The 56,436-nt window shown below is 70.4% G+C and carries 48 protein-coding genes (1 of these 48 only partly in view); 22 read left to right on the top strand and 26 right to left on the bottom strand.

Features of this window, described 5'->3' with window-relative positions; genetic code table 11:
- From ACFWXQ_RS36245 to ACFWXQ_RS36215, 7 genes are all read right to left on the bottom strand, one after another.
- Positions 1–1,462: the 5' portion of an acetyl/propionyl/methylcrotonyl-CoA carboxylase subunit alpha gene (locus ACFWXQ_RS36245; protein ID WP_383937494.1), read on the bottom strand. 410 nt of this gene lie to the left of the window's left edge; the window shows 1,462 of its 1,872 coding nt (coding positions 1–1,462); its start codon is at positions 1,460–1,462; its stop codon lies beyond the left edge, outside the window.
- Between the two features lie 15 nt (positions 1,463–1,477).
- A complete protein-coding gene (locus tag ACFWXQ_RS36240) occupies positions 1,478–3,076 on the bottom strand; it encodes an acyl-CoA carboxylase subunit beta (RefSeq protein WP_383937492.1) in 1,599 nt (532 codons plus the stop codon).
- Positions 3,073–4,827, bottom strand: coding sequence for an acyclic terpene utilization AtuA family protein (locus ACFWXQ_RS36235; RefSeq protein ID WP_383937489.1), 1,755 nt, complete (start codon positions 4,825–4,827; stop codon positions 3,073–3,075). The genes ACFWXQ_RS36240 and ACFWXQ_RS36235 overlap by 4 nt, the downstream gene beginning before the upstream one ends.
- Positions 4,824–5,624 (bottom strand): TIGR03084 family metal-binding protein, encoded by an 801-nt coding sequence (locus ACFWXQ_RS36230; protein ID WP_383937487.1) that lies wholly within the window; start codon positions 5,622–5,624, stop codon positions 4,824–4,826. The genes ACFWXQ_RS36235 and ACFWXQ_RS36230 overlap by 4 nt, the downstream gene beginning before the upstream one ends.
- 650 nt (positions 5,625–6,274) lie before the next feature.
- Entirely contained in the window at positions 6,275–7,177 is a 903-nt protein-coding gene (locus ACFWXQ_RS36225; RefSeq protein WP_383937536.1) for a DMT family transporter, read from the bottom strand.
- Between the two features lie 261 nt (positions 7,178–7,438).
- On the bottom strand, positions 7,439–8,917 hold the full coding sequence (gene rox, locus ACFWXQ_RS36220) for a rifampin monooxygenase (protein WP_383937485.1): 1,479 nt from the start codon (positions 8,915–8,917) through the stop codon (positions 7,439–7,441).
- 183 nt (positions 8,918–9,100) lie between these two features.
- Entirely contained in the window at positions 9,101–9,580 is a 480-nt protein-coding gene (locus tag ACFWXQ_RS36215) for an Lrp/AsnC family transcriptional regulator (protein WP_383937483.1), read from the bottom strand.
- Positions 9,581–9,708: 128 nt separating this feature from the next.
- On the opposite strand from ACFWXQ_RS36215, the gene ACFWXQ_RS36210 reads away from it, so the two are divergent.
- The gene (locus ACFWXQ_RS36210) at positions 9,709–11,220 is read left to right on the top strand and encodes a CynX/NimT family MFS transporter (protein WP_383937481.1); all 1,512 of its coding nucleotides are present in this window, start codon (positions 9,709–9,711) and stop codon (positions 11,218–11,220) included.
- A gap of 22 nt (positions 11,221–11,242) precedes the next feature.
- Here ACFWXQ_RS36210 and ACFWXQ_RS36205 read toward each other — a convergent pair whose 3' ends face one another.
- Positions 11,243–14,497, bottom strand: coding sequence for an FAD-linked oxidase C-terminal domain-containing protein (locus tag ACFWXQ_RS36205; protein WP_383937479.1), 3,255 nt, complete (start codon positions 14,495–14,497; stop codon positions 11,243–11,245).
- Positions 14,498–14,687: 190 nt separating this feature from the next.
- Here ACFWXQ_RS36205 and ACFWXQ_RS36200 point away from each other — a divergent pair, with 190 nt between their 5' ends.
- The 5 genes from ACFWXQ_RS36200 (at position 14,688) to ACFWXQ_RS36180 (ending at position 19,893) form a co-directional block, all read left to right on the top strand.
- A complete protein-coding gene (locus tag ACFWXQ_RS36200) occupies positions 14,688–16,970 on the top strand; it encodes a sensor histidine kinase (RefSeq protein WP_383937477.1) in 2,283 nt (760 codons plus the stop codon).
- 107 nt (positions 16,971–17,077) lie between these two features.
- Complete coding sequence (locus tag ACFWXQ_RS36195; protein WP_234048755.1) at positions 17,078–17,467, top strand: roadblock/LC7 domain-containing protein; 390 nt, start codon at positions 17,078–17,080, stop codon at positions 17,465–17,467.
- Positions 17,464–17,820, top strand: coding sequence for a DUF742 domain-containing protein (locus tag ACFWXQ_RS36190; RefSeq protein ID WP_383937475.1), 357 nt, complete (start codon positions 17,464–17,466; stop codon positions 17,818–17,820). The genes ACFWXQ_RS36195 and ACFWXQ_RS36190 overlap by 4 nt, the downstream gene beginning before the upstream one ends.
- Positions 17,821–17,953: 133 nt before the next feature.
- On the top strand, positions 17,954–18,625 hold the full coding sequence (locus ACFWXQ_RS36185) for an ATP/GTP-binding protein (protein WP_383937534.1): 672 nt from the start codon (positions 17,954–17,956) through the stop codon (positions 18,623–18,625).
- Positions 18,622–19,893, top strand: coding sequence for a cytochrome P450 (locus ACFWXQ_RS36180; RefSeq protein WP_383937473.1), 1,272 nt, complete (start codon positions 18,622–18,624; stop codon positions 19,891–19,893). Before ACFWXQ_RS36185 ends, ACFWXQ_RS36180 begins: the two co-directional genes overlap by 4 nt.
- A gap of 48 nt (positions 19,894–19,941) precedes the next feature.
- On the opposite strand, the gene ACFWXQ_RS36175 is transcribed toward ACFWXQ_RS36180, so the two are convergent.
- A complete protein-coding gene (locus tag ACFWXQ_RS36175) occupies positions 19,942–21,528 on the bottom strand; it encodes a protein kinase (RefSeq protein ID WP_383937471.1) in 1,587 nt (528 codons plus the stop codon).
- Positions 21,529–21,730: 202 nt separating this feature from the next.
- Between ACFWXQ_RS36175 and serC the strand changes: the two genes are divergently transcribed.
- The 3 genes from serC to ACFWXQ_RS36160 all read left to right on the top strand — a co-directional run bounded on the left by serC (position 21,731) and on the right by ACFWXQ_RS36160 (position 24,698).
- Positions 21,731–22,849 carry a phosphoserine transaminase gene (gene serC / locus ACFWXQ_RS36170; protein ID WP_383937469.1) on the top strand — a complete coding sequence of 373 codons (1,119 nt, stop codon included), beginning with the start codon at positions 21,731–21,733 and terminating at the stop codon, positions 22,847–22,849.
- A 354-nt stretch (positions 22,850–23,203) separates the two neighbouring features.
- Complete coding sequence (locus ACFWXQ_RS36165; RefSeq protein WP_383937467.1) at positions 23,204–24,100, top strand: helix-turn-helix domain-containing protein; 897 nt, start codon at positions 23,204–23,206, stop codon at positions 24,098–24,100.
- A 256-nt stretch (positions 24,101–24,356) separates the two neighbouring features.
- The gene (locus tag ACFWXQ_RS36160; protein WP_383937465.1) at positions 24,357–24,698 is read left to right on the top strand and encodes a hypothetical protein; all 342 of its coding nucleotides are present in this window, start codon (positions 24,357–24,359) and stop codon (positions 24,696–24,698) included.
- A gap of 361 nt (positions 24,699–25,059) precedes the next feature.
- On the opposite strand, the gene ACFWXQ_RS36155 is transcribed toward ACFWXQ_RS36160, so the two are convergent.
- The 4 genes from ACFWXQ_RS36155 to ACFWXQ_RS36140 all read right to left on the bottom strand — a co-directional run bounded on the left by ACFWXQ_RS36155 (position 25,060) and on the right by ACFWXQ_RS36140 (position 29,347).
- Positions 25,060–25,248, bottom strand: coding sequence for a DUF397 domain-containing protein (locus tag ACFWXQ_RS36155; protein ID WP_383937532.1), 189 nt, complete (start codon positions 25,246–25,248; stop codon positions 25,060–25,062).
- Between the two features lie 415 nt (positions 25,249–25,663).
- On the bottom strand, positions 25,664–27,223 hold the full coding sequence (locus tag ACFWXQ_RS36150; protein WP_383937463.1) for a cellulase family glycosylhydrolase: 1,560 nt from the start codon (positions 27,221–27,223) through the stop codon (positions 25,664–25,666).
- A gap of 226 nt (positions 27,224–27,449) precedes the next feature.
- A complete protein-coding gene (locus tag ACFWXQ_RS36145; protein WP_383937461.1) occupies positions 27,450–28,331 on the bottom strand; it encodes an ABC transporter permease in 882 nt (293 codons plus the stop codon).
- A complete protein-coding gene (locus ACFWXQ_RS36140) occupies positions 28,328–29,347 on the bottom strand; it encodes an ATP-binding cassette domain-containing protein (RefSeq protein ID WP_383937459.1) in 1,020 nt (339 codons plus the stop codon). The genes ACFWXQ_RS36145 and ACFWXQ_RS36140 overlap by 4 nt, the downstream gene beginning before the upstream one ends.
- Before the next feature lie 169 nt (positions 29,348–29,516).
- Here ACFWXQ_RS36140 and ACFWXQ_RS36135 point away from each other — a divergent pair, with 169 nt between their 5' ends.
- Positions 29,517–30,281 carry a TetR/AcrR family transcriptional regulator gene (locus tag ACFWXQ_RS36135; protein ID WP_383937457.1) on the top strand — a complete coding sequence of 255 codons (765 nt, stop codon included), beginning with the start codon at positions 29,517–29,519 and terminating at the stop codon, positions 30,279–30,281.
- An 86-nt stretch (positions 30,282–30,367) separates the two neighbouring features.
- Here ACFWXQ_RS36135 and ACFWXQ_RS36130 read toward each other — a convergent pair whose 3' ends face one another.
- Positions 30,368–31,360 carry a WD40 repeat domain-containing protein gene (locus ACFWXQ_RS36130; protein WP_383937455.1) on the bottom strand — a complete coding sequence of 331 codons (993 nt, stop codon included), beginning with the start codon at positions 31,358–31,360 and terminating at the stop codon, positions 30,368–30,370.
- An 88-nt stretch (positions 31,361–31,448) separates the two neighbouring features.
- Between ACFWXQ_RS36130 and ACFWXQ_RS36125 the strand changes: the two genes are divergently transcribed.
- The 3 genes from ACFWXQ_RS36125 to ACFWXQ_RS36115 all read left to right on the top strand — a co-directional run bounded on the left by ACFWXQ_RS36125 (position 31,449) and on the right by ACFWXQ_RS36115 (position 33,355).
- Positions 31,449–32,132 carry an SGNH/GDSL hydrolase family protein gene (locus ACFWXQ_RS36125; RefSeq protein ID WP_383937454.1) on the top strand — a complete coding sequence of 228 codons (684 nt, stop codon included), beginning with the start codon at positions 31,449–31,451 and terminating at the stop codon, positions 32,130–32,132.
- An 88-nt stretch (positions 32,133–32,220) separates the two neighbouring features.
- On the top strand, positions 32,221–32,808 hold the full coding sequence (locus ACFWXQ_RS36120) for a Uma2 family endonuclease (protein ID WP_383937452.1): 588 nt from the start codon (positions 32,221–32,223) through the stop codon (positions 32,806–32,808).
- 61 nt (positions 32,809–32,869) lie between these two features.
- A complete protein-coding gene (locus ACFWXQ_RS36115) occupies positions 32,870–33,355 on the top strand; it encodes a MarR family transcriptional regulator (protein ID WP_383937450.1) in 486 nt (161 codons plus the stop codon).
- 26 nt (positions 33,356–33,381) lie between these two features.
- On the opposite strand, the gene ACFWXQ_RS36110 is transcribed toward ACFWXQ_RS36115, so the two are convergent.
- From ACFWXQ_RS36110 to ACFWXQ_RS36100, 3 genes are all read right to left on the bottom strand, one after another.
- A complete protein-coding gene (locus tag ACFWXQ_RS36110; protein ID WP_383937448.1) occupies positions 33,382–33,990 on the bottom strand; it encodes a hypothetical protein in 609 nt (202 codons plus the stop codon).
- 105 nt (positions 33,991–34,095) lie between these two features.
- Positions 34,096–35,133: a hypothetical protein gene (locus ACFWXQ_RS36105; RefSeq protein ID WP_383937447.1), complete on the bottom strand. Its 1,038-nt coding sequence runs from the start codon at positions 35,131–35,133 to the stop codon at positions 34,096–34,098.
- A 106-nt stretch (positions 35,134–35,239) separates the two neighbouring features.
- Entirely contained in the window at positions 35,240–35,659 is a 420-nt protein-coding gene (locus tag ACFWXQ_RS36100; RefSeq protein WP_383937445.1) for a hypothetical protein, read from the bottom strand.
- An 83-nt stretch (positions 35,660–35,742) separates the two neighbouring features.
- On the opposite strand from ACFWXQ_RS36100, the gene ACFWXQ_RS36095 reads away from it, so the two are divergent.
- Together ACFWXQ_RS36095 and ACFWXQ_RS36090 are read left to right on the top strand one after the other, a co-directional pair.
- A complete protein-coding gene (locus ACFWXQ_RS36095) occupies positions 35,743–36,552 on the top strand; it encodes a Scr1 family TA system antitoxin-like transcriptional regulator (RefSeq protein WP_383937444.1) in 810 nt (269 codons plus the stop codon).
- Complete coding sequence (locus tag ACFWXQ_RS36090; RefSeq protein WP_383937442.1) at positions 36,549–36,833, top strand: DUF397 domain-containing protein; 285 nt, start codon at positions 36,549–36,551, stop codon at positions 36,831–36,833. Before ACFWXQ_RS36095 ends, ACFWXQ_RS36090 begins: the two co-directional genes overlap by 4 nt.
- 271 nt (positions 36,834–37,104) lie before the next feature.
- Here ACFWXQ_RS36090 and ACFWXQ_RS36085 read toward each other — a convergent pair whose 3' ends face one another.
- On the bottom strand, positions 37,105–37,743 hold the full coding sequence (locus ACFWXQ_RS36085) for an SMI1/KNR4 family protein (RefSeq protein WP_383937440.1): 639 nt from the start codon (positions 37,741–37,743) through the stop codon (positions 37,105–37,107).
- A gap of 38 nt (positions 37,744–37,781) precedes the next feature.
- Entirely contained in the window at positions 37,782–37,928 is a 147-nt protein-coding gene (locus ACFWXQ_RS36080; RefSeq protein WP_383937438.1) for a hypothetical protein, read from the bottom strand.
- 238 nt (positions 37,929–38,166) lie between these two features.
- Here ACFWXQ_RS36080 and ACFWXQ_RS36075 point away from each other — a divergent pair, with 238 nt between their 5' ends.
- The 3 genes from ACFWXQ_RS36075 (at position 38,167) to ACFWXQ_RS36065 (ending at position 42,283) form a co-directional block, all read left to right on the top strand.
- Entirely contained in the window at positions 38,167–39,330 is a 1,164-nt protein-coding gene (locus ACFWXQ_RS36075) for a 4-hydroxybenzoate 3-monooxygenase (protein ID WP_383937530.1), read from the top strand.
- A gap of 128 nt (positions 39,331–39,458) precedes the next feature.
- Complete coding sequence (locus ACFWXQ_RS36070; RefSeq protein WP_383937436.1) at positions 39,459–41,159, top strand: methyltransferase; 1,701 nt, start codon at positions 39,459–39,461, stop codon at positions 41,157–41,159.
- 131 nt (positions 41,160–41,290) lie between these two features.
- Positions 41,291–42,283 carry an aldo/keto reductase gene (locus ACFWXQ_RS36065; protein ID WP_383937434.1) on the top strand — a complete coding sequence of 331 codons (993 nt, stop codon included), beginning with the start codon at positions 41,291–41,293 and terminating at the stop codon, positions 42,281–42,283.
- Positions 42,284–42,502: 219 nt separating this feature from the next.
- Here the strand turns inward: ACFWXQ_RS36065 and thpR are convergent, their stop codons facing one another.
- A complete protein-coding gene (thpR, locus tag ACFWXQ_RS36060) occupies positions 42,503–43,075 on the bottom strand; it encodes an RNA 2',3'-cyclic phosphodiesterase (RefSeq protein WP_383937432.1) in 573 nt (190 codons plus the stop codon).
- A 115-nt stretch (positions 43,076–43,190) separates the two neighbouring features.
- Between thpR and ACFWXQ_RS36055 the strand changes: the two genes are divergently transcribed.
- Positions 43,191–43,778 (top strand): Uma2 family endonuclease, encoded by a 588-nt coding sequence (locus ACFWXQ_RS36055; RefSeq protein ID WP_383937430.1) that lies wholly within the window; start codon positions 43,191–43,193, stop codon positions 43,776–43,778.
- 32 nt (positions 43,779–43,810) lie between these two features.
- On the opposite strand, the gene ACFWXQ_RS36050 is transcribed toward ACFWXQ_RS36055, so the two are convergent.
- The gene (locus ACFWXQ_RS36050) at positions 43,811–45,160 is read right to left on the bottom strand and encodes an MFS transporter (RefSeq protein WP_383937428.1); all 1,350 of its coding nucleotides are present in this window, start codon (positions 45,158–45,160) and stop codon (positions 43,811–43,813) included.
- Between the two features lie 60 nt (positions 45,161–45,220).
- Positions 45,221–45,658 carry a MarR family winged helix-turn-helix transcriptional regulator gene (locus tag ACFWXQ_RS36045; protein ID WP_143639706.1) on the bottom strand — a complete coding sequence of 146 codons (438 nt, stop codon included), beginning with the start codon at positions 45,656–45,658 and terminating at the stop codon, positions 45,221–45,223.
- A gap of 155 nt (positions 45,659–45,813) precedes the next feature.
- On the opposite strand from ACFWXQ_RS36045, the gene ACFWXQ_RS36040 reads away from it, so the two are divergent.
- Entirely contained in the window at positions 45,814–45,996 is a 183-nt protein-coding gene (locus tag ACFWXQ_RS36040; RefSeq protein WP_055616674.1) for a hypothetical protein, read from the top strand.
- A 54-nt stretch (positions 45,997–46,050) separates the two neighbouring features.
- On the opposite strand, the gene ACFWXQ_RS36035 is transcribed toward ACFWXQ_RS36040, so the two are convergent.
- Positions 46,051–47,502 carry an NCS2 family permease gene (locus ACFWXQ_RS36035; RefSeq protein ID WP_383937426.1) on the bottom strand — a complete coding sequence of 484 codons (1,452 nt, stop codon included), beginning with the start codon at positions 47,500–47,502 and terminating at the stop codon, positions 46,051–46,053.
- A gap of 187 nt (positions 47,503–47,689) precedes the next feature.
- Here ACFWXQ_RS36035 and ACFWXQ_RS36030 point away from each other — a divergent pair, with 187 nt between their 5' ends.
- Together ACFWXQ_RS36030 and ACFWXQ_RS36025 are read left to right on the top strand one after the other, a co-directional pair.
- Positions 47,690–47,971 carry a DUF2530 domain-containing protein gene (locus tag ACFWXQ_RS36030; RefSeq protein ID WP_383937424.1) on the top strand — a complete coding sequence of 94 codons (282 nt, stop codon included), beginning with the start codon at positions 47,690–47,692 and terminating at the stop codon, positions 47,969–47,971.
- A 172-nt stretch (positions 47,972–48,143) separates the two neighbouring features.
- Positions 48,144–50,552, top strand: coding sequence for an HAD-IC family P-type ATPase (locus ACFWXQ_RS36025; RefSeq protein ID WP_383937423.1), 2,409 nt, complete (start codon positions 48,144–48,146; stop codon positions 50,550–50,552).
- A gap of 341 nt (positions 50,553–50,893) precedes the next feature.
- Here the strand turns inward: ACFWXQ_RS36025 and ACFWXQ_RS36020 are convergent, their stop codons facing one another.
- The 3 genes from ACFWXQ_RS36020 to ACFWXQ_RS36010 all read right to left on the bottom strand — a co-directional run bounded on the left by ACFWXQ_RS36020 (position 50,894) and on the right by ACFWXQ_RS36010 (position 56,146).
- Complete coding sequence (locus ACFWXQ_RS36020; RefSeq protein ID WP_383956280.1) at positions 50,894–51,823, bottom strand: hypothetical protein; 930 nt, start codon at positions 51,821–51,823, stop codon at positions 50,894–50,896.
- A gap of 187 nt (positions 51,824–52,010) precedes the next feature.
- Positions 52,011–52,790, bottom strand: coding sequence for a calcium-binding protein (locus tag ACFWXQ_RS36015; protein WP_383956283.1), 780 nt, complete (start codon positions 52,788–52,790; stop codon positions 52,011–52,013).
- A gap of 179 nt (positions 52,791–52,969) precedes the next feature.
- Positions 52,970–56,146 carry a sacsin N-terminal ATP-binding-like domain-containing protein gene (locus ACFWXQ_RS36010; RefSeq protein WP_383956286.1) on the bottom strand — a complete coding sequence of 1,059 codons (3,177 nt, stop codon included), beginning with the start codon at positions 56,144–56,146 and terminating at the stop codon, positions 52,970–52,972.
- Between the last annotated feature and the right edge of the window lie 290 nt (positions 56,147–56,436).

Genomic DNA, 56,436 nt, shown 5'->3' with positions numbered 1-56,436 from the left:
CGCGGGTGTGGCGGTAGTGGACCTCGTGTTCGCCGTCCGCCGAGGCGTAGCGCTTGGTCTGGGGCTGGGAGGGCAGGTTGCGCCAGCCGCCGAAACGGGAGCGGCCGTGGGCGTCCGCGAGGGCGGCGGCCAGGGGGGCGTACGGGTCCGGGGCGGCCGTGGTGAGGTCGGCCAGGTGGCGGTCGTAGAAGGCCGTGTCCATGCGGGCCGTCGTGAACTCCTCGTGGCGCAGGGAGCGTACGAGGAGGTCGCGGTTGGTGACCGGGCCGTGGATCGTGGCCCGTTCCAGGGCGCCCGCGAGGCGGCGAATGGCCTCCGCGCGCGTGGGGGCGTACGCGACGGCCTTGGCGAGCATGGCGTCGTAGTGGACGCCGATCGTGTCGCCGTCCTCGTAGCCGGTGTCCAGGCGGATGCCGGGTACGGAGAGGCGGTGCAGGGTGCCGGTCTGCGGGGCCCAGTTCTGGGCGGGGTCCTCGGCGTAGAGGCGGGCCTCGACCGCGTGGCCGGACGGTGATGGCGGGTCGCCGTCCAGGGACGCTCCCTCGGCGACTCCCAGCTGCAGGGCGACCAGGTCGATGCCGAACACGGCCTCCGTGACGGGGTGTTCGACCTGGAGGCGGGTGTTCATCTCCAGGAAGTGGATGTCTTCCCCGGAGACCAGGAACTCGACGGTGCCGGCGCCCGCGTAGGTGATCGTGCGGGCGGCGGCCGTCGCAGCGGAGTGCAGGCGCTCCTCGACACCGGGGGCGAGGGCCGGCGCGGGGGCCTCCTCGATGACCTTCTGGTGGCGCCGCTGGAGGGAGCAGTCGCGGGTGCCGTACGCCCACACGGTGCCGTGGGTGTCGGCGACGATCTGCACCTCGACATGGCGTCCGTTCTCGACGTACGGCTCGACGAAGACCGTGCCGTCCCCGAAGGCGCTCCGGGCCTCGGCCGACGCGGCCTTCAACTCGCTTTGCAGGTCGGCGAGTTCGCGGACGATCCGCATGCCGCGGCCGCCGCCGCCCGACGCGGCCTTCACCAGGACCGGCAGATCGGCCTCGGTCACCGTGTCGGGGTCCAGGGGCGCGAGCAGCGGCACCCCGGCGGCCGCCATCAGCTCCTTGGCGCGGGTCTTGGAGGCCATCGCCTCGATCGCCTCGGGCGGCGGGCCGATCCAGACGAGGCCCGCGTCGAGGACGGCCCGCGCGAAGTCGGCGTTCTCGGACAGGAAGCCGTACCCGGGGTGCACGGCCTCCGCGCCGGCCGTCAGCGCGGCCTTCACGATCAGCTCGCCGCGCAGATACGTCTCGGAGGGTGTCGATCCCGGCAGGCGTACCGCGGCGTCGGCCACGCGCGCGTGGAGGGCGTTCTCGTCGGCGTCCGAGTAGACGGCGATAGTTCGGATGTCCAACTCACGGCAGGTCCGGAAGACCCGGCAGGCGATCTCGCCCCGGTTGGCGACCAGCACACTCGAAATCATGGGACCTCTCACATCTCACATCCGGAAGACGCCGAAGCCGCCGCGTGCGCCTTCGAAGGGAGCCGTGTGGATCGCGGACAGACACAGGCCGAGGACGGTGCGGGTGTCGCGGGGATCGATGACCCCGTCGTCGTACAGCCGCCCGGACAGGAACATCGGCAGGGACTCGGACTCGATCTGCTGCTCGACCATGGCGCGCAGGGCTGCGTCGGCGTCCTCGTCGTAGGGCTGCCCCTTCGCGGTGGCGGACTGCCGGGCGACGATCGACAGGACGCCCGCGAGCTGCTGGGGGCCCATGACGGCGGACTTGGCGCTGGGCCAGGCGAAGAGGAAACGGGGGTCGTAGGCGCGCCCGCACATGCCGTAGTGCCCGGCTCCGTACGAGGCGCCCATGAGCACGGAGAGATGGGGCACGCGGCTGTTGCTCACCGCGTTGATCATCATCGCGCCGTGCTTGATGATGCCGCCCTGCTCGTACTCCTTGCCGACCATGTAGCCGGTGGTGTTGTGCAGGAAGAGCAGGGGGATGTCGCGCTGGTTGGCCAGCTGGATGAACTGGGCCGCCTTCTGGGACTCCTCGCTGAAGAGGACTCCTTGGGCATTGGCGAGGATGCCGATCGGATAGCCGTGCAGGGTCGCCCAGCCGGTGGTCAGGCTGGTCCCGTAGAGAGGCTTGAACTCGTCGAAGTCGGAGGCGTCGACGAGGCGTGCGACGACCTCGCGGGGGTCGAAGGGGGTGCGCAGATCCCCGGGGACGATGCCGAGAAGTTCGTCCTCGTCGTACTTGGGCGGGGCGGCCGGGCCCGGATCGCCGTACGCCTTGCGGTGGTTGAGGCGGGCGACGACGCGCCGCGCCTGCCGCAGAGCGTCCTGTTCGTCGACGGCGAAGTAGTCGGCGAGGCCCGACACGCGCGCGTGCATCTCGGCGCCGCCCAGCGACTCGTCGTCGCTCTCCTCGCCGGTGGCCATCTTGACCAGCGGCGGACCGCCGAGGAAGACCTTCGCCCGCTCCTTGACCATGATCACGTGGTCGGACATGCCGGGGATGTACGCGCCTCCGGCCGTGGAGTTGCCGAAGACGACCGCGACGGTCGGGATGCCGGCCGCCGACAACCGCGTGATGTCGCGGAAGATGGCGCCCCCGGGGATGAAGATCTCCTTCTGGGAGGGCAGGTCGGCGCCGCCGGACTCGACGAGGCTGATGCAGGGCAGGCGGTTCGCGAGCGCGATGTCGTTCGCCCTGAGGGCCTTCTTCAGGCTCCAGGGGTTGCTGGCGCCGCCGCGCACGGTCGGGTCGTTCGCCGTGATCAGGCACTCCACGCCCTCGACGACCCCGATGCCGGTGACGAGCGAGGCGCCGACCGCGTAGTCGCTCCCCCAGGCGGCCAGCGGCGACAGCTCCAGGAACGGTGTGTCGGGGTCGAGGAGCAGCTCGATGCGCTCGCGGGCGAGCAGTTTGCCGCGCTTGCGATGCCGGGCGACGTACTTCTCGCCGCCGCCCGCGAGGGCCTTCGCGTGCTCCACGCCGAGCTCGGTGAGCTTGGCGAGCATGGCCTCGCGGTGGGCCGCGTAGTCCGGGGAGGCCGTGTCCAGCGCGGACGCCAGGACCGTCACAGCAGTACCTCCGGGATGTCGAGGTGGCGGGAACGCAGCCATTCGCCGAGCGCCTTGGCCTGCGGGTCGAAACGGTGCTGGGCGGCGACGCCCTCGCCGAGAACGCCCTCCACTACGAAGTTGAGGGCGCGCAGGTTCGGCAGGACATGCCGTACGACGGTCAAGTCGGCGGTTTCCGGGAGGAGTTCGCGGAACCGGTCGGTGGTGAGGGTGTGTGCCAGCCAGCGCCAGGCGTCGTCCGTGCGGACCCAGACGCCGACGTTCGCGTTGCCGCCCTTGTCGCCGCTGCGCGCTCCGGCGACAAGGCCGAGGGGGGCGCGGCGGGTCGGTCCCGGGGACGGGGGTTCGGGCAGCGGCTCCGGCAGCGGGGGTTCTTCCAGCGGCTCCAGTACGCGGGTGTCCTGGGGCGGCATCACATGGATCCGGTGCCCGTCGTGGAGGACGGCCATATGGTCCACGTCGCCATGGGGGACGTACACATCCTCGAAGACCCCATAAGGCGCGCCCTTTCCCGGTGGCGCCAACACATGGAATCCGGGGTAGCTGCCGAGCGCCAGCTCGACTGCGGCTCCGCTGAGGGTCCGGCCCACCGTGTCCTGGTCGGGGTCGCGCACGACGAGCCGCAGGAGGGCGCTGGCCGTCTCCTCGGTGGGGGCGTCGGGGTGGTCGGTGCGGGCGAGGTCCCAACGGACGTCGGCCGGGCGGGACTTGGCCGCCATGAGCGCGGTCTCCAGCTGGGCCCGTACGAGCGCGGCCTTCTTCTCGATGTCGAGCCCGGTCAGGACGAAGACGACCTCGTTGCGGAAGCCGCCGAGCCGGTTGAGCCCGACCTTGAGGGTGGGCGGCGGGGCCTCACCGCGCACACCGTCGATCCGTACCCGGTCGGGGCCCTCCTGGGTGAGCCGGACCGAGTCGAGGCGTGCGGTGACGTCGGGGCCCGCGTACCGGGCGCCGGACGTCTCGTACAGGAGCTGGGCGGTGACCGTGCCGAGGTCGACGACGCCGCCGGTGCCGTCGTGCTTGGTGATGACGCTCGTGCCGTCCTCGTGGAGTTCGGCGACGGGGAAGCCCGGGTGGTGCAGGCGGTCCGGGTCGTGCTCGGCGAAGAAGGCGTAGTTGCCGCCGGTGGCCTGCGTGCCGCACTCCAGGACGTGCCCGGCGACGACGGCACCCGCGAGCCGGTCGTACGCGTCCGGTGCCCAGCCGAAGTGGGCGGCGGCCGGTCCCGTGACCAGGGCGGCGTCGGTGACACGGCCGGTGACGACGATGTCCGCGCCCTCGCGGAGGCAGGTGGCGATGCCTTCGCCGCCCAGGTAGGCGTGCGCGGCGAGGCTCTTGGGGTGGCGTGCGGTGAGGTCGTCGCCCTCGACGTGCGCGACCCGCGCCGGGATGCCGAGCCGCTGGGCCAACTCCCGTACGGCGTCGGCGAGTCCGGCCGGGTTGAGGCCCCCGGCGTTGGCAACGATCCGTACGCCCTTCTCGTGCGCGAGCCCGAGGCACTCCTCCAACTGCCGCAGGAAGGTGCGCGCGTAGCCGCCGGCCGGGTTCTTGAGGCGGTCGCGGCCGAGGATGAGCATGGTCAGTTCGGCGAGATAGTCGCCGGTCAGGACGTCCAGGGGGCCGCCGGTGAGCATCTCGCGCATCGCGTCGAACCGGTCGCCGTAGAAGCCGGAGGCGTTGCCGATGCGGAGGGGGTGCGCTGTGGGGGCGGGCGTCGGTCCTGTCGTGGAGCGGACCCCTGAGTCGGTCATCCGGTGGCTCCCTTCGGTGCGCGGCCGGTGCCGGGCGGGCCCGCGAAGGCCTGCGCGATGTCGAGCCAGCGGTCGGCGTCGGGCCCTTGCGCGCGTACGGCGAGATCGGCGCGGTGGGCCCGCCGGGTGACGAGCAGGCAGAAGTCGAGGGCGGGGCCGGTGACGCGCTGGGTCGCGTCCTCGGGGCCGTACGTCCACAGCGTGCCGTCGCCGGAGGGTGCCGTCAGCTCGACCCGGAACTCCTCCTCCGGCGCGCTCAGCCCCCGTACCCCGAAGGCGAAGTCCCGGGCCCGCACGCCGATGCGGGCCACATGCCGCAGCCGGTCGGTGGGTGGCCTCATCACATGCAACGCGTCGGCGATGTCCTGGCCGTGGGCCCAGGTCTCCATAAGGCGGGCCGTCGCCATGGAGGCGGCCGACATGGGCGGCCCGTACCAGGGGAAGCGCACTCCTCTGGGCGCCGAACACAGCACCTTGTGCAGGGCCTCGCGCCCCGCCCGCCACTCGGCGAGCAGCCGTGCCGGCGGCAGCCCGGCGCCTTCCTCGGCCCCCTCGTCGACGAACCGGTCCGGCGCGGCGAGCGCCTTCTCCACCTCCGCCCCGAAGGCCGCCAGGTCGGTCGCCGCGAGCAGCGCCGACCGGTCGGTCCAGGTGAGATGCGCGATCTGATGGGCGACGGTCCAGCCGGCCGCCGGGGTCGCGAGCGCCCAGGCGTCCTCGCTCAACTCCCCCACCAGCCGGTCGAGTTCCTCGCTCTCGTCGCGCAGATCGTCGAACACGGGCGTCGGATCGGTCACGATGCGCTCCCCTCTGGCACGGCGGTGTGCGGCGCGGTGTGCCCAGGAGCATGGCAGCGACCAGAGAAACAATCAAGCGTGCTTGGATTATTGAAACTGGGATGGCGGAGGGCGGGTTTGGGGTCGGGGTCGGGGCGGAAGCCGGGGGTCGGGGCAGAGGCCGGGGCCAGGGCCGGAGCCAGGGCCAGGGCCGGAGCCGGAGCCAGGGCCAGGGCCGGAGCCGGAGCCAGGGCCAGGGCCGGAGCCGGAGCCGGAGCCGGGGAGAAGCGCATCGGCTGGAGGGAACCCCCGTTGGCTGGGGAGAAGCCTGCCGACTGGCGCCCGCCAGTCGGGGAGAAGCCCATCGGCCGGAGAGAACCCGTCGGCTGGGGATCAGCCCGCCGGCAGGGGGAGAAGCCCGTCAGCCGGGGCCTGCCCATCGGGGACAAGCCCATCGGCCGGAGAGAACCCCCGTCGGCCGGGGAGAAGCCCGCCGGCCAGGGGGAAGCCCGCCGGCCGGGGAGAAGCCCGTCAGCCGGGGCCCGCCCATCGGCCGGAGAGAACCCGGGGCCCGCCGGTCGGGGAAAAGCCCATCGGCCGGGGCCTGCCCGTCGGGGGCAAGCCCGTCGGGCGGCGGCCCGGGCAGGTCTCTCGTCGGCGGGGCGGCGCGGCTAGGAGTCCAGCCCCTTGGCCCTGCCCCGGCCCACCTGGGTCCGTACCGCGCCCATGCTCGCCGCGATGACGAGGGTGATCGCCAGGGCCTCTGTCATGGAGAGGGTCTGGCTCAGGACGAGGAAGCCGGCGATGGAGGCGACGGCCGGTTCGAGGCTCATGAGGACGGCGAAGGTGGAGGCGGGCATGCGGCGCAGGGCGAGGAGTTCGAGGGTGTAGGGGAGCACGGAGGAGAGGACGGCGACGGCGGAGCCCAGCGCGATCGTGGTCGGGTTCAGCAGCTTCGAGCCCGACTCGACGAGGCCGAGCGGCAGGAACAGCACGGCCGCGACCACCATGGCGAGCGCCAGCCCGTCGGCCTGCGGGAAGCGTCGGCCCGTACGGGCGCTGAAGACGATGTACGCGGCCCACATCGCGCCGGCCGACAGGGCGAACGCGACGCCGACCGGGTCGAGACTGTCGAAGCCTCCGCCGCCGAGGAGGAAGACGCCGCCGAGGGCGAGGCCGGCCCAGACGAAGTTGAGGGCGCGGCGGGAGGCCACCACCGAGAGCACGAGGGGGCCGAGCACTTCCAGCGTGACGGCGGGGCCGAGCGGGATGCGGGCGACCGACTGGTAGAAGAGGCCGTTCATCGCGGCCATCGTGATGCCGAAGACGACGACGGTCCCCCAGTCGGTGCGCGAGTGCCCGCGCAGTTTGGGGCGGCAGACCACGAGCATCACGATCGCGGCGACCACGAGGCGGAGCGTGACGACGCCGAGCGCTCCGGTGCGCGGCATGAGCGTCACGGCGAGGGCGCCGCCGAACTGGACGGAGATGCCTCCGGCGAGCACGAGTCCCACGGGGCCGAGGGCCCGGATCCCTCGCGGGCCGCCTGTCGGACCGCCGCTCGGGCTTTCCACAGAGCCGCCCGTCGAGCCGGCCCCCGGGTCCGATACGGGGGCCGGCCCGGCGACGGCGGCCGTGGGGTCGGTGACCGACGGGGACCGGTCAGCGCTGGGGATGTTCACGGGGCCGTCCAGGAAGTTCGGGTCGAGAGCTGTTGTACGTTGCAGTGCATCGTAGTGGACTTTCCGGTCCAGGGTAATGGACTCGGTCAGGCCTGTACAACAGTTTCGCAGCTTACGTCGCGGTGAAATGTCCTGGGTGGCCCGGCACCGGAATCAGTTGGCGGGCTTGCCGAACCAGCGAGCGAGATGGGCGTCCAGGTCCTGCTGGTCGTCGCCGATCCAGGCGACGTGGCCGTCGGGGCGCAGCAGGAGGCACGGAACGTCCAGTGCCGCGGTGGGATCCGCGAGGTGATCGACCCGGTCCGACCAGCCGCCGACCGTCAGGCGTTCGGTGCGGTCCAGCAGCAGGCCGCGGCCGCGGTGCAGCAGACCGTAGAGGCGGCCCTGTTTGACCTCGATGTCGCGCAGGCGGCGGCCGAGCAGGTCGGGGCCTTCGCCGAAGTCGTAGCGGATGCCGATCGCGGTGATCTTCTCGATCAGATGGCGGTTCACCTCGTCGAAGTCCATCAGTTCGGTGAGCAGCCTGCGCACGGCCTGCGGGCCCGGTTCGGTGGAGTGCAGTTCCATCTGGGCGCGGGTGTTGTCCAGCACGTCCTCGGCGACCGGATGACGTTCGGACTGGTAGGTGTCCAGCAGTGTTTCCGGCGCCCAGCCGCGGACCTGCGCGGCCAGTTTCCAGCCGAGGTTGAACGCGTCCTGAACGCCCAGGTTGAGACCCTGTCCGCCGACGGGTGGATGGATGTGTGCCGCGTCGCCGGCCAGCAGCACCCGCCCGACCCGATAACGCTCGGCCAGCCGGGTGGCATCCCCGAAGCGGGACAGCCAGCGCGGGGAGTGCACGCCGAAATCGGTTCCGGCGATGGCCCGCAGCTGTTCTCTGAAATCCTTGAGGGTGGGCGGTTCCGCGCGATCGCCCACTCCCGCAGCGGGAACCACGACGCTGTACGCCCCTTCGCCGAAGGGCCTCAGCCAGAATCGCTTGTTGGTCTCGCCGATTTCGGTCACCTTCGCGGCGATCTCCTCCGGCGGCACCCCCACTTCCATCTCGCCCATCAGCGTCTCGGTCCGCGAGGGCTCGCCGGGGAAACCGACGCCGAGCAGTTTGCGTACCGTACTGCGCCCGCCGTCGCAGCCGACGAGATAGCGCGCACGCACCTGCTCGCCGTCAGCAAGCTCGACGGTCACGCCCTCGTCGTCCTGATCGAGACCGGCCACCGCACAACCGCGCCGGACCTGCGCACCCAGCTCGATCGCGTGCTCTTCGAGCAGGCGAACGATGACCGGCTGCGGGATGCCCAGCAGATAGGCGTGCGCGGAATCCAGGCCCTCGGGCGCGGGTTTGTTGATGGCGGCGAAGAATCCGGCGGCCGGACGCTTTCTTCCGTGTTCGAGAATGCGATCCAGCAGTCCGCGCATTGCCATCAGCTCAAGACTGCGAATGTGCAGACCGACGATGCGGGCGAACGGCACGGGTTCGGTTTCCTTCTCCAGAACGAGTACCCGCACATCGTGCAGCCGCAGTTCGGCGGCCAGCATCGCGCCGGTCGGCCCGCATCCGGCAATGATCACGTCGAACGTGACCGGTTCCGCGTCCGTCGCCGACGGCTCGGCGGTGAACTGTGGAGGGTTCATTGGTGTTGCCTTTCGGGAGTGCCTTGTTGGTAAGGCGCTCCCGGCGACACCTACGTCAATCGCCGGCCGTGACGGGAAGGGGGAGCACCCACGTCGATACAGCGTTCATGGGTCTCACCTCCTCGGGCGGTGTCACGGTCGCCTGGAAGCTACTGGCCCGAGCGGCATCCGGTCCAACCCTTTTCATCCGTCGGCCAGGCGGCGCAGGAGGGACCGGGGGCGGTAGGGGATGACCTCGGCCAGCGAGATGGCGGTACTGGTCCGGTCGACTCCGTCGATGGCGAGGATCGCTTTGGTGATGCGGTGCAGGTCGGTGGTGTCCTTGGCGACGACGTGCGCGAGGAGGTCGGCGTCGCCGGTCGTGTAGTGGACCTCGACGACTTCGGGTAGAGCAAGCAGTCCCTCATGGACGCCCTCGGGCTCGGCCTGGCTCATCGTCAGCGACATGAACGCCACCAGGCCGTATCCGAGGGCCGCCGGATCGACGCGCCGGCTGAAGGGCTTGAGCGCGTCCTCGGCGGCCATCCTCCGCAGCCGGGCGTGAACGGTGTTCCGGGCCACGCCCAGGGTCTGGGCCAGGGCGAGGATCGTGGCGTCCGGGTCCTCGTCCAGGGCCAGAACGATACGGGCGTCCAAGGGGTCCATCAGAGTCATGGTGCGCATTTTGCCACCAGAGTTCGATGCTCTTGAGCATCTGTCGCAGCAGGGCCTGCCTGTATTGCGCGGATGACATGGGTTGTGGTCAAGGTGGTGAGGCGTTCCGCCCCCCGCTCTGACGAAGGACCGCTGCCATGGCCTTGAAGAAGCACCCCACCGGCACGGGCAGTGGCGGCAGCAGCACCAGCAGCACCAGCAGCAGCAGCAGCTGGATCGTCATAGTGACCGCCGGGGTCGCCGCCGGGCTGCAGGTGTGGAAGCTGCCGCCCGCGCTCCCGTTCCTACGGCACGACCTGTCGCTGACCCTGGTCCAGGCCGGGACCCTGCTGGGGATCATCCAGTTGGCCGGGATGCTCGGCGGACTGGCCATCTCGCTCCTGGCCGAACTGATCGGCGAGCGCCGCTGTCTGAGCGGGGGACTGGTCCTGCTGTTCCTCGGATCGGCAGGCGGCGGCTTCGCCTGGTCGGCCGCCTCCCTGCTGGCCTCCCGGGCGGTCGAGGGTGCCGGTTTCATCCTGGTGGCGGTGACCGGCCCGGGGCTGATCCGCCGCGGCACCCCACCTGGCCGCTTCACCACGGCCATGGGCTTCTGGGGCGCCTACCAGGGCATCTCCACATTCGCCGGGCTCATCACCGGCGCGCTCGTGCTGCAGGTGGTGCCGTGGCGGGTGTGGTGGTGGGCGCTGGCCGTACTCGCACTGGCACCGCTGCCGTGGGTTCTGACCCGCGTTCCGCGCGACGAGCCGACTTACGTTCCCCGTGGCGTGTCGACTTACGTTCCCCGTGGCGTGCCGGGCCGCGTTCCCCGCGACGTCTCGGTCGGCGTTCCGCGTGACGCCCAGGGCCGCGTTCCTCCCGACGCCCTGGCCGACGTTCCCCGCGACGTCCGGGCCGGCGTTCCCGGCGACGACGCAGGCGGTGCCCGCAGCGTGGCGGCCGCCCTCGCCCGCATCGGCCGTACCGTCCGGGCCCCCGCTCCCTGGACGGCCGGCCTCGTCTTCGCCTGCTACACCCTGCCGTGGATGGCCGTGGTCGGGTTCCTGCCCACCATCTACCGCGACGGCGGGATGGCGGGCAGCTGGCCGGGCGTCCTGAGCGCGGTCGTCGGCGCGGCGAACGCCGTCGGGTCGATCACCACCGCGGCACTGATGAAACGCGGCCTGCCCGCCCGCGCCCTCCTCGTCCCCGCCTTCACCCTCATGGCCACCACATCCCTGCTGGCCTTCGCAGTCGACTGGCATGCCCTCCCCGCGGGCACCGCCTGGCAGTTCCTGTGCGTCGTGGCCTTCTCGCTGACCGGCGGCGCGATACCGGCCACCTTGCTGCGCATGATCGGTGAACTGACTCCGGCAGGCGGCTCCGCTCCCGCCACCATGGGCCTGATCCAGCAGCTCTTCAACGCCGGCAGTTTCATCGGTCCTGCCCTCGCCGCATGGCTGGCCACCCGCACGGGCGGCTGGCACTCCACCTGGTGGATGACCTGCGCCTGCGCGGCAGTTGGCATCATCCTCAGCCGCTGCCTCAGGCTCCGGGTCACGGCCCCGGTGGCGCCCCCAGCCACAGAGGCGGCCCGGGCCCCTTTGGAAGACACGACGACCGCCCTCATCGCGGAGGGCACCACTGACGGCGGCGCGCCGCACGCTTGATCGTCACCCCGCCTCGGTATCGCTAGATCTCGGGGCCGTCCAAACCCTCCGCCAGCACCTCGGCCAGGTGTCTGCCCTTCCGGCCTCCGAGCTGTTCCAACTGTTCGAGTTGGGTGCGGCACGAGAAGCCGTCCGCCAGGACCACCGGTTCCTCCCCCGCCGCCCGGACCGCCGGCAGCAGTTGTTCCTCCGCGCAGGCCACCGACACTTCGTAATGGCCCTTCTCGAAGCCGAAGTTGCCCGCCAGGCCGCAGCAACCGCCGGAGAGTTCGCCGGTCAGGCCCGCTGCCGTGCGCAGGCGGCGGTCCGGGGCGTCGCCGAGGATCGCGTGCTGGTGGCAGTGGGTCTGGCCGACGACAGGGCGGTCGAGGCGGGGTGGCGTCCAGTGCGGGGCATGGCGTTCGAGCGCCTCCGCGAAGGTCACGACCGCCGACGCCACGCGCTGGGCGCGCGGATCGTCGGGCAGCAGCTCGGGCAGGTCCGTACGCAGGGCGGCGGCACAGCTGGGTTCGAGGACGACGATGGGCGGGTCTTCCCCGGGGAAGGCCGGGTCCCCGAGCGGATACAGCAGGTCGAGAGTCCGGCGCATCACCTTGCGGGCGCGGTCCAGCTGCCCCGTCGAGACATAGGTCAGCCCGCAGCAGACCCGGCCGCGGGGAGCCACCCGCGGTACGGCGGGCGGGTTCGGGGCGGCCGACGGACCCGAGACGGCTGCCCGATCCAGGGCGGCCGACGGGTCCGAGACAGCCGACGGATCCAGGGCGGCCGACGGGTTCGAGACAGCCGACGGATCCGAGGCAGTCGGCAGATTCAGCACTGCCGACGGATCCGAGGCGACCGACGAGTTCGGGACGACCGACGGACCCAAGACAGTCGGTGGATCCGGGACAGTCGACGGATCCGAGCCGACCGCCACCCCACCTCCGGACCCCCGGCCCGCTAGCGGCCGCAACCCCATCGCCGGCCCCCGCCGAAGCCACCCGCCCACGGCCGGCACCCGCAGCAGTCGCCGTTCCCTCGGTGGCCACGGCAGCACTCTCAGTCCCGCCGCCTCCAGGACCCGTGCCGCCGCCTTTCCGACGGACGGGGACAGGTGCTCCGTGAAGGTGTCCGGCCACAGGACGACCGTCTTGGGCAGGCCCTCGGGATGTTCTTCGTACTCGACGACGCCGCCCTCGCGCGTCCCCTGCCGTGACCGCGCCCTGGCCCTGCGGCCCCACCACCGGGTGAACGTCTCCCGCGCCACCCGTGGAATCTCCCGCTCGGGCGCGATCCCGCCCAGCCGCTTGGCGACGGCCGCCAACGGGCGTACCGAAGCGAGGAAGTTGACCGGGCCGGCCAGGCGCAGGCGGGACACCGTCCCGAGCCAGAGGGGCAGCCAGCCCATCGCGTAGTGCGCGGCCGGTCGGCGGCGGCCCGCGTAGTGGTGGTGCAGGAACTCCGCCTTGTACGTGGCCATGTCGACGCCGACCGGGCAGTCCGAGCGGCAGCCCTTGCAGGACAGGCACAGGTCCAGCGCGTCCCGGACCTCCGTGGACGCCCAGCCGTCGGTGACGACCTCGCCCGCGAGCATCTCGTGCAGCAGCCGGGCACGCCCGCGCGTGGAGTGCTCCTCCTCGCCGGTCGCGCGGAAGGAGGGGCACATGACACCGGAGCCCGGACCGGCCGTCTCCGTGCGGCACTTGGCGACGCCCACGCATCTGCGGACCGCCGCCGAGAAGTCCCCGCCGTCGTGCGGGTAGCCGAAGGCCACGTCCACCGGCTCGCGCGGGAGCACGGCGAATCTCAGGTTCTCGTCCAGGGCGGCGGGCCGGACCAGCATTCCCGGGTTGAGGAGGTCGTCCGGGTCCCACACCGACTTCGCGCGCCCGAAGAGGGCGACCATCTCCTCCCCGTACATCTTCGGGAGCAGTTCGGCCCGGGCCTGTCCGTCGCCGTGCTCTCCGGAGAGCGAGCCGCCGTGGGCGACCACCAGCTCCGCCAGCTCCTCCGAGAAGCGGCGGAAGCGGCCGATGCCCTCGCGGGAGAGCAGGTCGAAGTCGATACGTACGTGGATGCAGCCGTCCCCGAAGTGCCCGTACGGCGTGCCGCGCAGTCCGTGGGAGGTCAGCAGCCCTCTGAAGTCCCGCAGGTACGGGCCGAGTCGGGCCGGGGGCACCGCGCAGTCCTCCCAGCCGGGCCAGGCCTCGGTGCCGTCCGGCATCCGGGTCGCCGTGCCGCTCGCGTCCTCGCGGACCCGCCACAGGGCCCGCTGACCGGCCAGGTCGGTGACCACGAGGGAGTCGACGACGTCCGCGGCGCGCACGATCGTGTCCGCACGCGCGCGTGCCTCCGCCGCCATCCCGCCGCCTGTTTCGACGAACAGCCAGGCGCCGCCCTTGGGAAGGCCCGCGTCCGCCCGTACGAGATCGGCCGCCATGCCCTCCACCGTCAGCGGCCGGTACGGCAGCAGGCCCGCCGCCGCCTCGGCCGCCGCGCTCTCGTCCGCGTACGCCAGCACCGCCAGCGCACGCGCGCGTGGGGCCTCGACCAGCGCGACGACCGCCTCCGTCAGCACGCCCAGGGTGCCCTCGGAGCCGCAGAAGGAGCGAGCGACGTCAGCGCCCTTCTCGGGGAGCAGCGCGTCAAGCGCATACCCCGAGATACGGCGGGGCAGGTCCGGGAAGCCGGTGCGCAGCCGCCCCAACTCGCCCTCCACCAGGGCCCGCAGCCCTTCCGGAGCGCCTGCCCAGGAGCGGCCCGGTGACAGGAACTCGCCCCTCGCCGTCACCACGGACAGCTCGCGCACGCTGTCGGCCGTCGTGCCCCAGGCCACCGAGTGCGACCCGCACGAGTTGTTGCCGATCATCCCGCCGAGCGTGCACCGGCTGTGGGTCGACGGGTCGGGCCCGAAGCGCAGGCCGTGCGGCGCGGCCGCCTCCTGGAGGCGGTCCAGAACGACCCCCGGCTGGACCACGGCCGTGCGCTCCTGCGCGTCCAGGGACACGATCCGGTTCATGTGGCGGGTGAAGTCCAGCACCACACCCGTGCCGGTCGCCTGTCCCGCGATCGACGTACCACCACCGCGCGCGACGACCGGGACGCGGAGACGGGAGCAGACGGACAGCGCCGCCGCCACGTCGTCGGCGTCTCTCGGGGCGACCACGCCGAGCGGCACCCGCCGGTAGTTGGACGCGTCCATGGTGGTCAGCGCCCTCGCCGTCACACCGAAGGCGACCTCTCCGCGCACGGCTTTGCGCAGCTCCGACCGCAGCTCCCCGAGATCCATTTCCGTCATGCCTCCAAGAATGCACCCCGTCACTGACAGTGACCCCCGGCCGGCGAAGGAGGGTCGGCCCCCGGATTGGGGACGACTTGTGAAAGCGGGCACGAATCCTGCCCGGTCCGATCACGAACTCCCATATAGTGACCGCCAGTTGAGCACCAGGTGTCGCATCCCGCCCAGGACACGACCGAGGACACGATTGATGACCGCGCCCACCCCGCAAGCGCGCCCCACCCCAGATCGGCCGTCTCCGGCGCACCTCGGCGGGGAACGGCCTCGCCTGCGTGCCGTCGTGCTCGCCCCGCTCCTGGCCGCCGTACCCGCGGCGCTCGCCGTCGGCGCCGCCGTCGCCCTGGCCCCCGCGTCGGTGCGCGTGCCCCTCGCCTGGGGCGGCAGCGCGGCCGTCGTCCTGCTCTGCGGGGCCGTCGCCCTGGCGAGCCGCGCCATGGCGACGTCGCGATTACTCGTCCGCCGCCTCGAAGCGGTGTCCCAGGAGGCCGGCCGGCTGCTCCAGGAGCACGCCCGCCTCACCGAGGAGTCGGCCCGTGAACACGCGCGTCTGACGGACGACCACACCCGGGAACGCGCCCGCCTCGCCGAGCAGAACACCCACCAGAAGGTCCGCCTGGCCGCCGAACTCGACCGGGAGCGCGTCCGCCTCGGCAACGAGCACGCGCGCGTGGCCGACGAACTGCGGCAGGCGAGGACCGAACGCGCCGCCGCCATCTCCGCGGCCGCCAACACCGCGGGCCGACTGCAGGCCCTGGCCACGAGCATGCTGGCCGACCTGCGCGCCATGGAGGAACGGCACGCCGACGAGGACGTCCTCACCGACCTCCTCCACCTCGACCACCGCACCGCCCAGGCGGGCCGTCTCGCCGACTCCGTCGCCGTCCTCGCGGGCGCGCGCTCCGGCCGCCGCTGGGCACGGCCCATCGTCATGGAGTCGATCCTGCGCGGCGCGATGGGCCGTATCAGCGGCTACCAGCGCGTACGTGTGCACTCGTCGAGCGAGGCCGCCGTGGCCGGGCACGCCGCCGAGGGCGTGATGCACGCACTCGCCGAGATCCTCGACAACGCCGCGAACTTCTCTCCTCCGACGGCCGAAGTGCACGTCTACGTAGAGGAGGTTCCGGCCGGAGTCATCGTCTCCGTGGAGGACAGCGGGCTGGTGATGGGCGAGGTGCAACTGCGCCGCGCCGAACGCGCGGTCTCCGGCGAGGAGGCGGAACTCGGCGGCCTCAGCGGCACCCGGCTCGGCCTCGCGGTCGTCGGCCGCCTCTCCCGTAAGTACGGCCTGAGGGTCTCCTTCCGCCCCTCCGCGCGCGGCGGCACGGGCGTCCTGGTGCTCATCCCCCAGGACATCCTCGCGAGCCCGGCCTCGACCGCGACACAGACGCCTACGCCGACACCCACGCAGACGCCGACACCGACACCGACGTCCACGCAGGCTCCGACCTCGACGCCTGCATCGGCTTGGGTTTCGACGCCGACGTCCGCTTCGGCTTCGGCCACTACGTCCGCTTCGGCGACGACGTCGGCTTCTATGCCGACTTCGACGACCGGCTCGGCTCCGGAGGCCGCTCCGACGCCGACTTGGGCATCCACCGCGACTCCGACGCCGACACCGACACCGGCCTCGGCAACTGGCGCTGCCCCGGTGTCGGCTTGGGCCTCGTTCTCTGCCTCGTCCTCGTCCTCGACGCCTGCCCCGACGTCGACTTCGGACCCGGCTTCGGCGTCGACTGCGACTGCGGCCGCTGCATCGGCTCCGGGCCACGTACCGGCCGCACCCCAGGTACCGACCGCGAACCCGGCCCCGGCATCGGCCTCGGCACCCGGCCCCGCCGTGGCCTGGGTCCCGATTCCGGCCGCCCACGAGGTCTCTGAGACCCATGGAACCCACGGAACCCATGGCGCACATGGAACCCATGGGCGCCATGCCGCGCACGCCCCCCACGCCGCCCACGCCGCCCCTCACGGCCACGAGCCCGAGGCGTCCGACCCGGCGTCGCAGTCCTGGCCGCAGCCCCAGCCCTGGCCCCGCCCCCAGCAGTCGTACGCGGCCGCGCACGCCCTGTCCGACCTGGACCCGGAGCCCGTGCCGGCCCACGGCTCCCCGCTCCAGCCCGTGGTCGCCGACCCCCTCGTCAGCCTCCCCAAGCGCCACCGGGGCCGCACCCTCGCCGAGGCGGAGGCCGAAGTGGAGGCCCAGCGCTCCCGCAACAGACCCCCCGCCGCGCTCAACAGCCATGACGACTCCGACGACTTCAACGACCTCAACGGCTCAGACGGTGCCGACCGCTCCGGCACCCCCTACCCCTACTCCCCGGAGGCCCCCGGCTCCGCACCCGACGACGTGATCACCCGCGCCGCCCGCTTCAGCAGTTTCCGCCAGGCCGTCCGAGGGACGTCGGCGGAGGAGCCCGTACAAGCCCGTACGAGCCCTGCCACCTCCCACCCTGAAAGCGACCCCACTTCATGACCGGCCCCACCGGCCCCATCGGCAGCACGGCCACGGCCGCCGTCGCCGCATTCGCCTCCCCCACCGCCTACTCCTCCGCCTCCACCGAGGAGAAGCTGACCTGGCTCATGCAGGGCATGCTGGCGCGCACCCCCGGCGCCCGGCACGCGCTCGTGCTCTCCCGGGACGGCCTGAAGCTGTGCCGTACGCCGGAACTCTCCGTCGACCAGGCGGACCAGCTCGCCGCGATCGCCGCCGGTATCCAGTCGCTGTCCCACGGGGCGTCCATGGAGTTCGGGGACGGCACCGGAGGCGTACGGTCGGCGATGGCCGAGTTCTACGGCGGGGTCCTGTTCATCGTGGAGGCGGGCGAGGGCGCGCACCTGGCCCTGGTCACGGCCGAGGAGGCGGACCCCGGGCTCGTCGGGCACAACATGGCCGAGCTCGTGGAGCAGCTCGGCGAACACCTGAGTTCACAGCCCCGTACGTCACTGAGCGCGCAGCCACGTACGTCATGAGCCGCCCGGGCAGGGACGACGCGCCCGACCGGCTCTACACCGTCACGCAAGGGCGCAGCCGGTCCATGCCCGGAACCCCGTTCGACCTGGTGACCCTGGTCGTGGCCGAGTGCGACGCGGTCCCCGGCATGCAGTCGGAGCACGCGGCGATCCTGCGCCTCGCCGAACGGCCCACCGCCGTCGCGGAGGTCGCCGCGGAGCTTCGGCTGCCGGTCAGCATCACGAAGATCCTGCTCTCCGACCTCCTCGCCGAGGGCCGCGTCAGCGCCCGCCACCCGCGCAGGGCCGAAATCGCCGGCCGCCCCGATCCCGACATCCTGGAGCAGGTGCTCGTTGGACTCCGCAACCTCTGAACCGGCCGCCGCCGCCCGGACACCCGACACGGGTACGTCCGGGGACGGCACGACGTCCGACGCCCGTACGCCCAAGGACCGTACGCCCGACCCGCGTACGCCCGAGGACCGTGCGCCCGAGGTTCGTACGCCCCTGCAGGCGTCCGCCGACAACGGGCTGAAGATCGTGGTCGTCGGCGGTTTCGGCGTCGGCAAGACGACGATGATCCACTCGGTGAGCGAGATCCGCCCCCTCAGCACCGAGGAGACGATCACGCGGGCCGGCGAGGCGGTCGACGACGTCAGCGCGGTGCCCGGCAAGTCCCGGACGACCGTCGCGTTCGACTTCGGCCGCATCACGCTCAGCGCCCGCACCGTGCTCTACCTCTTCGGCGCGCCCGGCCAGGAACGCTTCTGGTACCTCTGGGACCGGCTCTTCACCGGCGCGCTCGGCGCGGTCGTCCTCGTCGACACCCGGCGCATCGACGACTCCTGGTACGCCATCGACCGGCTCGAACGCCTCGGTACGCCGTTCATCGTGGCCCGCAACGACTTCGGCGGCCCCGCCCACCCGCTCGAACAGGTCCGCGACGCCCTCGACCTCGCCCCGCACATCCCGCTCGTCGACTGCGACGCGCGCTCCCGCGAGTCCGGCAAACGCGTCCTGATCACGCTGGTCGAACACATCAAGAGCCTGTACCTCGCCGAGGACCCGCAGGTCATCGAGAGGGTACGGGCCGCAAGGAGTCCGTACGCGGCCGAGGGCGCCGCCCCCAGTGCGCCGCAGGACCAAGTCTCCGCACCCCCGCAGGAGTTGGCCAGGTGAACCCCGCCGACCCCGCCCCCGTACGTCTCAACGGGCCCCGGTTCCTCGCCGAACCCGCCGAGCTGTACCGGGAGTTGAGGCGCGAGCACGGTGCCGTGGCGTCGGTGCTGCTCGACGGGGACATCCCGGCCTGGCTCGTGCTCGGATACCGTGAGCTGCACCAAGTCACCGGGGATCCCGTGCTGTTCAGCCGCGACTCCGGCCTCTGGAACCAGTGGGACCGGGTCCCCGACGACTGGCCGCTGCTGCCGCTGATCGGCCGCGGACAGCCGTCCATCCTCTACACCGTCGGCGAACGCCATCGCGAGCGGGCCGCGATGGTCAGCGACGCCCTCGAAGCCGTCGACGCCTTCGAACTGCGTACCCTCGCCGAGCGGTTCGCCGACGAACTCATCGACGCGGTGTGCGCCAAGGGCGCGACGGACCTGGTCGCGGACTACGCGGCCCTGCTCCCCGTACGCGTCCTGGCCACGCTCTACGGCTTCGCCGACGAACAGGGCCCCGGGCTCGTCGCCGCCCTGAACGACATGGTCGACGGTCACGAGGACGCCATCGCCGGGCAGTTGCACGTGGCCGCCGCGATGGCCCACCTGGTGGCGGACCGGGCGGCGCGGCCCGCGGACGACGTGGTCAGCCGGATGCTCGCGCGGGCACACGGAGGACACGGGGGACATGCGGGAGGGGGCTCGGGCGGCGGCTTCACGCACGAGGAGATCACCCAGGACCTGATGGTCATGATGGCCGCGGGGCACCAGCCGACCGCCGACTGGATCGGCAACTCGCTGCGGCTGATGCTCACGGACGAGCGGTTCGCGGCCTCGCTCTTTGGCGGGCGGCGCAGTGTCGCCGAGGCCATGAACGAGGTGCTGTGGGAGGACACGCCCACGCAGAACGTGGCCGGGCGCTGGGCCGCCCGCGACACACGGCTCGCGGGGCGGTCCGTGCGCGCCGGTGACCTCCTGCTGCTCGGCCTCCAGGCCGCCAACCACGACCCGCAGGTCCGCACCCACAGTTCCGCCCTGACCGGCGGCAACAGCGCACACTTCTCCTTCGGCCACGGCGAACACCGCTGCCCGTTCCCGGCCCAGGAAATAGCGGAGGTCATCGCCCGCACAGCCATAGAGGTAGTCCTGGACCGCCTCCCGGACATCGACCTGACCGTCCCCGCCAACTCGTTGACGCGCCGGCCCTCGCCGTGGCTGCGAGGCCTGACGAACCTCCCTGTGCGCTTCACCCCTGCGCCGCCTCTCGGAGGCCTGCCCGTGTGACGCCCACCCGTATGACGTCCGCTTCCGCCACGAACGGGCTCGGCTCGCTCACGCTGCGGCCACGTACACGCCCAGGATCAGCAGAAGCCCGGCCGTCGCCACCCCCAGACCCGACATCAGGGTCGACCACCAGGCGAAGTGCAGCTGCGACGCGAAGAGGACGGAGCTGAGAAAGCCGAGCAGCGTCGCGCCCAGCATCGCCAGTACGCCCGCGCCCTGGCTCAGACCCGTCTCGTCACCTGCCGTGAAAGCGACCACCGTGAGGAAGGTGGCTCCCATGCTGAGACCGAGACCAATGAGCAGGTCGTAGTACCAGGGGAAGTCGGCTCTCACGGCCATGAGCCAGACGCATCCGGCAAGGAGCACCGCGTATGCGAGAAGTACGACGCAGCCCAACGCGCCGTCGATGTCGACACCGTCAGCGATCCGGTACTCGGCCATGACGCCGACAAGGAGGAGAACGACCGCGGCCCCGCTGCCCCAGAGGAGGGAGGCCCCTGTGCCGACGCCGCCGGCGCCGAGGAGCAGGGCGAAGGTGCCGAGACCCGTGATCAGCCCGGCGCCTGTCATCTCGAACCACTCCGTGAGTCCCGAGGCGTAGCCCCGCGCGGGAAGGGGGCGGGGAACGGGCCGTCGCGGTGAGGCGGCCCTCGGGCCGGGCTCAGGCGCCGGCTCCTCATGGTCCTCCTCACGGTCGTCGCGGCCCGCATGGCCCGCACGGCCCGCATGGTCGGCCGAGGGAGGCGACGGGGTCGCCTCCGAGCGGAACTCGTGGCTGGACCACTCCTGTTGCTGCGCACGCCGTGTGTCCACCCGGCCAAGCCGCCCCCGTACCTCGGCGGCGGTGGCGGGACGGTCCTCGGGCCGCTTCTCCAGCAGATCCATGACGAGGGCGTTCAGATCGTCCGGGATGTCCCGACGGTGGGCTCGCGGATCCAACGGCAGCGCGTACCGGTGCTGTTGCAGCACATCACCGTCCGTGAACGGTGGGCGGCCCGTCAGCATCGCGTACAGCAGGCACCCGAGCGAGTACAGGTCCGAACGACCGCTCACCGGTTCGCCCCGACTCTGCTCCGGGGACATGTAGGGCCCGGTCCCCACGACCCAGCCGGCAGGAGTGATCCGGGTGTGCCCTTCCTCGTCCTCCTGAAAGCAGGCGATCCCGAAGTCGAGAAGTACCGCCTTGTCGTCGCTGGTGATCTGGACGTTGGCGGGCTTGAGGTCGCGGTGCACCAGCCCGTGCGCGTGGGCGGCCTCAAGTGCCCGGCAGATCTGGCCGCCCCACCGGATCGCCGTCTTCACGGGCAGTTGACGGTTGCCCGGCAGGGCCATGCGGCCGCGCAGGGACGTACCGTCGAGTGCCTCCATGACGAGGAACATGACGTGCTGTCCGCCGCTCTCCCCCCAGCCGCAGTCGTACGCCCGCACCACGTTCTCGTGCTCCAGACGAGCGGTCACCTGCCACTCCCGCAGGAACCTCCGCTGCATCTCCGCGTTGCCCATGTGCTCGACCCGCAGCAGCTTGACCGCGACGGCCCTCCCCATCAGCCGGTCCTCGGCCCGCCAGACGTCACCCATGCCACCGTCGCCGAGATGCTCCAGTAATGCGTACCGTCCGTCACCCAGAACGTCCATGGCCTCCCCTTTGCCCGGCTCTCCGAGTGTGGCGCGGAGGACGGAATTCCACGAGAGGGCTCCCAGCGGGGAAAGTCATGCGGACGCAGTGCGGACGCCGTGCGAACACCGTGCCGCCGCGGTCGCCCCCCGCTGTCTCTTCGCCGTCTCATCGGCCGGACGACGTTTCACCCACGTTTCCGGAAACGGATACGCTCCCGTCGTGGCTGATATCCAGATCCCCGCTGACCTCAAGCCCGCCGACGGCCGTTTCGGCGCGGGCCCCTCCAAGGTGCGTACGGAGTCGCTCACCGCGCTCGCCGCGACCGGCACGTCCCTGATGGGCACGTCCCACCGCCAGGCCCCGGTGAAGAACCTCGTGGGGAAGGTCCGCGAGGGTGTGCGCGACCTCTTCCAGCTCCCCGAGGGCTACGAGGTCGTCCTCGGCAACGGCGGCTCCACCGCGTTCTGGGACGTCGCGACGCACGGCCTGATCGAGAACAAGTCGCAGCACCTCACCTTCGGTGAGTTCAGCTCGAAGTTCGCGAAGGCCGCCAAGCTCGCCCCCTGGCTCGCCGACCCGGACGTCATCACCTCCGAGCCGGGCACGCACCCGGAGCCGGTCGCCCAGTCGGGCGTGGACGTGTACGCGCTCACGCACAACGAGACCTCCACCGGCGTCGCGGCCCCGGTCAAGCGCGTCTCGGGCGCCGACGAGGGCTCCCTCGTCCTCGTGGACGCGACGAGCGGCGCGGGCGGCCTGCCGGTCGACATCGCCGAGACGGACGTCTACTACTTCGCCCCGCAGAAGTCCTTCGCCGCGGACGGCGGCCTGTGGATCGGGATCTTCTCCCCGGCCGCCATCGAGCGCGCCGAGCGCGTCCACGCGAGCGGACGCCACGTCCCGGAGTTCTTCAGCCTGCCCACGGCGATCGACAACTCCCGCAAGAACCAGACGTACAACACCCCGGCCCTCGCGACCCTCTTCCTGCTGAACGACCAGCTGGAGTGGATCAACGGCCAGGGCGGCCTCGACTGGTCGGTCCGCCGCACGGCGACCTCCTCGCGCACGCTCTACGGCTGGGCCGAGGACGTCAAGTACGCGAACCCGTTCGTCACCGACCCGGCCAAGCGCTCCCAGGTCATCGGCACGATCGACTTCACCGACGACGTGGACGCGGCCGCCGTCGCCAAGGTCCTGCGCGCCAACGGCATCGTCGACACCGAGCCCTACCGCAAGCTTGGCCGCAACCAGCTCCGTGTCGCCATGTTCCCCGCGATCGACCCGGCGGACATCGAGTCCCTCACGAAGTGCATCGACTACGTGATCGAGAAGCTGTAGCCGGTCAGGGTCCGCCGACTCTTTCGGCAAGGCCTGGTCCACCAGCCGCGAACGGCTGGTGGACCAGGCCTTTTTCGTATCCCCGGCAGGTTCCGACGCATCCGCCGAACACTGGGAGACACCTTTTCGCACTATGTGACACACCGTCACCATCGAGCCCCGGAAGAGCGGTTACGCGTTTCCTGTCACCCGGAGGTAGGCTGAGCCAGGCAGCCATCGGCGAGGTTACGAGTGCTGCCAACAAACAGCCGTCAACAGTCTGCTACGGTCAATCTGCCACCTGGCAGATTGACAGCGGCAATCGTTGGTATCACATCGCGGAGCAGGACCCCGGAGAGGCAGGAGCGCAGGGCCATGGCCACCCCGAAGGACCCGGCACTTGAACGGCGCAAGGTTCGCCTCGCGCTGCGCACGTTCCGAAAGAAGGCCGGCCTCAACCAACCGGACGTCGCCGACGCCTTGTCCTGGTCCCCATCGAAGGTCATCCGCATCGAGGGCGGGTCGGTCGGCGTCTCGGTGACCGACCTGCGTGCTCTGCTCGACCTCTACGGCATAAACGATGCGGCGATCCGCCAGGAGCTGGAGGACTCCACCCGAGGCAGCCGCAGGCCCCCCTGGTGGAGTCCGTACCGGGACGTCGTGGATCCACAGTTCGCGACCTATCTGGGGTTCGAGGGCACCGCGGACTCGTTGTTCGCCTACCACCCGACCTTCATTCCGGGACTGCTTCAGACAGAGGACTACACCCGCGCCCTCCAGGAGAAGCGGAACTCACCCGAGCGCCTCGAAGCCATCGTCGGCCTGCGCGGCGAACGCCAGGAACGACTGCTGCGCGGAGACGAGAAGCCGGAACTGAACTTCCTGGTGGACGAGGCCGCGCTGCGCCGCTGGGTCGGTGGACCGGCCGTGATGCGCACCCAACTCCAGTACCTGAAGTCCGCGGCGGAACTTCCCCATGTCGCCTTGGGCGTTGTGCCTTTCACCGTCGGCGACCATCCGGTGCTGCGCAGTGGATCGATCGCGCTGACCTTCACGGATGACGACGACGTGCTGTTCACGGAGACGGCGAGCGGCGCTTTCACCACACGGAACGACCAGTCGGTCGTCGACAACTACCTGACCGATTTCCAGAACTCCCGCGCCGGAGCCCTCTTCGGGGACCGGATGACCGCCTTCATCGACGAGATCATCACGCAATACCCGAACGGCCTCGTCGATACTTCGGCAGGCCTGCCGGACAGCCCGTCCTAGTAGGAAGCGACATCCCCACTGGCAACAGTCGGGCAGAGACCGGGAGAGACCCGTGACGGGGTTCTTCACATGGATACGGGACCAACGGGTACGGCTCAGCGAGCGATTCGCCGTGCCCGAGCAAGGACCGGCTCGACAGCCCGGCGACGCCCCGGACACGGATGACGCCGAAGTTCCCCCCTCCGTTCTCCCAGGACCGCCGCCGCTGACGGGCCGCCCTCCGACCTGGCGCGACCTGATACGTGACGTCCTGTACGTGGACACGGCACAGATCAACTTCCGCAGAACAAGCCTCTGGTTGGTGTTTCTACTACCGGTGGCAACCATCGTCGTGTGGGTGGTGGCGATGCTGCTTTCCGCCCTCACTCGAGCCGTCGACCCGAACGCGGCCCCCTCCATCCTTCAACTGGCATGGAGCATCGCCGGTTTGAGTGGTCTGACCGGCGGTTTCTGGGCATGGCTTCGAATACGAGCGCGGCGTCCGGAGCCACTCCCCAATCCGCCGCCCACCGATCCGGTCCCTATCGATCCGGCGGCCGGTACCGGTCAGCGGGAGCCCGGGCCACAAGGTTCGGGAACCGGCGAGCCGCAGCCGTAGTACCGCGGTCAAGAAGCAACCCCGCACCCCCCGCGGTGAGGGCGCCGACGGCTGCCCAGACCCAGGGACGAGCCTCGGCGGCGACGGTGAAGGACAGAAGTACCCCTGCCGTGGTCGCTGTGCCGCCGGCCAGTACACAGATGACGACCATGACGACAGCGAGCGGCAATAAGGGCCTCGGCCCGTCTGTTTCCGCATTCCGCATCGCATGCGGTGGTCCGGTGGAATCCCCCATCACGTCCCCAGCCAGTCTTCCTTGGCGCCTCTGGTGGTGCTCTGGATGCCGTGTCGCCGAGAGCCCCAATCGAACCACATGCACCTCCCGCCCCGTCGATCCCCTACACCGAAGGCCGAAAATCGCTCATCTCACCGTCCGGTCCGGAGATCGCCCGCATAAGTTGCGCAGGAAGTGACTCCAAGTCTCGGAGGAGAAAGCCACGTTGGGCTCAGTTGGGCGCTTGGAATCGCGCACTCGGACCCCTCCTCCCCCGAAGGCGACTTCGACACAACCATCCGGGTCGCAGGCGCTGCTTTTGCGCCAGATGAGCACGGGAAGGTCCCCATCGGCCACCCTCGACTCCCTCGCGCCACCAGACAGGTGACCGCACTCCCCGAGCCATGCATGTCCGAGATACCCCCGTATCTCCTGCCGTTGCCTCCTGGCGCACGCTATTGCATTGGCAGGAAGCCGCGCAGGGTGACGGCGGGAGCGGCCAGAGCACGTCACAACCGAGCCGTCGATCACTCAATCCTGATCCCATTTTGTCACTATTCAGGTTAGGGTCTCCAAACTCATCGGGCCTAGGCTGATTCCGGCCCAGGCGGATCAGGCCGCCGCCCCACGGGGACCTCGGTGAGCATCAGGACCATCGACTCCGCACGGGCGACGACGAACGCACGCTGAAAAGGATGCCCGGCGAACCACCGGGCACCCTTTTCTCATGCGGTACGTACGGCCGTGCGGTTCACGTCGCCGTGCAGCTCACCGCCGGTGCCCCGCCCCCGCCCGGTGCGCCCCCGAACCCGAAGCTCGCCGAACCGCCCACCGCGACCGTTCCGTTGTGGTCGGCGTTCGACGCGATCACCGTCGAACCGCTCTGCGTGTACGAGGCGTTCCACATGCTGGTGACCTTCTGGGCGCCGGGCCAAGTCCACGTGGTTTTCCAGGACTTGAGCGCGGTCGTGCCCGAATTGGTCACCTTCACCTCGGCGTTGAAGCCTCCGCCCCAGTCGCTGCTGACGGTGTAGACGGCGGTGCAGGCCGCCGTGCCCCCTCCCGGGTCACCCGGGTCGCCGGGACCGCCCGGGTCACCCCCGCCGCCCGGAAAGCCCGGCGCCTTCACGCTCGCCAGGTATCCGTCCTTCACCGTGTCCACGGTCGTCCAGTCGTCCTTGAGGATCCCGCCCGTGTCACCGGAGTTGGGGTTCCAGGACCAGAAGGTCCAGGAGATGCTGTCGGCGCCGTACGTGCTCGTGGGCCGGAGGTAACTCACCAGCGCGGCAAGCCACTTCTGGTCGATCGTCGACTGGAGCGTCGTACCGAACTCGCCCACCCACACCGGCGCGATGTTCTGCTTGAAGATGTAGCCCCAGTACTTGTCCCAGATGCCCGGCATGTTGGCAGGGAAAGTCGGGTCGCTGAACCAGCTCTGCTGGGCCACGCTCGTGGCGTAGTCGTGGGCCGAGTAGACGACCCGGTTCGGGACATCCAGCTGGACCGGGTACTGGGCCACACCCATCAGGTTGCCGCCCCACCAGCCCGACACGCCGTTGAACGTCTGCACTCCCTCCACGAATATCAGCAGCTCGGGGTTGACCGACAGGACCGCGTTTCCGGCGCGCTGGGCGGCCAGGCGCCAGTCCCTCGCCGTGTCGCCGCATCCCCAACAGGCCGGATCGTGCGGCTCGTTGTGGAGGTCTATGCCGATCACAGTGGGGTTGCCCCGGTAACGGGTCGCCAGCGCCCTGAGGTTGGCGATCCACGTCGACTCCGGGACCGCGGAGGTGTACCAGAGCGCCGACTGGCCCGCCGCGTCCGGACGATGCCGGTCCAGTACGACCTTGAGGCCGCCCTGACCCGCGTACGCCACGATCCTGTCCATGATCTGGAGGGAGCCGAGGCCCTGGAGATCGGCGTTCTTGCCGCCGGAGAAGTCGATGCTGTTGGGTACGGTGCCGCTCTTGAAGAGGTCGTCGCTGTACGGCAGCCGGATGGTGTTGTAGCCGAGCGACTTCATCTGGTCGATCATGCTCTTGTAGTCGCGCGCCCAGAGGCCGTGGGGCGTGTAGTTGGCGGTCTCGAAGCCGAACCAGTTGATGCCGGCGATCCGTACGGGCTGACCGGCCGCGTCCAGGATCTGCCGGCCGCTGGTGTGCCAATAACCGGCTCCGGGAGCGGCCGCCGCCCCGGCCGCCCGGTCCACTGCGGCCGCCGGGTCGGCGTGGGCGACCGTCTGCACACCGGCCAGCGGTAACAGGAGCGCCGCGGCGGCAGCACACAGCGCTCTTCGCAAGCTGCGGAACATGTCGCTGCTTCCTCTCGGGAGGCGCGGGCCCGGAACGGGTGGGAGCGCTCCCACCACACCACGCATCCCCATGGAAGGGATCCCGCGTGGACACGTCAAGAAGTCGTGCGGCATTCGGGACACTTGAGGTCCCGAACACCGCACGCCGCCCGCAGCCGCACAAGCGCGACCGACTACTACTGGCTACTACTGGCTACTACTGGCTGCTACTGACGACAACTGACTACTACTTGCTGAGCTTCTGGAACCTCCGTACCGCCAGCGGCACGAAGATCAGCGTGAGGATCAGCGGCCATACGCCCGCCATCAGCAGCGCGTGCTGCTCGACCCACGAGTCGCCGCTGCCCACCGGTGTGCCGAACAGTTCGCGGGTGGCCGCGGCCGTCGACGAGATCGGGTTCCAGGCCGCCACATGGCCGAGCCAGTCCGGCATCAGCTGCGGGGCGACGAAGATGCTGGAGATCATCGTCAGCGGGAACGCGACCGCGAACAGACCGCCCGCGGCCTCCGGGTTGGGCACGAGCAGCCCGAGCCACACCCCGAGCCAGATCAGCGCGAACCGCAGCCACAGCAGCAGCGCGAAGGCCCCCAGGAATCCGAAGCCGCCGTCGGGGCGCCAGCCCATGGCGACCGCGGTGAGCATCAGGATCGTCAACTCGGCGCAGGCGACGATGAGATCGGTGACCCCGCGCCCCGCGACGACGGCGGACGGCGCCATCGGCATGGAGCGGAACCGGTCGATGACGCCATTGGTGGAGTCGTACACGACGAGCGTCGCGGTGTTGATGAACCCGAAGGCCATCGTCATCACGAACATGCCCGGCATCAGGAAGTCCCGGTAGTCACCGCCGCCCGGCACCTGCATCGCGCTGCCGAAGACGTACCCGTACAGCAGCACGGACAGGATCGGGAAGCCCAACTGCCAGGCGATGTTGATCGGTTGGCGCTGGTAGTGGGTGAGCCCGCGCCGGACGACGTTCCAGCAGTCGGCCAACGCCCAGTACGCACGGCCGTGTTCGTCGACGGCCGACGTCCCGGCCGATGCCCCTGCCGGCCCCCCTGTCGGCCCCCCGGTCGGCGTCCCTGTCGCTTCGAGCGTGCCGCTCATGCCACGGCCTCCTTCGTGTCCTCGGCACCCCGAGTGCCCTTCACGCTCTTCACGTTCGGCTCGTCCTCGGTGACATCCGTACGGTGACCGGTCAGGCGCAGGAACACATCGTCGAGGCTCGGCCTGCGCAGGCCGATGTCCTCCACGCGGACGCCCTCGTCCTGGAGGGTGCGGGCCACCTCGGTGAGCGCCGCGACCCGGTCGGTCACGGGCGCGTGCACCCTCAACTCGGTCTCGTCCGACTCCGGTTCGCCGTCCGAGACACGGGCGACGACCTTCACCGCCCGCGCGATGTCGGCCCGCTCGGCGACGACGACCTCGATCCGGTCGCCGCCCACCGTGCTCTTCAGCCCGTCCGGGGTGTCGTCGGCGATGGAGCGCCCCTGGTCGATCACAGTGATGTGCGAGGCGAGCTTGTCCGCCTCCTCCAGATACTGCGTGGTCAGCAGCACGGTGGTGCCGCCGCTGACCAACGCCCGTACGGAGTCCCAGACTTCACCCCGGCCGCGCGGGTCGAGGCCGGTCGTCGGCTCGTCCAGGAACAGCACGCGCGGGGTGAGGATCATCGACGCGGCGAGGTCCAGGCGCCGCCGCATGCCGCCGCTGTACTTCCCGACCCCCTTGTCCGCCGCCTCGGTCAGGTCGAACTGCTCCAGCAGCTCGCCCGCCCGCAGCCGCGCCCGGCGCCCGCCCAGGTGGAACAGCCGCCCGAACATCTCCAGGTTCTGCCGGCCGGTGAGCACCTCGTCCACCGCCGCGTACTGGCCGGTGAGCCCGATCCGCGCCCGTACCTCCCGCGGCTGCCGTGCGACATCCAGGCCCGCCACCCGGGCGCTTCCCCCGTCCAACTTCACCAGCGTGGAGAGGATGCGGACGGCGGTCGTCTTGCCCGCGCCGTTCGGCCCGAGCAGGCCGTGCACCGTGCCCTCCCGCACGGCCAGGTCGAAGCTGTCGAGCGCCCGCTTCTCCCCGTACCTCTTCTCGAGCCCCTCGGCCCTCACCGCGTAACCGCTCACAGCACTCCCCCATCCATTGAAGCCCGTTCCTGAAGCCCGTTCCTGAAGCCCGTTCCTGAAGCCCGTTCCTGGAATCCGATCCTGGAACCCGTTCCCTAAACTGAGTACGCCGTACCCCATTGAGAGTACACCGTACCCAGTTTTGGTCCAAGGGATTATTCTGAGGTCCATGACAAGCGGCTCGGGCGGCACGGAGACCAGCGGGAGCGGAGACATCGTCCGCACCCTCCACCTGCTGTGGGACACCGGCCCCCGCCGCAGCCGCGGGCCCAAGCCGGGCCTCACGCTCGACCGGATCGTGGAAGCGGCGGTCCGGATCGCGGACACGGAAGGGCTGGAGGCCGTCTCGATGCGCAAGCTCTCCACGGAGCTCGGCACCGGCACGATGTCCCTCTACCGGTACGTCCCCGGCAAGGGCGAGCTGCTCGACCTGATGCTGGACCGCGTCCAGAGCACGGGCGACGACACGGCCGTCTTCGGCGACAACTGGCGCTCCGCCCTGGAGGTGCTCGGCCGCGAAAGCCTCGCCCTCTACCAGCGCCACCCCTGGCTGCTGCAGGTCAACCAGTCCCGCCCGGTCCTCGGCCCCAGCGCCATCGACGGCATGGAGAAGGTGATCTCCCGCATCAAGCCCATGGGCCTGAGCGACCCGGAGCTGGTCTCGGTGGTCATCATGATCGACGCGTACGTCATCGGGGCCGCCCGCTCCCAGCTGTACACGCAGGAGGCGGAGCGCAGGACGGGTCTGACGGACGCGGAGTTCTGGGCCGCCCAGGCCCCGATCCTGGAGGAGGTCATGACCGGCGGCCGCTACCCCGTGATGGCCTCACTCGCCGAGGACGCCTTCGGCTCCGACTTCGACCACTTCGACTTCGGCCTCCAGCGGATCCTGGACGGCTTGGAGACACTGGTGGAGCGCAGAGGCGCCCGCTAGGGGGCGCCCTTCAGGGGCGCGGGGAACTGCGCGACCAGCCACGGCGAACCCGCAGGCATCAACGGCGCTTCGCACCAGGCAGGCACTCAGTCGCGCCGCAGCAACCGCTTGAGGCCATAGATGACGGCCAGGGCAACCACCAACGCAACCGCCCCCATCTTGATGTCGGCGTTCATCCCGTCACCACCCCCACCCTCATCGGCCGAACTGCCTTCCCCGGAAGGCGACTTCCCGTCTCCGCCACCCCCGCCCGGCACGTTCCCCGGCTCCACCGAGCTGCCCGAGCCCTCACTCCCGTACAACAGCGTGGATCCGTCGGGGGTGTACGCCATCGACTCGCCCTGCCCCTGGAGCGGCACGCTCAGCCGCCCCTCCTTCTTCACTTTCCCGCCGTTCCAGTCGTACGCGATACCGCCGAAGTAGCCGCGTACGGCGAGCTGCTTGCCGTCGGGGGAGAAGGCGCCGTCGGTGACCCAGAGGTCGATGGCGCCGATGCGCTCGAAGGTGTTGGTGCCGGAGGGGGTGAGCTTGGCGGGTCCCTCGTACAGCCCGCCCCCGTCCTCGTTCTTCGAGACGATGTAGACGCGCCCGGTCTTCGGGTGGACCATCAGCGCCTCGGCGTCGCGCGCCCCGTCGGCGTACTTCACGTCGTACTGGGTGGCGCGGACGGTCTGGTTCTTGAGCTGCTTCGGCTCGGGCAGTTCGTAGATCCAGACGTGGTCCCAGGTGCCGCCGAGGTTGTCGCCGATGTCGCCGACGTAGAGGTGGCCGTTCGGGCCCATGGAGATGGCCTCGACGTCCCGGGGCCGGCCGACGCCCGTCATGGTGACGGTGGCGACGGTCTCGCCGGTCTTGCTGTCGACGGCGTAGAGGAAGGCCCCGTCGTCGCTGTCGTTGTGGGTCCAGTAGACACCGGGGTGGGCGCGGGAGGCGACGAGCCCGCTGGACTCGGTGATCCGGGGGTCCTCGATCGTGAACCCGTCCGCCCCCTCCGAACCGGCGCTGTCGGCGGCAACGGCGGGCGCGACGAGCACCCCGGCGAGGAGGGCCCCGAAAAGGAACGCAAGCGAGCGACGCATGCCCCAAGCCTGCCATCCCGGCCGCCGGTTCAGCGGGCGTGTCCAGCCTCACACCCTGCCCGTTCCGCGGATCGTCCATGATGAGCGGATGCTCAGGTTCATGCCCGTCGGCGATTCCATGACCATCGGAAGCGCCGGCGAACACACTTGGCGTTACCGGATGTGGCAGCACCTGCGCGCGACGTACGGCGGCCCCTTCAAGATCGTCGGCCCTCGCGAGACGCTCTACGACAAGGCCACGGAGACCGCCGACTCGTACGAGTACGCCGACCAGGACTTCCCCCGCGCCCATCTGGCGGGGTGGGGCGAGGGCTGGCACCACCTGACCCCGCTGATCGCGGACGCGGTCCGCAGGTCACGCGCGGACGTCCTGCTCGTCTCCCTCGGCCTGATCGACCTGGGCTTCTACACGAACGCGGCCCAGACGGCGGAGAACGCCCGCACCTTCATCGCCGAGGCCCGCTCGGCGAACCCCCGCGTGGCGATGGTCATCCTCCCGGTGATCCCGAACACGAGGGCGGAGACGGACGCGCCCTTCGCCCGCGAGGTCGCCCTCTTCAACGAGCTCCTCGCGAAGACGGTCGCGGACCTGGACGAGCCCGGGTCCCCCCTCCTCCTGGCCTCGGTCCCGCCCTCGTACGACATCACCCACGACACGTACGACGGCACCCACCCCAACGCCTCCGGCGAACACAAACTGGCGGCCGCCTTCGCCGAGGCGATGCATCAGGCGTGGGACGTGGGCGGTCCGTACGAGGCCGAAACCGCCTGACCGAATCACGGCGTGCCCTGGTCACCGTGCGTATCGTTGTACCGCGCGGCTGCACTCGTCCGAGGAGCGGCCGGGGAGGAGCGCCACGATGACCGTCCTTGAAGACAGGATCGAGATGGCCAACGAGAGCAAGGGCCTCACGCTCGACATGCTGTTCGAGCACCTGGAGCGGATGCCCGTCCCCGAGGGATACAAGGTTGAGATCGTCGAGGGGGCCATCTTCATGTCGCCGCAGCGGGACACTCACTGGGAGATCATCGCGGACCTCTACGAGCAGCTCCGGACCAAGTATCCCCGGAAGCGCGTGAAGTCCGACGTCCGTGTCGACTACCCGGGCTATCTCAATGGCTTCGCAAGCGATGTGACGGTGATGGCCGAGGACGCTTCCAAGGCCGAGAACGGGTACTGGCTCTGCAAGGACGTCCAGTTCGTCGCCGAGGTCATCTCAAGGGGGACGGCCCAGAACGACTACGGCCCCAAAAAGGACGCCTACGCCGCCGCCGAGGTCCCCGTCTACCTGATCGCCGACCCGTACCAGGGCAAGTGCCACCTCTACACACAGCCCAAGGACGGGGAGTACGTCATCGAAACCTCCGTCGGCTTCGGCGCGGACGTCGACATGACGGGCACGGTTCTCGGCCTCACCCTCAAGACGGACGAGTTCCCCCGGGACTGACGCCCCGCCTCGCCCTCGACCCTCTTGACCTCAACCAAACTTGAGCTCCTACGGTCGGTTCATGACCACACCCCAGCAGCTCACCCCGTACCCCCGCCGGCAGCTCGCCGCCCAGCCCATCGGCTACTGGACGGGCGCCGCCCACCGTGAGGTGGTGGGCCGGATCCGCAGGGAGCTGGCGACGGAGTCGCTCACCCAGCCCCACTGGTGGATCCTCAACCACATCGCCGCGTCCCCGGCCCACTGGACCCGCGCCGAACTCGCCGCCAAACTCACCCGCTACGACGACCAGGGCATCGACTTCACCGAGGTCTTCGACGACCTGGCGAGCCGCGGCTGGCTGACGGAGGACGCCGCAGGCACCGCCACCCTCACCCTCACCCTCACCGAGGCGGGAGAAGCAGGCCGCCTCCGAGCCAAGGAACGCAACCTCCGAGCCCACGAGCAGACACACGCCGGGATCACGGAGGAGGAGTACGTGGCCACGCTCGATGTCCTTCGCCGGGTGATAGCGAACCTGGGCGGGGACAGCGACCTGCCGGAATGATCGGCCGGAACAGCTTCGCCGGTGCGTCAGGAGCTGTTGCCGTCGTCGGTGAACCCGAACCGGCGGCTGAGACTGTCCATGTCCCAGTCGGCAGGTTCGCGGGGTTCGTCCGTCCAGGAGAGGGTGCCGGGGAAATCGGCGTCCTCGTGTGTCGCCTCCCACTCTTCCTCGCCCGGCAGCATCGCGATCCACGGCGGGGCGGAGTCCAGAGCGTCCGCCACGAATGCCAGCAGGGCCGAGAACGACACCCCGAGCGGACCGCCGTCCCGGACGTACCCCTGCACGGGGTCGTAGCTCCCGATGTGTCCCGTCCTCGTGTCGACCGTCATCTCCAACGGGCCGAGGCTGCCGATGGGCGCGTACACGGGCTCGTCGCTCTTGAGGACGTGCCACTCGGTGTAGGAGCGCGCGATCTCGTCGACGCCGTACAGAACGAAGCCGGGCGGGACGACCGTGACGAGCCCCGAGCCGTTGTGCCGGAGCAGCGACTGTTCGATGTCCGGCGGAAGGCGGATGCCGGCCTGATCCGACAGTCTCGCGATGTCGTCCCGCCCGGCCGGCTCCGGCAGTTCGTCCTCGGGCGCATACCGCGCCAGCCACCGCTCGACCTTCTCCCACGACTCGTCGACCGTCACGAGACCGCCCCCCTTCAGTCGCGCGTCGCCGCCTCGCTCTCAGCATGCCCTCGACCTCGGCCCCCGGTGCGCGAACTCACGGGCCCGGTGCGGCCGCCGGACGCGCTACGCACCGGCGGCACACTCCTGTACGCGCGTCCGCCACTGCTCCGAGAGCGGCTGGAGTTGGAGTGTCGCCTCGAAGGCGGCGGCCGTGCGGCAGCGGAGGCAGTGGGTTTCGTCGTTGCGGGGGCGGAAGACGTGTTCGGTGCCGGGGCCTGGGCAGGTCACCAGGCCCCGCCGGGCCGGGACCTCGATCCGCTCGGGCGGTGGGGTGGGAGTCACCTGACGCCTCGCCGCCGGAAGCTTCTGGATCAGCCGGTGACGCAGAAACCCGACCGCCGAGCGGATGCCGTCCACCGGAAGACCGGTCGTCAGGGCACGGCGGAGATCCGGCGCCGAGACGCCCCGCCGCAGCCACTCCGCCGCCGCGTCGGCGAGGCTACGGGCCTCGCGTACGCCGAGGAGCAGGTGAGGGTGCGCGTGCCGGAGGGACAGCAACACGCCTTCTGCCTCGACGAGTTCGGCGGGGGCGGACCCGAGTGCTTCCTCGGTTCCGGGTTCGGGTTCGGGTTCGGGGCCGGCTCCGGGTCCGGGCTCGGGTCCGTCGCTGACAGCCGCTGCATCGGTTCCGGGGGCCCGGCCTTGGGGTGGTGGGTGGGGAAGGTTCTTCTCTCCCGAGTCTTCTGTCTGGGGAGAGTCACCGACCGTCCGCTCCCCCGGCCCGCCGACCGTCGGAGGACGCTCACTCGGTTCGGCCGCATCCGCCTCCCCCTCTCGGGCCCGGGACGCCTCGTCACGCGTGAGGGTGACATTCGTGAGGAGCTGTTCCGTGATCCAGCGGCCCCGCGCGCCCTGCTCGCGCCACTCGTGCAAGTAACCGCAGTCGGCGAGGAGTTGCTTGGCCTTCTGGTAGGCCCGGCCCTTGAGGCCCAGCCTGGCCGCGTGTTCGCTGAGCGGCTTGGGGGCGGTGGCCTCGGACTCGGGGAGACCCTGTACGTACAGCAGCAGTACCTTCGCGTCACTGTTGAGCCGCGAGTGCCGTACGACGTCGTGCGAGGCCTTCGTGTAGCGCCGAACCGGCGCGATAGCATGCCGAAGCATTTCTGGTGGAGTTCCCGTCCACTGGTGGTGAAGGTCCTCGGGCGGTGTTGGTAGCACCTCCGGGGACCGCTCCGTGCACGAGTGAGCACAGAGTGTGATGTCGCGGTCACGCTACAGCACCGATCAAGCGGCCCACCACTTCATGCAGCAACCCCGCCTCCACGAACGGCACTTCGTCCGTCGGCTCCGACCGCCACTCCAACGGCCAGGTCAGCCCACCCAACGCGGGCACCCCCACGTACGCCCATCCCTGCGCGTCCCGGCCCAGGGCGCGCACCCCGGCAGGCCAGCGGTAGCCCGTGGCAGTTTGCGGGGGCAACAGGAAGTACATGTACCGGTGCCCCGTCGCCTCCCGGACGATCGGGCCCGCCTGGAAGTCCGTGAACTGCATGAGTTCGTACGCCACTTGCTCTGCGAGTACGCCCGCGATGCGTACGGCGTCGAAGTGGATTCCGGCGTGACGGAGGCCGTGTCCGGAGGCGGGGATCCAGGCGTGGACGGTGCCGGGGTAAGTTTTCGGGTTCATGGAGCAAATGCTTACGGGCCGTCACATACTGTGACCAGGGTTACGCAAGGTCCGTGCACCTCTGTGCACTTGGGGAGGTCGTTGTGCACTCCAGTGAACGCGGGTCGGAGTCCTTCGGTGTGCTGTTGCGGTTCCACCGCGAACGGGCCGGGATGACGCAGGAAGGGCTCGGCGGTCACGTCGGGTATTCCAAGTCGCAGGTAGCCATGGTGGAGCGTGGCGAGCGACCGCCCAAGGGCAAGCTGGTCGAGACCGCGGACCAGGTCCTGGGTGCACAAGGTGCACTACTGGTGTTGGCGGAGAAGGAGTTCAGGGACAGCGGACTCCGGCCATGGACCGAGGACTACTTGGCGGAGGAGAGGAAGGCCTCCGCGCTGCACGTGTACCAGACCCATCTGATCCCGGGATCGCTCCAGACCGAGGCGTACGCCCGAGCTGTCTACACCTGCAACCGCTACCCGACTCTGGACGACGACGAGATCGAGAAGCGGGTGACAGCACGACTGGAGCGCCAGCAACTCTTCGAGCGCAAGCCTTCGCCGAGTGTCAGCTACGTACTCGAACAGAGCACGCTCACACGGCCGTTGGGAGGCCCGACGACGCTCAAGGAGCAACTGCACCACGTGCTCGCCATCGGCCGACTCCGCCATGTCGAGGTCCAGGTCATGCCGCACGGTCGGCATACACATGCCGGACTGAACGGCCCCATGATCCTGTTGGAGACAACGGAGCGTCACCAGCTCGCCTACCTCGAAGGACACCGGGGCGGCTACTTCGTGAGCGAACAACCCGACCTGGGAGACCTGTTAGGCAAATATGGCATTCTGCGGGCACAGGCCCTCACTCCCGAGGAGTCCGCGAAGCTGATCGAAGAGGTGGCGCGGGAGCTATGAGCACAGACCTCCACTGGTTCAAGAGCAGCTACAGCGGCAGCGAGGGCGAATGTGTCGAGCTAGCCCTGCAGTGGACCAAGAGCAGCTACAGCAGCGGCCAGGGCGGCGAATGCGTAGAGATAGCCATAGCCCAGACCTCCCCCGCCCTCGCCGTCCCCACCACCATCCACATCCGCGACTCCAAAACCCCCACCGCTCCCACCCTCAAGGTCACCCCCACCGCCTGGTCCGCCTTCCTCCCGCACGCCACCGAGCACGGCGGACTCAACCTTGACTCGTGATGACCCGGTCGCCCAGACCTTCGCCCCGCCCGACGCCGCGAGCAGGCAGCGCAAGCGGGCATCGTTCTTGAACTGGCTGGCGGAGGGCGGTCTACCCGATCTCACTGGCCCCGTGGAGAACCCCCCGCCCAAGCGAACTCACCCCTCCGACGCCACGCTGGGTGCCTCCCGATGCGGAGGCGAGGCCGATGCCCCCGGCCCCGGCCCCGTGTCGCCGTGATTCTCCGGAGACGCCCGCACCGTAGCGGAGCGATCCGACAATCGCTCCGGGTCACCGTTCGCCGCGGAAGCTCCGGTACTCGCCGTTCATCAGGTCCCAGAAGGACCGGTAGCGGACCGCGCCGGGCAGCCAATGTGCGAGGTACCAGGCCTCCCACTCACCGTCGGGTGTGACCACGCGGGGATTGAGGAGGTAGACGTCGGTGGCGTCCGGCGTGTGACTGATCTTCAGGAGGTGCGGCAGGTACTCGGGACGGATCCAGGCCGGGTCCTGGGCATCGCCGTAGACGAAGTACTCCTCGTCGCCGATCCGATGGCCGCCAGCGTCGTATCCGTATCCGTCGGTCCAGCCGGCGACGAACTCGGGATCCAGGTCCTGCGCCCATCCCACCTCATGGACCTGCAGGATCTGGTCGATGCCAGTGGTTGTGCTGAGCCAGCCGTTGCTCGTCAGCAGGAACTGCCGGTAGCTCGTCGGTAGCGTGGCGCCCAGGCGGTCCTCAAGCGCGTCGACCTCCTCGCCGGTGGCCCCGCCCGAACCCAGCCAGCGGGCCTTGCGAACCTCAGCGGGGAACGGCTCGGCTCGCTCCTGCTCATGCAGCACGGGGTCGAGCCACTCGTCACTCCAGCGTTGCAGCAGATCCCGCCACGCAAAGGAGGGCCCATCACTGTGGCCTCGTATGTTGCCCACGGCGAAAGACTAACGACAGGCACCGAGCGGAACACGGTCTACCCGATCTCGCGAACCCCGTGGAGCCCCCGCCGCCCAAGCGAACTCACCCCTGCACGCAGTGAGCGGACCTGCGGCAACAGCAGCTCCAGCAGCACGAACCGGCGGTCGCGCCGGAGTGACGGATCCGCGGCGGGGGTTCTCATGGGCCGACACCGTAGCGCCGGATTCCTCGAACGGCGTACGCATTTCGGCGGCGCCACCGAAGCCGTGCGAACAGCACAGCGCGTCAATACACCCCCCCACCCACCCGTCGTGGCGATCTTGGCGGTCAAGCCAGGCATTCAGGTGATTTCGGTGGGACAACCGGTTTTAGGCTACTTAATATCTGGTTCCGTGACAGACGGGAAGAGTCGGCTGCGACCGGCCGAACACGCGACCGATGTGGTCGTCCTCGGGGCCGGGCCGGCCGGGCTCGTGCTCGGCAACATCCTGGTGGACCGGGGGATCGACTGCGTCGTACTTGAGCGGGCGGAGCGCACGCATGTGCAGACGCGGGCACGTGCCGGGTTCCTGGCCGCCAACACCGTGCGGCTCCTGGAATCGCACGGTCTCGCCGAGGGGCTGCAGCGGCGCGGGCAGCTCCACAGCACCTGCGAGTTCCGTACCGAGGACGGCCGGTTCCGGCTGGACTACAGCGGCCTCGGGCAGCGGGAGCGGCACACCGTCTACCCCCAACAGGAGCTGGTGACCGACCTGTTGACGCGGTTCCTGGAACGCGGCGGACAGATCCGGTTCGGCACCGAGGCCGTGGCCGTGCGCGACGCCGACAGCGAGCGGCCGGAAGTCGTCGTGCGTGAGGCCGACGGGCGGCCCGGCCGGTGGCGGGCGCGGTACGTGGCCGGCTGCGACGGGCGGCACGGCGCGGCCCGGCGTTCACTGCCGGCCGGCACGGTCCGCCACCACCGCGACCACGGCGTCAGCTGGCTCGGCCTGCTCGCCGAGGCCCCGCCCAGCCTGGACGCCGTCGGATACGCGGTGCACGAGCGCGGGTTCGCCGGACACATGGCCCGCACCAGCGAGGTCACCCGCTACTACCTGCAGTGCGAGCGCGGCACCCCAGCCGACGCCTGGTCCGAGGAGCGGATCTGGGACGAGCTGGAGCTGCGGATGCGGGCGCGGGACTACGGTCCGCTGCACCGCGGGCGCCTCGTGCAGCGTTCCGTCGTCGACCTGGAGTCCGACGTGCTCGAACCCCTGCGCCACGGCGCCCTGTTCCTCGTCGGCGACGCCGCCGGTCTGATCAGCCCGTCCGCCGCGAAGGGCGCCAATCTCGCGGTCCTGGAAGCGGATGTCCTGGGCCGCGCCCTCATCGACGACCTCATCGTCGGGGACTCCAAGGGCCTCGACGCCTACTCGGCGCGGTGTCTGACGCACATCTGGCGTGCGCAGGAGTTCTCGCACTGGATGATCGGGCTGCTGCACGGCCCGTCCGGCGCGGACGGCGAGTCGCTGTTCCACAACTCCCTGCGCCGCTCCCGCCTCACCTCGCTGCGCACCTCACGCAGCCACCAGGACTGGTTCGCCGAGCACTACGTCGGCGTATAGCCCCATATCCCGTAGCGGCTTCCCCATACCGGTTGCTGCTTCCCCCTGTCCCGTCACCGCTTCCCAACTCCGCACCCGCGTACGTCCGTACGCGTACATCCGAACCCCGGAATGAGGATCCCCCCGCAATGATCACGACATTGTCGGGCGATACGTCCCGCCTGCGCGCGACGGTCGACTTCGTCAAGGAACAGGACACCTCCACCCTGCTCCGGCTCCTGCTTCCCGGGCTCGACGGCCCGGAGCTGCGGGCCGTGGCGGAGCGCTGCGGCTTCTCGCACGCGGCGCTGCTCGTCTTCCCGCCCGACGAGGCGGCGCTGAGCGCCACACTCGCCGACTGCGGGCTCGTCGCGGACGCGCCGCCGCGGCCGAGTGTCATCGTGCGCGAGCGTCTCGCCGTACGGCACAAACGCAGTGCGGCGGAGCTCGACGTCGGCATTCTGCGCCCCGCGGTGGGGTGCCTGGACGGGGCGCGGCGCTGGGTCGAGGTGTTCGCGCTGACCGTGCCCCCGGGGTCGGACCTCGACGCGGTCGCCGCGCACGAGCGGGAGCGGCAGCACGAGGCGCATGTCGCCTTCGAGGTCGAGACGCCGGACCCGTTGGTGCTGCGCGGCCTGTGCGCGGCCTTCGGACGGTACGGCGCCGGCCCGGACGGCGGCGGCTACAACCCGCACGAGAACGGCACGGTGTTCTACTTCACCGCGCCCGCCGAGGCCAAGGCCGGCTACCGGCGCGTGGAGCTGTACGTCCCAGGCGACCACCGTGACGTCCTCGCCGCCCACCTCGACGAGCACCGCAGGCGCCGGCCCGCCGAGACCCTGCTGCGCCTGCTGACCGGGGCGTGGACGACACAGGCCCTGGCCGCGTTCGCACGCCTCGATGTGGCCGACGCGATGGACGAGGAGCGGAGCGTCGGCGTGCCCGAACTGGCGCGGGACGTCGGTGCCCTGGCGCCGAACCTGACCACCCTGCTGCGGTACCTCGGCATGCTCGGCGTGGTGAGCGAGGACCGCGACGGTTTCCGGCTCACGGACACCGGCACCCTGCTGCGCGCGGACGCCGAAGGGTCGATGCGGGCGCTGGCGCTGATGTACGGGGGACCGTTCTACGAGTCCTTCGCCGGGCTCGACCACACCGTGCGCACCGGACAGGTCGCCTTCGAGCAGCGCTTCGGCGAGAACCACTTCGACCACTTCGCCCGCGATCCCGAACTCGCCGAACTCTTCGACCGGTCGATGGCCGCCGGTTCACGGATGTTCGACCCGCTGCCCGCCCACCCGGCCCTCACCGCGGCCGCCGAAGGGGCCACCGTGGTCGACATCGCGGGTGGCAACGGGGAACTGCTCGGCCGAATCCTTTCCGCACACCCCCGCCTGCACGGCGTCCTCCTCGAACGCCCGCACACCGTCGAGGCCGCCCGCCGCCTCCTCGGCGCGGCCGGCCAGGCGGAGCGGTGCACCTTCCGGGCGGGCGACTTCGCGGACGTGCCCGCGGGCGGCGACGTGTACGTCCTGTCGCGCGTCCTGCACGACTGGGACGACGACCGCTGCATCGAGATCCTGCGCCACTGCGCCCGCGCGATGTCCGAGAGCGCCCATCTGCTCGTCGTCGAACGCGTCCTGCCCGCCGACGGCTCGGCCTCGCTGGCCACGGCCTGGGACCTGCACATGATGTGCAACGTCGGCGGCCGCGAACGGCGCGCCGACCACTACGCCCGGCTGTTCGCCGACGCGGGCCTCACCCTGGTGGACCGGACACCGCTGCCCCTGGACGGCAGCGTGCTGCACGTCCGCAGGACCGGCCCGGCGGACACCGGATCCAAGGTCTAGGAGCCGAGCTGCTCTTCGCACGCGGGGCGGGCGGGCGCCCGCCCGCCCGCCCCGCGTCTGCGCGAGATCGGCCGGGCGTGTCCCAGGAGTGGTGTTGCCTAGAGCGCACTCCACGACGTTGGCTATGAGCCATGAAGTACACGCAGCTGGGACGCACAGGACTCAAGGTCAGCCGACTCGTGCTCGGGACCATGAACTTCGGTCCGCAGACCGACGAGGCCGACAGCCACGCGATCATGGACGCGGCGCTGGACGCGGGCATCAACTACTTCGACACCGCCAACGTGTACGGCTGGGGCGAGAACAAGGGCCGTACCGAAGAGATCATCGGCAACTGGTTCGCCAAGGGCGGCGAGCGGCGCGACAAGGTCGTGCTCGCCACCAAGGTGTACGGGAACATGGCCGCCGACGGCGACGCCTGGCCCAACCACGACAAGCTCTCCGCGCTCAACATCCGCCGCGCGGTCGACGCGAGCCTGAAGCGGCTCCAGACCGACTACATCGATGTCTACCAGTTCCATCACGTCGACCGCAGCACTCCCTTCGAGGAGATCTGGCAGGCCATCGACGTGCTCGTACAGCAGGGCAAGATCCTGTACGTCGGGTCCTCCAACTTCCCCGGCTACAAGATCGCCCAGGCCAACGAGATCGCGGCCAAGCGCGGCGGCACCATCGGGCTCGTCAGCGAGCAGTGCCTCTACAACCTCGCCGAGCGCCGCGCCGAGATGGAGGTCATCCCGGCCGCGCAGGAGTACGGGCTCGGTGTCATCCCCTGGTCCCCGCTGCACGGCGGTCTGCTCGGCGGTGTCATCAGGAAGGAGGTCGAGGGCGGGCGCCGGGCGAGCGGCCGGGCCGCCGACTCCCTCGCCAACACCGCCATCCGCGCGCAGATCCAGTCGTACGAGGACCTGCTCGACAAGCACGGCGTCGAGCCCGGCGAGGCCGCCCTGGCCTGGCTCCTCACCCGCACCGGCGTCACGGGCCCGATCGTCGGCCCGCGCACGGCCGAGCAACTGGACTCCGCCCTGAGGGCCGTCGAACTGGAACTGACCGAGGACCTACTGACCGGCCTCGACGAAATCTTCCCGGGCCCGGGCCCGTCCCCGGAGGCCTTCGCCTGGTAGCAGCACGTGAGAGGGCGCCCCTTCAGGGGCGCGGGGAACTGCGCGACCAGCCACGACGGTCCGCAGCCGCACAACCCGCTGGGGCACAACGGCGGTGGCGGACGGCTACCTACCGACCGCCGCCGCCATCGCCACCACAACGAACATCAGCACAAGAACACCGGCCATGATCCGGTTACGCGTCTTCGGGTCCACACCATCGAGCGTAACCGGCCACCCTTACGCCCCCGCACCGAGGGCCCACCGCCCGTACACCTCATACCGCGGCTGCTCCCCCGCCACCCCCGAGGCAGGCAGCCGACTCCGCATCAGGCACAGCTCGGCAACCGTCCAGCCGCGCCCCTCGAACCCGCCCAACAAGGAAACGTACGGACCGAAGTCCGTCTCCTCCCGGCTCCGCGCCAGCGTGAGATGCGGCCGGTACCGCCGGTGCTCCTCCCGCTCCACCCCGGCCTTGCGCCCCGCCGCCCCCGCCCGCTCGGCGAGCAGCCGCAACGTACGTACGTCGCCCGCGGCGCCCGCCCACAACGCGCGGCCCCCGAAACGGCCGCCGCCCCGCAGGGACAGGGGGAAGGGATCGGTCCGCCGCGCCGACCGCTCCAGCCGGACCGACAGATCCGGTACGAGCTCCTCGTCGACCTCTCCGTAGAACGCGAGCGTGAAGTGCCAGCCGGGCCGCCCCGTCCAGCGCAGCCCGTGGCCGGCCCCGGGCAACTGTCTCAACTCGTCGACCACCAACGCGAGTTCTGCGGTCACGTTCTCCGGGGGCAGCACGGCGGCGAAGAGTCTCATGGGCGCCAGTCTCCCCGCCGGGTGCTGTCGAGTCCGAGCGTGTCCTGGTCACCGTGCGTATCGTTGTACTGCGCGGCTGGGCTCGAACGAGTCGCAGCCGGGGAGGAGCGCCACGATGGCCGTCCTTGAAGACGGGATCGAGATGGCCGAGATCGGCGGCGAACTCACGCTCGACGCGATGTTCGAGTGGCTGGAGAAGATGCCCGTCCCCGAGGGAACCAAGGTTGAGATCGTCGGGGGAAACATCTTCATGGCGCCGCAGAGCCACACGCACTGGCAGATCATCGCGAACATTCTCGACCAGCTGTGTGCCCGGTACTCGATGCAGCGCCTGATGTCCGACGTCCGCATCGACTTCCCCGGGCACCTCAACGGGTTCGCGGCCGACGTGGCGGCCCTCGCGGAGGGCTTCGAGCCGGATGACGAGGACCGCTTGCGGTATCAGGACGTCGAGTTCGTCGCGGAGGTGATCTCCAAGGGCACCGCCTGGAAGGACTACGAGCCAAAGAAGGCCGCATACGCCGCCGCCGAGGTGCCGGCGTACCTGATCGTGAACCCGTACACCGGCCGCTGGCACCTGCACACGCAGCCGAAGGGCGGCGAATACCACTGCGAGGTCAGCTTCGGCTTCGGCGACGAGGTCGACCTGACCGGGACCCCCGTCGATCTCGTCCTCAAGACCGACGAGTTCCCCCGCGACTGAGCCGAGCCGAGGATCCGGCTCTGCGCGAAGGCCTACGCGGCAGTAGCCAGCGCCCGTTCCCTCGGGACGAAGCGGACCTGCGGATGGCCGCGGTGCCAGCCCACCGACAGGCGCAGGCCGCCCACGCGGGCCAGGGCCAGGCCGACGGTGACTGCGGCCAGGGCCGAGATGACTCCACCGACGGCGAAGCCGACCCGGGGGCCGTAGGCGTCCGTGATCCAGCCGACGACGGGCGCCCCCAGCGGCGTACCGCCCATGAAGACCATCATGAACAGGGCCATGACGCGGCCGCGCATGGCCGGGTCGGTGCCCATCTGGACCGCGGTGTTCGCCGTGACGTTGACGGTCAGGCCGGCGATCCCGATCGGGACCATGAGCAGGGCGAACAACCAGTAGGACGGGGCCAGGGCGGCCACGATCTCCAGGACACCGAAGGCGACGGCGGCCGCGACCAGTACGCGCGCCCGGGCCGTGCCACGCCGGGCGGCGAGGAGCGCGCCCGCGAGCGACCCCACGGCCATCAGCGTGTTGAAGAGGCTGTACGCGCCGGCGCCGGCGTGGAAGACGTCGTCCGCGTAGGCCGAGAGCCAGACCGGGAAGTTGAAGCCGAAGGTGCCGATGAAGCCGACGAGGATGATCGGCCACATCAGGTCGGGGCGGCCCGCGACATAGCGCAGGCCCTCGCGGAGCTGGCCCTTGCCGCGCGGGGTGCGCTCGACCTGGTTCAGCTCGCGGGAGCGCATCAGGAGCAGACCGGTGAGGGGCGCGATGAACGACAGGCCGTTGAGCAGGAACGCCCAGCCCGTGCCCACGCTCGTGATGAGCAGGCCCGCGACGGCGGGGCCGACGAGGCGGGCGGACTGGAAGTTGGCGGAGTTGAGGCTGACCGCGTTCTGCAGTTGCTCGGGGCCGACCATCTCGGAGACGAAGGACTGCCGGGCCGGGTTGTCGATCACCGTGGCGAGGCCGACGGCGAAGGCGGCGACGTAGACGTGCCAGACCTGGACGTGGCCCGAGAGGGTGAGGAAGGCGAGCGCGAGGCCGGTGAGACCCATGGCGCTCTGGGTGGCCAGCAGCGTGGGGCGCTTGGGGAGGCGGTCCACGAGGACACCGCCGTAGAGACCGAAGAGCAGCATCGGCAGGAACTGCAGGGCCGTGGTGATACCGACGGCGGCGGAGGAGCCGGTGAGGCTCAGCACCAGCCAGTCCTGGGCGATTCGCTGCATCCAGGTGCCGGTGTTGGAGACGACCTGGCCGGTGAAGAACAGCCGGTAGTTCCTGACCTTCAGCGAGCTGAACATCGAGGAGCGGGGCTTGGGAGCGGACGGGGAGTTGTGGGCGGCAGGTGCGGGGGCGGAGTCTGCTCCGGGTCCCGTACTCAACGGCGTTCGCCTCCTTGGACGGGGGTGGGTTCGGTGCGCGCGGCGTGGGGACGCGCGCGGTTACAGATGCGCGAGCTTCTCCAGGACGGGGGCGGCCTCGCGGAGCTTCGCCCAGTCGTCCTCGTCGAGGCCCTCGACCAGTCCGGCCAGCCACGCGTTCCGCTTGCGGCGGCTCTCGTCGAGCATGGCCTCGGCCCGCTCGGTCTGCGTGACGACCTTCTGGCGCCGGTCCTCGGGGTGCGGCTCCAGCTTGACCAGCCCCTTGGCTTCGAGGAGCGCCACGATGCGGGTCATCGAGGGCGGCTGCACATGCTCCTTGCGGGCGAGCTCGCCCGGGGTGGCCGTGCCGCAGCGGGCGAGGGTGCCGAGCACCGACATCTCGGTCGGGCTCAGCGACTCGTCGACCCGCTGGTGCTTGAGTCGACGTGACAGGCGCATCACGGCGGATCGCAGGGAGTTCACGGCGGCAACATCGTCGCCATGGGTGAGGTCAGGCATGTTCCTTAGAGTAACTCATTACTCTCGCTAAAGACCACCCGAGTGCACGCCTGACGCCCGTGAATCGGGCCACTGACGCATTTCATCACTCATACGAGTGAGACCGCTCCGGAAAGTGACCCGACAGGCGGCCGGATACGGCAACCCTCGACCGCATGGGGACCAGTGTGCTCAGCCTGCGGATAGACGGGGAGCTGCTCGATCGGCTCCGGCACCATGCGGCCAAACGGGGAATGAGCGTCCAGGACTATGTGGTCCGGACGCTCGTTCGCGACGACTTCGACGAGCGGTTCCAGACCGCGGTCGAGGAGACGGAAAAGTTCTACGGGGTCACGTGAGCCCGGGAGCCCGGACGCTCTGCGGGGTCACGTGAGCCCACGGTGGATCCGGGCTCAGGTCAGGCCCAGCGCCGGCATCAGGTAGTAGAAGACGAACACCGCCGACACCACGTACATAGCGACCGGTACGTCCCGCCCGCGCCCGGCCGCCAGCCGCAGCACGACGAACGCGATGAAGCCCATGCCGATGCCGTTCGTGATCGAGTACGTGAACGGCATCATCAGCATCGTCACGAACGCCGGGATCGCGATGGTGTGGTCGCTCCAGTCGATCTGGCGGATCGAGCCGGACAGGATCAGGAAGCCGACCGCGAGCAGCGCGGGCGTGGCGGCCTGGGACGGGACCATCGCGGCGACGGGGGTCAGGAAGAGCGCGGCACCGAAGAGCGCGCCGGTGACGATGTTCGCGAAACCGGTGCGCGCCCCCTCGCCGACGCCCGCCGTGGACTCCACGAAGCAGGTGGTGGCGGAGGACGAGGTGGCGCCACCGGCTGCGACCGCGATGCCGTCGACGAAGAGCACCTTGTTGATGCCCGGCATGTTGCCGTCCTTGTCGGTCAGCTTCGCCTCGTCGCCGATGCCCATGATCGTGCCCATCGCGTCGAAGAAGCACGACAGCAGCACGGTGAAGACGAACAGCACACCGGTCAGTACGCCGACCTTGCCGAAGCCGCCGAAGAGGCTGACCTGCCCGACGAGCCCGAAGTCGGGGCTCGCGACCGGGCTGCCGGGCCACGTCGGGGTGGTCAGACCCCAGGAGGGCACGGTGGCGACGGCGTTGATGACGAGCGCGACGACGGTCATGGCGACGATCGAGATCAGGATCGCGCCCGGCACCTTGCGCACGATGAGCGCGAGCGTGAGGAGGGTGCCGAGGACGAAGACGAGCACGGGCCAGCCGTCGAGGTGACCGGTCCCGCCGAGCTGCAGCGGCACGGTGGTCTGGGCGGCGTCCGGGATGCGCGAGACGAAGCCCGAGTCGACGAGTCCGATCAGCATGATGAAGAGGCCGATGCCGATCGCGATGCCCTTGCGCAGTCCGAGCGGCACGGCGTTCATCACGCGCTCACGCAGACCGGTGGCGACCAGCAGCATCACCACGAACCCCGCGAGCACGACCATGCCCATGGCGTCCGGCCAGGACATCCGGGGCGCCAGCTGGAGCGCGACGACGGTGTTCACGCCGAGACCGGCGGCGAGCGCGATCGGTACGTTGCCGATGACGCCCATCAGGAGCGTGGTGAACGCCGCGGTCAGCGCGGTCGCGGTGACCAGCTGGCCGTTGTCCAGCTGGTGTCCGTACATGTCCTTCGCGCTGCCCAGGATGATCGGGTTCAGCACGATGATGTAGGCCATCGCGAAGAAGGTGGCGAAACCGCCGCGGATCTCACGTGACAGCGTGCTGCCGCGCTCCGAGATCCGGAAGTAGCGGTCGAGCGCGCCGGAGCCGGACCGGGGGTCCGGCTGCTTGGGCGCGGAGGCCTTGGCGGGGGCCGAGGTGGGCATGCGGGGACCTCATCGCCGGCGGACATCCCCGATGCCCAGGTGGCGTTTCGTGATTTGGAGTTTCATACGAACGGAACTAGCCAGAAACAAACAGTTTCAGTATGAACATACGTCATGGAGAACGCTATCTCCGCGCGTAGACATGACCGCCCACGCATGGTCCTGATCACCTCGTAAGCTGTCCCCCATGGCTGGGTTTTTTTCGGGATCCCCGAAACACGAGGCGCCGGAGCCCCTGGAGGGTCCCGTGGTCGCCACCATCACGGGTGGCACGATCCTCTGGTTCGTCCTCTTCCTGGCACAGCTCCCCTTCTACAACTGGTTCGACGACCACGGACACCTGTGGTGGCTCTGGACCTGCCTGGCCGGCGCGGGCCTCGGCCTGATCGGCATCTGGTACGTACGGGGCCGTGAAGCGGCACTGAAGAGGGACGAGGCGGCACAGGAGCCGGCTCCGGACGCCCCGTAGGGCGCGTGCCCAGGGGCGCGGGGAACTGCGCGACCAGCCCCCACCGACCCGCGGACGAACAACCCCACCGCGCGGGCGCATACAACCACGGAACCATTCCGGCTCCTCCCCAGGTCGGATCTTTGCCGCACTCGGCGGGTGAAGCCGTATATCCCCCCGTACCGTCGGATGCATGACGCACATCGACGCGGGCGCCGAACTCGACCCTGTGCATCCACACCCCATACCCGCCCCCGCGCCGAGGGCGGTGGGCCTCACCGCGGCCGAGGTCGCCGAGCGGGTGGCGCGGGGCGAGGTCAACGACGTACCCGTGCGCAGCAGTCGCTCCACGGTCGACATCGTCCGCGCGAACGTGTTCACCCGGTTCAACGCGATCATCGGCGTGCTCTGGGTGATCATGATGTTCGTCGCGCCGTTCCAGGACAGCCTGTTCGGCTATGTGATCCTCGCGAACACCGGCATCGGCATCATCCAGGAGCTGCGCGCGAAGAAGACCCTGGACTCGCTGGCGGTGATCGGCGAGGCGCGGCCGACCGTCCGCAGGGACGGGGTCGCCGCCGAGGTCACGACCTCCGCGATCGTGCTCGGGGATCTGATCGAGATCGGGCCGGGCGACAAGATCGTCGTCGACGGCGAGTGCGTCGAGGCCGACAGTCTGGAGATCGACGAGTCGCTGCTCACCGGTGAGGCGGACCCGGTCGTCAAACAGCCCGGCGACCAGGTGATGTCGGGCAGCTTCGTGGTGGCGGGCGGCGGCGCGTTCACCGCGACGAAGGTGGGGCGCGAGGCGTACGCGGCACAGCTCGCCGAGGAGGCGAGCCGCTTCACGCTCGTCCACTCCGAGCTGCGGACCGGTATCTCCACGATCCTCAAGTACGTGACGTGGATGATGATCCCGGCCGCGATCGGCCTGGCCATCACCCAGCTCGTCGTCAAGAACGACGACTTCAAGGACTCCATCGCCCGTGCCGTAGGCGGCATCGTGCCCATGGTTCCGGAGGGGCTGGTCCTCCTCACCTCCGTCGCCTTCGCGATCGGGGTCATCCGGCTTGGCCGGAAACAGTGCCTCGTCCAGGAACTTCCGGCCATCGAGGGCCTCGCCCGCGTCGACACGGTCTGCCTCGACAAGACGGGCACGCTCACCGAGGGCGGCATGGACGTCACGGAGTTGCGGCCACTGGGCGACAGCGACGAGTCGTACGTACGGAAGGTGCTGGGCGCCCTCGGCGAGTCGGACCCGCGGCCGAACGCCTCGCTCCAGGCGATCATCGACGCCTACCCGGACGGCGAGGGCTGGCGCTGTGTCGAGGCACTGCCCTTCTCCTCCGCGCGCAAGTACAGCGGGGCGTCCTTCAGCGAGGGCGACGGCGGGTCGAGTACGTGGCTGCTGGGTGCCCCGGACGTGCTGCTGCCGTCGGAGGACCCGGCGCTCGCCGAGACCGAGCACCTCAACGAGCAGGGGCTGCGGGTGCTGCTGCTGGCCCGCGCCGACAAGGACCTGGACGATCCGCTGGTCCAGGAGGGCGCCCGGCCGACCGCGCTCGTCGTCCTGGAGCAGCGGCTGCGGCCCGACGCGGCGGACACCCTGCGGTACTTCGAGGAGCAGGACGTACGGGCCAAGGTGATCTCCGGCGACAACGCGGTGTCGGTCGGCGCGGTCGCCGCCAAGCTCGGGCTGCCCGGGGCCTCCGCCACGGTCGACGCGCGGCGGCTGCCCGCCGAGAGGGAGGAGATGGCCAGGGCGCTGGACGAGGGGACGGTGTTCGGGCGCGTCACTCCGCAGCAGAAGCGGGACATGGTGGGCGCCCTCCAGTCGCACGGCCACACGGTCGCGATGACCGGTGACGGCGTCAATGACGTACTCGCCCTGAAGGACGCCGACATCGGGGTCGCGATGGGGTCCGGGTCGGAGGCCACCCGGGCCGTCGCCCAGATCGTGCTGCTGAACAACAGCTTCGCGACGTTGCCGTCCGTTGTCGCCGAGGGGCGGCGGGTGATCGGGAACATCACGCGGGTGGCAACGCTGTTCCTCGTCAAGACGGTCTATTCGGTGCTGCTCGCGGTGATGGTGGTGTGCTCTCAGGTGGAGTACCCGTTCCTGCCGCGGCACTTGACCCTGTTGTCGACGCTGACCATCGGTGTGCCGGCGTTCTTCCTGGCCCTGGCGCCCAACAAGGAGCGGGCTCGGCCGCACTTCGTGCGGCGGGTGATGCGGTACTCGATTCCTGGCGGGGTCGTCGCGGCGGTCGCCACGTTCGCCACGTATCTGATCGCTCGTCACCACTACACGGGGGAAGGGGCGTTGGACGCGGAGACGAGTGCGGCGACGCTGACGTTGTTCCTGATCGCGATGTGGGTCCTTGCGATCATCGCGCGGCCGTATACGTGGTGGCGGGTGGGGCTCGTTGCCGCGATGGGGCTGGGGTTCGTGGTGGTACTGGTGGTGCCGTGGCTCCAGGAGTTCTTCGCGCTCAAGCTGGTCGGAACGACCATGCCGTGGACTGCCGTCGGCATCGCGGTGGTGGCCTCGGCCGCGCTGGAGTTCGTATGGAAGTGGGTCGACCGCCACGTTCCTGCGTAGGGGGTGGGTGGTCGGTGTGGTGTGTCGGGTGCGGGTGAGTGGGGGCTGGTCGCGCAGTTCCCCGCGCCCCTAAAGACGAAAGGCAGGGGCTACGCCCCCGCTCTTTCGTCTTTAGGGGCGGTAGCCCTTGCCTTTAAGGGGCGCGGGGAACTGCGCGAGCAACCCCCACCGGCCCGCGGTGAACCCAGCACGTCAACCCCCACCCACCTCAGGGGCGCGGGGAACTGCGCGGCCAGCCCCCACTCGCCCGCACCCACAACACGCACCCCCGCCAGCCCCCTCCACACCACTGGCCCCACACCTGTCGGGGCGTGGGGCCAGTGGTGGCAGGTGAGGGAGGGTTACTTCACGTCGATGAAGTCGCCCGCGGCCTTGACGGCCGGAGTGGTCGTCGTGCCCGCGAAGCTGTAGCGGAAGTACCCGTCGGCGGCAGCCTTGACCGTGGTCTTCAGCGCACCGGCCGACCCGGACTTGACCGTCTTGACATCCACGTACGTGGACGTGCCCTTCTTCTTGAACTGGAGCTTCACCGACTGGGAGGTGTAGCCCGCGTACTTGTTGGTCTCCCAGTTGGCACGGGTCAGGTTCCCCTTGACCGTGATGGTCTTGCCCTTCTTCACCGGCTCCGGCGAGGCGTTGACCGTCAGCTTGGAGAACCGCTGGACCTTGGTCGTACCGGCCTTGGTGGCCTCGGCGTAACCGACCTTGGTGACGTCGAAGTCCTCGGCGGCCGGGTCCTGGCCGTTGAGGGCGATGGCGTACGCGTTGGCGTTCCACGTACCGGCGTCGGAGTTGCGCAGTTCTTCGTCGCCCGGACGGACGTCGATGGTGCCCTTGCAGGACGCGACGGTGGCGGAGACCGGCGTGCAGGTCGGGTACAGGTCACCGAACAGGTAGTTGTCCGGCGACTCGTAGGAACCGCGGTAGATCTCCAGGTCGACGACGAAGTCGGCCGCGGCGATGTCGACGTCGGCGGCGTGTGTCAGCGTGAACGTCGCCGGGACGGTGACGTGCTTGCTGGTGCCGGCGACGATCGCCTTGCCGCCGTTGATCTTGACGTTCGAGAAGCTCGCGTCGAGAGCGTAGGGCGCGTCGGCCTCGGCGGCGGCGATACGGGCGCCGCTCTTGCCGGAGGCGGCGTGGGCGGAGTCGAGCACCTTCGCGACGTCCGCGCGCGAGATGGCGGAGTCGTCGGCCTGCGCGGCCGGAACGGCGAAGGCGGAGAGAGCCAGGGCGCCGGTGACGGCGGCCACGGTGGCACGTATGCGCATGCGTTCCCCTGATGGAGAAAGGGCCCCGGACGGCATTCGTCTTCACGTCGGGGCCGAAGTGATCAAGAGTCTGTTGACCCGAGTGATCAGATGCGTGACGGGGGTGAATGGTTGTACGCGAGGTGAATCTTTTGCGTACACGTGACCAAGGTCATCTTCACCACTCACCCCGTCACACCCGAGGGGCCTACTGCACGTCGATGAAGTCACCCGCGGCCGCGACCGCCGGAGTGGTCGTCGTACCCGCGAAGTTGTAGCGGTAGTAGCCGTCGACCGAGGCCGTGACCGTGGTCTTCAGGGCGCCGGCCGAACCGGACCTGACCGACTTGACGTCCTTGTAGGTCGTCGTGCCCTTCTTCTTGAACTGGAGCTTCACCGACTGGGAGGTGTAGCCCGCGTACTTGCCCGTGTCCCAGTTGGCACGGGTCAGGTTGCCCTTGACCGTGATGGTCTTGCCCTTCTTCACAGGCTCAGGGGAGGCGTTGACGGTCAGCTTGGAGGCTCGCTTGACGCTGAACCCCTTGGCGTTTTCCTTCTTGACGTAGTCGGCGTCGACGCCCGCGGCGAGCGCCCAGACCTTCCAGCCGCCGGCCACCGAGTTGATCAGGTTGGCGCCGGACTCGAGGGTGAAGCTCGACTTGCAGGTCGAGGTCGTGGCGTCGACCTCGGTGCAGGTGGCCCGCAGGTCGCTGCTGTTGGCGACGGCACCGCTGTCGGACGACTCGATGTCCGCGCCGTGGTACAGGATCGCCTGGGCCCAGTCGATGCCCGAGTCGTCCGTGGCGGTGAAGGTGACCGTGATGGTCTTCTTCCCGGTCGCGCCGCCGACGACGTCCTTACCGCCGTTGACCACGACGTTCGAGATCTTGGTGTCGCCCGCGAAGGTGTCGGCCTGGGCGGCCGGTACGGCGAGGACGGACAGGGCCAGGGCGCCGGTGACGACGCCCAGGGTGGCACGTATGCGCATGCGTTCCCCACGTGGAGAGGGACCCCGCGGCGAAGCCATGTCACGCGAGGTCCGGTCATTGAGACTGCGGAGCCCGAGGGCTCGCGGTGATCAGATCCACGAAGGGAACGAATGGTTGTACGGGTTGTGAACTTCTGGTGCCTATGTTGCCCAGGTCACATGACCGGCCCCGGGTCCCCTCAGTCGAACCAGCGGTCCCGCGCGAGTTCCTCCGTCCTGGACGGGTCCTCCAGGAGGGCGCCGACCTCGAAGCGGCGGGGCCACTGGCCGGCCGCCCAGGCGAGGCCGGCCGCGACGCCCTCCACGGTGGCGGCGTGCAGCACGCCGTCGCGGGTGCGGCGCCAGTCGAGTTCGGTCTCGTCGACGAAGAGTTCCTCGTGCTCGACGTACGTCGTGGGGGTCGAGGGGCCCAGCAGGACCCGTACGGACTCCGGGACGTCGTGTTCCACGCCCTCGCTGGTGACCTCGCCGGTCACGGACTCGCTCAGCCGCCGGACCTGGAACAGCTCGGCGAGGTCGGCGGCGCGGGACGGGCTCACGGGGAGCAGCGGGGTGCCGGCGGTGAAGGGCAGCAGGTCGGGCGAGTCGACGACCACGGCGTCGGCCGCGTCCACGACCGTCACCCGGCCGTCCACCACGGCCCGCAACTCGTCCGGCAGGGTGACCTGTTCGGGGTCGAGGTCCGCCAACGCGCTGTAGAGGGCGTGCAGTTGGGCTGCCGTGACCTCTCGGTCGGGGTCGGCGAGGCGGTCCAGGAGTTCGGCGGCGCCGCCCGGTTCGGCGAGGAGGGCGGCGACGGAGGTGCGGACGCCGAGGGCCCGCAGGACCTGCTCGTCGTTGAAGCCGGTGGCGTCGGCGGCGTCGTACAGGCCGTGCAGGAGCGGGTCGCCGCCCTCGGCTCGCAGGCCGGCCGGGCGGCGGCCGTCGAGGACCGGGTTCCCGCGCAGCCACCAGGCGGTGTACGGGCGGACGATCTCGTGCGTCCCGTCGGGCAGCAGGATGCGGACCGGCTGGGTGAGGGCGTCCCGCAGCGGCGGCCGGGAGAGCAGGGCGAGGGCCTCGGGCCAGCGGTCCTCGTCGACCAGGTCGAGATCCCGTACGGCGACGAGCTCCGTGGCGACGGGCGGCACCGGCGAGTCGGGCAGCCGGTCCAGCACGTCCTCGCACCACACGTCCACGGCGTCGAGGAGCCCCGCGTCGTCGGGCTCGGCGAACTCCCCTTCCCGCGGCTCCAGTTCGTCGGGGTCGAGAACGACGTCCGTGGCGCGTACGAGGGTGAAGTTGGCCAGCACCCCGCAGGCGGCGAGCGGCTGTTCGCCCCAGCGGTCGGCCAACTCGGCGTCCACGGAGGCGAGTTCGTCCTCGCGCATCACCTGGGCGAACGGGCTGCCAGGGAGGACGAGTTCACCGGCCGGGGCGAGTTCGCCCTCCTCGTCGGGGAGGGCGAGGGCGCCGAGCCAGGGTTCGTCGCCGGGTTCGAGGCGGGCGTCGCGGACGAGCGCGAGGACGGTGTCGGCCAGTTCCTCGGCGTCCGGGGCGTCCTCGTCCCAGGCACCGCCGTCGTCGTCGAGGGAGGCGGCGACGGCCGCGCGGACCTGCGGGGTGGTGAGGACGGCACGCGGGGTGGCGGGCAGGGCGCCCAGCTTCTCCAGGAGCGGATGGGCGGCGTCCGGGTGGGCGACCTTGAGACCGAGGCGGGCGAGGCGCACCAGGGCTTCCGGGGCGGCCCGCTCACCGTCGGCGGCGGGCAGCAGGACCTGCCGGGGCCCGATCGTCGTCCGCCCGTCCGCGAGCGGCACGGGAAGCCCCGTGAGCCGGTCCGGGTCGACGCCGGCGAGGCTGTCGTAGAACCGCCGCCACCACCCCGGGTCCTTCTCCAGTCCGGCCAGCCGGTCGATCGCCTCGGTCAGCGGCACGCGGGCGACGCCCAACGTCCGCAGCTCCGCCCGCCGTTCGAGCCCGGCGGGCAGCAGGCTGGGCAGCACCTCGGCGAGGACCTGCACGGTCTCGGCGCCGGCCCCCTCCACCACTTCGGCGTCACGGGGCCGCAGGGACTCCGGAAGACCGGAGTCTCCGTCCTCGTCGCCATCCTCGTCGCCGGTCGGCCCGACCGCGGTCGGATCGACGGCGGGCGGCAGGAAGGCGGTACGCGGCAGCCGGTCGAGGATCGCCTGACGCAGCGTCCCGTCGAGCTCGCCCTTGCCGAGCGAGCCCGGTACGAGGCCGATGATCCCGGTGGTCACCGGCCGCCAGTCGGCCAGCAGTTCGGCGTACGCGTCCGCCGCGCGCTGCATCAGGAAGTCGGTGAGCGGGCCGGGGGCGGCGTGCCGGCGGGTGGTGTCGAGCGGGAGGGAGGCGATGAGCAGCGCGGGCACGCCGAGGGGTTCGTCGCTGGGCGTCGGCGCGTGCACGACGGGGCTGGTGCGGGGCCTGGCCGGGGTCCCGTCGGCGTCGACCGGCACGGCCCAGGTGACCGACCAGTGGGGGCGCAGCCGCTCCTCGACGGGCCGGTCGGCGAGCAGCGCGGGCTCCAGGGCGCCGTGCGCGGAGACGGTACGCCAGCGGGTCGTGCCGTCGCGGGAGTCCTCGACGATCACATCGCCCTGGGCGTCCGCGTCGACGCGTCGCCGGATGGTCCGTACGCTCCCGTCCCCGGCCTCGACGACGACTTCCGTCAGTCCGGGCAGGGCCAGCAGCAGCGCGTCGTCGACGCCCCCGAGGAGCCGCTCGGCGAGATCCTCGGCCGCCGCGTCCCGCAGCGGCAGGATCACGACGCTGTCGTACGAGTCCGGGGCGGTGCCCTCGGCCGCGAACGGCAGCCGGAGCAGCGGCACATGACCGTCGCGGCGCCGCAGTTCGTCGCCGAGCCCGGGGCTGTGGCGGGCGATGTCGGTGGCGAGTTCGCGGGCCTCGACGAGAGACCAGCGGACGCCTCCGTGCCGTCCCACGAGGGCGGGTTCGTCGGTCACGGCGAGCACGGCCGCGAAGCCGACGCCGAAGCGGCCGACCGCGCTGTCGTTGTCGTCGCGCTTGGCGGAGGCGCGCAGCGTGGAGAGGGACTCGACGCCCGTCGCGTCCAGCGGGGCGCCGGTGTTGGCGGCGACGAGGACTCCGTCGCGGAGGGTGAGCCTGAGCCTGCCCGGTACGCCGGCGCGGGCGGCGGCGTCGGCGGCGTTCTGAGCGAGCTCGACCACCAGCCGGTCCCGGTAGCCGCCGAGGACCAGGTCCTCCTCGGCGTTGGCGTCCTCGCGGAACCGGGCCGGGCTCGTCGCCCAGGCGTCCAGCACGCCGCGCCGGAGCCGCGCCGTCCCGAACGGGTCCGCGCCCTCTGCAGCCGGCCGCACGAACTTGCTCACGGTTCACTCTCCCTCTCACGTTGTACGGCCGCACGCGGTGGCTCGGTCGCGGCACGAAGGTACCGTGCGGGTCCCTATGCAGGGGGCTCGGCGGGTGGGGTGGGTAGTTGGGTGCGGGTTGCCTGTGGCTGAGCGCGCAGTTCCCCGCGCCCCTGGGTGAGTGGGTGGCTGATGTCGGGGGTTCACCGCGGGGCGGTGGGGGTTGCTCGCGCAGTTCCCCGCGCCCCTAAAAAGCGGGGCTGCGCCCCTGGCTTTTTGTCTTTGGGGGCGCGGGGAACTGCGCGACCAGC

The sequence above is a fragment of the Streptomyces sp. NPDC058697 genome (assembly GCF_042715345.1).
Lineage (GTDB): Bacteria > Actinomycetota > Actinomycetes > Streptomycetales > Streptomycetaceae > Streptomyces > Streptomyces liliifuscus.
The sequence above is the reverse complement of the archived record's forward strand: the minus strand, read 5'-3'. Positions and strand labels throughout refer to the sequence as shown.

What these genes read in the sequence shown, in the direction of transcription:
- ACFWXQ_RS36080 (WP_383937438.1), bottom strand. Translation starts at nt 37,928, where the DNA reads ATGAGAACCCCCGCCGCGGATCCGTCACTCCGGCGCGACCGCCGGTTC.
- ACFWXQ_RS36210 (WP_383937481.1), top strand. Translation starts at nt 9,709, where the DNA reads ATGGCCTTGAAGAAGCACCCCACCGGCACGGGCAGTGGCGGCAGCAGC.
- ACFWXQ_RS36070 (WP_383937436.1), top strand. Translation starts at nt 39,459, where the DNA reads ATGATCACGACATTGTCGGGCGATACGTCCCGCCTGCGCGCGACGGTC.
- rox (WP_383937485.1), bottom strand. Translation starts at nt 8,917, where the DNA reads ATGAACCCTCCACAGTTCACCGCCGAGCCGTCGGCGACGGACGCGGAA.
- ACFWXQ_RS36215 (WP_383937483.1), bottom strand. Translation starts at nt 9,580, where the DNA reads ATGCGCACCATGACTCTGATGGACCCCTTGGACGCCCGTATCGTTCTG.
- ACFWXQ_RS36120 (WP_383937452.1), top strand. Translation starts at nt 32,221, where the DNA reads ATGACCGTCCTTGAAGACAGGATCGAGATGGCCAACGAGAGCAAGGGC.
- ACFWXQ_RS36105 (WP_383937447.1), bottom strand. Translation starts at nt 35,133, where the DNA reads ATGCTTCGGCATGCTATCGCGCCGGTTCGGCGCTACACGAAGGCCTCG.
- ACFWXQ_RS36045 (WP_143639706.1), bottom strand. Translation starts at nt 45,658, where the DNA reads ATGCCTGACCTCACCCATGGCGACGATGTTGCCGCCGTGAACTCCCTG.
- thpR (WP_383937432.1), bottom strand. Translation starts at nt 43,075, where the DNA reads ATGAGACTCTTCGCCGCCGTGCTGCCCCCGGAGAACGTGACCGCAGAA.
- ACFWXQ_RS36200 (WP_383937477.1), top strand. Translation starts at nt 14,688, where the DNA reads ATGACCGCGCCCACCCCGCAAGCGCGCCCCACCCCAGATCGGCCGTCT.
- ACFWXQ_RS36065 (WP_383937434.1), top strand. Translation starts at nt 41,291, where the DNA reads ATGAAGTACACGCAGCTGGGACGCACAGGACTCAAGGTCAGCCGACTC.
- ACFWXQ_RS36135 (WP_383937457.1), top strand. Translation starts at nt 29,517, where the DNA reads ATGACAAGCGGCTCGGGCGGCACGGAGACCAGCGGGAGCGGAGACATC.
- ACFWXQ_RS36090 (WP_383937442.1), top strand. Translation starts at nt 36,549, where the DNA reads ATGAGCACAGACCTCCACTGGTTCAAGAGCAGCTACAGCGGCAGCGAG.
- ACFWXQ_RS36030 (WP_383937424.1), top strand. Translation starts at nt 47,690, where the DNA reads ATGGCTGGGTTTTTTTCGGGATCCCCGAAACACGAGGCGCCGGAGCCC.
- ACFWXQ_RS36025 (WP_383937423.1), top strand. Translation starts at nt 48,144, where the DNA reads ATGACGCACATCGACGCGGGCGCCGAACTCGACCCTGTGCATCCACAC.
- ACFWXQ_RS36205 (WP_383937479.1), bottom strand. Translation starts at nt 14,497, where the DNA reads ATGACGGAAATGGATCTCGGGGAGCTGCGGTCGGAGCTGCGCAAAGCC.
- ACFWXQ_RS36145 (WP_383937461.1), bottom strand. Translation starts at nt 28,331, where the DNA reads ATGAGCGGCACGCTCGAAGCGACAGGGACGCCGACCGGGGGGCCGACA.
- ACFWXQ_RS36165 (WP_383937467.1), top strand. Translation starts at nt 23,204, where the DNA reads ATGGCCACCCCGAAGGACCCGGCACTTGAACGGCGCAAGGTTCGCCTC.
- ACFWXQ_RS36235 (WP_383937489.1), bottom strand. Translation starts at nt 4,827, where the DNA reads ATGACCGACTCAGGGGTCCGCTCCACGACAGGACCGACGCCCGCCCCC.
- ACFWXQ_RS36055 (WP_383937430.1), top strand. Translation starts at nt 43,191, where the DNA reads ATGGCCGTCCTTGAAGACGGGATCGAGATGGCCGAGATCGGCGGCGAA.
- ACFWXQ_RS36175 (WP_383937471.1), bottom strand. Translation starts at nt 21,528, where the DNA reads ATGGACGTTCTGGGTGACGGACGGTACGCATTACTGGAGCATCTCGGC.
- ACFWXQ_RS36040 (WP_055616674.1), top strand. Translation starts at nt 45,814, where the DNA reads ATGGGGACCAGTGTGCTCAGCCTGCGGATAGACGGGGAGCTGCTCGAT.
- ACFWXQ_RS36020 (WP_383956280.1), bottom strand. Translation starts at nt 51,823, where the DNA reads ATGCGCATACGTGCCACCGTGGCCGCCGTCACCGGCGCCCTGGCTCTC.
- ACFWXQ_RS36125 (WP_383937454.1), top strand. Translation starts at nt 31,449, where the DNA reads ATGCTCAGGTTCATGCCCGTCGGCGATTCCATGACCATCGGAAGCGCC.
- ACFWXQ_RS36100 (WP_383937445.1), bottom strand. Translation starts at nt 35,659, where the DNA reads ATGAACCCGAAAACTTACCCCGGCACCGTCCACGCCTGGATCCCCGCC.
- ACFWXQ_RS36015 (WP_383956283.1), bottom strand. Translation starts at nt 52,790, where the DNA reads ATGCGCATACGTGCCACCCTGGGCGTCGTCACCGGCGCCCTGGCCCTG.
- ACFWXQ_RS36115 (WP_383937450.1), top strand. Translation starts at nt 32,870, where the DNA reads ATGACCACACCCCAGCAGCTCACCCCGTACCCCCGCCGGCAGCTCGCC.
- ACFWXQ_RS36195 (WP_234048755.1), top strand. Translation starts at nt 17,078, where the DNA reads ATGCAGGGCATGCTGGCGCGCACCCCCGGCGCCCGGCACGCGCTCGTG.
- ACFWXQ_RS36190 (WP_383937475.1), top strand. Translation starts at nt 17,464, where the DNA reads ATGAGCCGCCCGGGCAGGGACGACGCGCCCGACCGGCTCTACACCGTC.
- ACFWXQ_RS36035 (WP_383937426.1), bottom strand. Translation starts at nt 47,502, where the DNA reads ATGCCCACCTCGGCCCCCGCCAAGGCCTCCGCGCCCAAGCAGCCGGAC.
- ACFWXQ_RS36150 (WP_383937463.1), bottom strand. Translation starts at nt 27,223, where the DNA reads ATGTTCCGCAGCTTGCGAAGAGCGCTGTGTGCTGCCGCCGCGGCGCTC.
- ACFWXQ_RS36130 (WP_383937455.1), bottom strand. Translation starts at nt 31,360, where the DNA reads ATGCGTCGCTCGCTTGCGTTCCTTTTCGGGGCCCTCCTCGCCGGGGTG.